We start from the raw sequence: 57,671 nt of genomic DNA on the forward strand, positions 1-57,671 counted from the left end.
ATTCAATGCTGTTGGGGACGGATTACGAGATGCACTAGATCCAAAATTACGTAAATAGAAGAAGGTGAAAAGGATGAGAAAAAAATTGTTAGAAGTTAATGATTTGAAAATTAACTTCAAAACATATGCAGGAATTGTACAAGCTGTTCGTGGGGTTAGCTTTGAACTGTATGAGGGTGAAACGTTAGCCATCGTTGGAGAATCAGGTTCAGGGAAAAGTGTAACGAGTAACTCTATTATGAAATTAATTCCTCAACCGCCTGGTATTTATGCTGGTGGACAAATATTATTTGATGGCCGCGACTTAGTTCCATTGTCTGAGAAAGAAATGGCAAAAGTTCGAGGAAATGATATTGCGATGATTTTCCAAGATCCAATGACGGCTTTAAATCCGACAATGCGAGTAGGACGACAAATTACGGAAGTTATTTTGAAACATAATAAAGATGTTTCAAAGGCTGAAGCAAAAGAGCGAGCGATTAAATTGTTAGAGCTAGTTGGGATTCCAATGCCAGAAAAACGTTTCCGCCAATATCCCCATGAGTTTAGTGGTGGGATGCGCCAGCGGGTTGTCATTGCCATTGCGTTAGCGGCGGATCCAAAATTATTGATTGCCGATGAGCCAACAACAGCTCTTGATGTAACGATTCAAGCTCAAATTTTAGAATTAATGAAGGATATTCAAAAGAAAAGTAATACATCAATTATTTTCATTACCCACGATCTAGGTGTTGTAGCTAATGTTGCAGACCGAGTTGCCGTTATGTATGCAGGGCAGATCGTTGAGTACGGAACAGTAAATGATATTTTCTATAATCCGAAACATCCATATACGTGGGGTCTATTAGGTTCAATGCCAGACTTGAAAAACAACGTGAAAGAAGAATTGCGTACAATTCCAGGTTCACCACCGGACTTAATTCATCCACCACAAGGAGATGCTTTTGCGCCGCGTAATGAATTTGCGATGGCGATTGATTATGAAATGGAACCGCCAATGTTCCAAGTATCCGAAACCCACTATGCAAAAACTTGGTTATTACATCCGGACGCTCCAAAGGTTCCGGTTCCAGAAGCAATTCAACAGAGAATTGAAGGCTATTTAAAGGAGGCTGAAGAGAGTGGCAAATAAGTTATTAGAAGTAAAAAACTTAAAACAATATTTCGGTTCTTCAGCTAACCCTATTAAAGCGGTTGATGGTATTAGTTTTGACGTGTATGAAGGGGAAACCCTTGGTCTAGTAGGGGAATCTGGTTGTGGGAAATCTACTACAGGTCGCTCAATTATTCGTCTGTATGATATTACGGATGGTGAAATTTTATTTAAAGGTAAAAATATTCACGCAGCGAAATCTCGTAAAGAGTTAAAAGAATTTAACCGAGAGATGCAAATGATTTTCCAAGATCCATACGCTTCATTAAACCCTCGTATGACAGCCGGGGAAGCGATTAGTGAAGGTTTCGACATTCATGGTCTTTATAAAGATAAAAAAGAACGTCGTGAACATATTGGAAATTTATTAGAGGCAGTTGGTTTAAACCGAGAACATGCAAATCGTTATGCCCATGAGTTTTCTGGTGGTCAACGTCAACGTATTGGGATTGCACGGGCATTAAGTTTAAATCCAAGTTTTATCATTGCCGATGAACCGATATCCGCTCTGGACGTATCGATTCAAGCACAAGTCGTCAACTTATTGAAAAAATTACAAAAGGAACGTAACTTAACGTACTTATTTATCGCCCATGATTTATCGATGGTGAAGTACATAAGTGATCGTATCGCAGTAATGTATAGAGGGAAAATTGTAGAGCTTGGAGAAGCGAATGAAATTTACAATAATCCAATCCATCCATATACAAAATCATTACTTTCAGCGGTACCCCTTCCGGATCCGTTAACGGAAAGAAAGCGTCAAAGAATTCCATACGTACATGAAGAAACAGACGAACAATTAAGTGTTCATGAAGTATTACCTGGCCATTTTGTACTTGGCTCTGATAGTCAAATTAAAAAATGGAGTAAGTAAACATTTTCGAAAGGGACATTCTCGTAAAGAGATGTCCCTTTCTTTATTAGGTAGCTAATTGGTATACCAACATTAAATTGACATTTTTTGAAAATCGGAATATAATAAACAGAATAATAAGAAAAGAGAGGTGAAGTATCATGGCAACTGTATATGCGATTGTTCAAAAGCGATTTGGTTTGTCTAATTTCACTCACCTCAATAATGGATATTAAAGATCCTTGCCTATTAGGCTTGGAAGTATTTTAATTTACCTCTTGAACGTGATGAACCCTTATGGCTGCCAAATCGCAGCTCATAAGGGTTTTTAATTTACTGCGGAAAATAACCGCTAAATTATCATTTTAGGAGGTCCATCCATTGAATTTAAAATCTTTAGGTTTTACAACATTTTTTGAAGAACAATATACGTCTTTTTTAAAAGAAGAAAAATATAAAAACTGTGTTCCTGCCCGTGTTCTTTTAGAGCATAAACATTCCTATCGGGTATTGTCAGAGCAAGGGGAGTGGTTATCAACAGTAGCAGGACATTTTGTTTACGAGTCCTTTTCACAAGCAGATTTCCCTGCGGTAGGAGACTGGGTGTTAGTGGAAAAAATGGATGGTGAGGAAAGAGGGATCATCCATAAAATTTTTAAACGGAAGTCACAGTTTTCACGGAAAATTGCCGGAAGAAAAGTGGAAGAACAAATTGTAGCATCGAACGTTGATATTGTATTTCTAGTTATGAGTTTGAATGCGGATTTCAACATTCGGCGATTAGAGCGGTATTTAATAGCGGTTTGGGATTCCGGTGCCACTCCTGTCATCGTTTTAACGAAAGCGGATCTATGTGAAGATGTTGACGATTATTTAAGGGAAACAGAGTCTATTGCAATAGGTGTCGATATATTTGTTACGAGCTCTTATACGGGTGAAGGAATAGAACAAATCCGAGCATTTTTTAATGAAGGGGTAACAGGTGCTTTGCTTGGTTCCTCTGGTGCAGGAAAATCTACTTTAATGAATGCTTTATATGGTGAGGATATTATGAAAGTATCCGGTATTCGGGAAGATGATGCAAAGGGAAGACATACAACAACTCACAGGGAGCTAGTATTTTTATCTGGCTGTGGGTGTTTGATTGATACACCAGGAATGAGAGAGTTGCAGTTATGGGATCAAGGTGAGAGCTTAGCATCAAGTTTTCAAGATATTGAAGAGCTATCAACTAGTTGTCGTTATCGAGATTGTACCCATAAAAAAGAACCGGGTTGTGCGGTCGTCCAGGCCATTGATAACGGTGATTTAGAATTTTCCAGATTGCAAAGTTATTTTAAACTCCAAAAGGAATTAGCCTTTATGGAAAGAAAGACAAATACACAAGAAAAATTAGCTGAAAAGAGAAAATGGAAGCAAATCTCGAAAGGGCTTAAGAAAAAGTATAAGTAATTTTTATCCCTTTTCTTAGGAACCATTTTCCTTCTATAAAGTCATATACAATAAAGCCAATGTAGTTTTCGTTGGCTTTTTTTCATTTTTATTTCACGAATGTCTTAAAGAAAATTTGAATAGGGTTGTATAATAGAGTAGCATTATATTGGAAATAAGATAATAAATGAAAGAAAAAATATGAAAGAATATAAGGAGAGTATGAATGGAAAATTGGATTACTACGGTGATGGAGGAATTTGGATACATAGGTGTTTTCTTATTAATCATGTTAGAAAATTTATTTCCTCCAATACCGTCAGAAGTTATTTTAACCTTTGGTGGATTTTGGACGACGCAATCGGATTTATCTGTTTTTGGAGTAGTTGTCGCATCTACGATTGGTTCAGTAGTAGGGGCTATTATTCTTTATGGAATAGGTGCCCTTGTCGGTATTAAAAGAATTGAACGGTTTGTGGATCGATGGGGGAAAGTTCTACGTCTCACTAGTAAAGATATTCATAAAGCGAATTCTTGGTTTGAAAAGTATGATGTATGGACTGTATTTTTCTGCCGCTTTATTCCTTTAATTCGTAGTTTAATTTCATTACCAGCTGGATTAGCTAAAATGAACTTTTTTACATTCCTACTACTTACAACGTTAGGTACATTAATTTGGAATTTGGTTTTAGTTAACATAGGTGCTGCTGTGGGAGAATCGTGGGAAACGATTGTTCACTACATGGACATCTATTCCAATATTGCGTATGCGGTCCTTGCGATTATTTTCATTGTTGTGGTCGTTCGATTTTATCAAAAAAAGATGCGAAGTTAAAAGTATGGAGGCACCTTATGAAAGGATGCCTCCATATTTTTTATGCTGTTTTTTCGACTTTATCTTTCGGTAAGAAGAATGCAACAATTAGCAGTATAGGTAAGACGGAAACGATTTGAATTGTCGTTTCAATCCCAATCTTATCGAGTAAAAAGCCGATAACGACAGCACCAATTGCGCCCATTCCAAAGGCAAATCCCGTTGTAAGTCCAGCCATCGTCCCAATTTTACTTGGAACTAATTCTTGGGCATATACAACTGTAACGGAGAAACTAATCATAATAAGCGTACCGATAATAATTAAGAAAATAAGAACAACCCAAATCGGCATATATGGTAATAGTAAACAGAAAGGAAGGGGTCCTACTACCGAAAGAATGATCACGTTTTTTCTACCGATACGGTCAGAAAGTGACCCTCCAAAAAAAGTACCTAATACACCAAAAGCCATAAAAATAAAAATAAACACTTGTCCGGTTTTTAAATTTAAATCATAATGATCCATTAAGTAAAAGACATAAAAGTTCGTAATGTTCGTTGTGTAAAAAGAGCGAGCAAAAATAATGGTAAGTAATAAACCTAACGCAATCCCAACTTGTTTTTTAGTTAAAGGCGGTAATGAGGAAATTAATATTTTCTTTTTCTTTTGTTGTGATTTTTCTGCCTCTAATTGGCGTATATACCATCTAGATATTTGGAGAAGAAGGGCAATTCCAATGGTTGCTAAAAGCAGTACAATGGCTTCTCCATGCTGACCGTAAACATCTAAAATAAAAGCACTAATTAAAGGGGCAAGGGCTTGTCCGGAATTTCCGCCTACTTGATAAATCGACTGGGCCAGACCCCGTTTATTTCCAGCTGACATAAAGGATACCCGTGAGCCTTCGGGATGAAATACAGCTGAACCAAAACCTAAAAATAGGACGGAAATTAAAATAAGCCAGTAACTTTCTGCCAATACAAGGAGTAATAAGCCGACGAAGGCACTCATCATCCCAATAGGTAATGCAAAGGGCATTGGTTTTTTATCACTAACGAATCCTACTACAGGTTGTAAAGCAGAGGAGAACATATTTAAAACAAAGGAAATAATGCCCAACTCAGTAAAGGATAAACCTAAATCCCGTTCAAGTAATGGAAACATAGCTGGAACAACGGATTGCATCGTATCATTGATTAGATGGGCTACTCCAATTGCAATCATAACTGGATAGATTGGATTATTTAAAGCTGCTTTTGTATCACTCATTGTTTATTCACACCTTCATATTTGACTCGTATTTACAATTATACCCCTCTCATCTTATTTTCATATAGATATTTATAGTTTTGGAAAATATTATGCTATAATGGGCTTACTTAAAGGAATGGAGGGTTTTCAAAATGCAATCAGTTAGACTACGTTTCCAAAATTCGAACCGTTAATGCAATACGTTCAAACCTCAATGAATTTGTGGGGTAAATGGAATTGGTCTAACTTAAATCGAGTAACTTATTCAATTTTTCATATAAACGGAATCCTTAGAATAAGTATGAGCGAATGACATTTTGTTAATCAATAGCCATTTACTAAATTTGAAATTTCCACCTGTATTTTGGTTTCTGACTCGTATAGTAATTAACGTTTCTAAGCGATTTGAAAAAACAAAATCAATTAGAAAAGGATGTAATATCTAAATGAATCAAAAAGAACAGGTTACCAATGAAAAGTGGAAGAAAAACATTACGCTCTTTTTAGGGAGTCAAACGATATCGTTATTCGGTTCTTCCCTTGTACAATATGCCATCATGTGGTATATCACATTAACAACTCAGTCGGGAATTATGATGACGATTTCGATTATATGCGGATTTGTTCCTACTTTTTTCCTTGCACCTTTTGCAGGAGTGTGGGCAGATCGATTTAATCGTAAATATTTAATTATGATTGCGGATTCAATGATTGCCATTTCAACGTTAATTTTAGCCATCTTGTTTTTAAATGGTTATAATTCGATGTGGTTATTGTTTGTTATGTATGCAATACGAGCGATAGGCACAGGAATACAAACACCTGCTGTTGGCGCCATTTTGCCTCAAATCGTACCGGAAGAAAAACTGACAAAAGTAAACGGAGCAAATGGTAGTATACAAGCTTTTGTTATGTTGTTATCACCGATGATTAGTGCTGGACTATTGTCAGTGACTACATTAGAGATGATATTCTTTATCGATGTGATTACAGCTGCTATAGCAGTACTAACGTTACTATTCTTTTTGAAAATTCCCCTTCATGCAAAGGCAATGGAAACACAAAAAGTTGGGTATTTTAATGACTTTAAAGAAGGTTTAAACTACATTAATCAGCATGCATTTTTAAAGAAATTTTTTATGTTTTTTGCCTTTTTCTTTGTGTTAGCTGCACCTGCCTCATTTTTAACACCATTACAGGTAACGCGAACCTTTGGAGCGAATGAATGGTATTTATCTGCTATTGAGGTTGCCTTCTCTATTGGAATGATAGTGGGTGGGATTGTAATAGCTTCTTGGGGAGGATTTAAAAACAAAACCCATACGATGGCTTTATCCGCCTTTGTTTTTGGTCTTTGTACATTGCTATTAGGAATTGTTCCAGTATTTTGGATTTACTTAATATTTATGGGAATCATTGGATTGATAATGCCGTTGTTTAATACGCCGGCAACTGTCTTACTTCAAGAAAAGGTTGAACCGGATTTCTTAGGCAGAGTTTTTGGTGTATTAACGATGATCTCAACTTCTATGATGCCCTTGGGAATGTTAGTATTTGGACCGATTGCGGATATAATTGCGATTGAATGGCTTTTAATTGGTACAGGAATATTAATTTTCATATTAAGTTTCTTCTTATTAGGAAGCAAAGTTTTATTAGAAGCAGGAAAAAATTAAATGAATATACAAAAAAGAAGATTTCGTTTAATACGAAATCTTCTTTTTTGTTTAATTAATATGCTAAACCGTATAATGCTTTAATATGTGCTAAGTAACGAACGTGACTTGCTTCTTTCATTAATGAAGCAGGAAGACCTTTTAATGGAATATTGTTACCACCAACTGTTGCTACACCATCTTTGCGTCCAAGGCTAGCAAGAGTACCGGAGTTAACAGGATTAAATACTTCTAGTTTTTGACCTTCGATTGTTGCATATAAATTGTAACCAGCAGTTTCACCCATTTGCCATGCAATTTGTGCTGTAGGTGCGAAGAGTGGACGACCACCATCTGCTGGTAAAGCAACAGAAGCATCACCTACAACAAATACTTCTGGATGAGAAGTAGATTGTAAGTATTCGTTAATGATCGCTTTACCACGGTCACATGCTAAACCTGATTCTTGAACTAGAGGAAGAGCAGCAACTCCACCTGTCCAAATGAATGTGTTTGCTTCGATAACCGTACCGTCTTTTAATGAAATTTTGTTACCTTCAACACCAGTAACAGGAAGGCCAGTTAAGAATTCAACACCACGAGCTGATAAGCTTTCAGTAGCGCGTTGGATTAAGTCATCCGGAAGTACTGGTAAGATTTTCGGACCTGCTTCAACTAGCTTAATGTTTAGATCTTTAAAGTCGATACCGTATTTTCTAGCAACTTTAGGGAAGTTATCAACGATTTCACCAACTAATTCAACACCAGTTAAACCGCCACCGCCGATCACGATAGTTGCATCTGCAGGATTTTTGGATTTAGCATAAGCAGCAATTTTACTTTCGATATGTTTGTTGATGCGATTAGCATCATCAACAGATTTTAATACCATGCTGTTTTCTTCTAATCCAGGAATTCCGAAGAAACCAGTTTGGCTACCAAGGGCAACAACTAGGTTGTCGTATGATAAGACAGAACCATCTGCTAAATAAACTTCTTTATTGGCAACTGAGAATGATTTCACTTCTTGGATAACTACGTTAACATCTTTATCTTTAAATAGTTTAGTTAATGGGAATGAAATTGCAGGTTCTGAAATTGTACCACCTGCAAGACGGTGTAATTCTGTAATCAATTGATGAGTTGGATATTTATTTACTACAGTAACTTTTGCTTCATCTTTATTTAAATATTTACGTAATGTTAGAGCAGTTAGTAATCCACCATAACCTGCACCTAAGATGACGATTTCTTTTGACATGATTAATCCTCCGTCCATACTATTGTTTAAAAGTGAACTATTCTTGAGATTTACGTTCTGCTTGGATTTCTAAAAAGGCATTGGCGAAACGGAAAAGTTTTTGAGCTTCTGGATCTTTCATTAATTTTAATAACCCAAATATACCGATGTTTTCGTTCGTTGCATCTGCACGATCTTTCGCTTCGATTGCCGTTGCAGCAAGAGTTTTAACCGAACCGATAACAGGCTCTGACATTTCTTTAATAGCATTTACAGTATCGCTCTTTAAGACTTCATCAGTTGCAACTAATTGAGCAAAGTCATAAGCTTTTGTTAATAGAGTAACAACCTCAGTTAACTTTGGTAATTGTTCAACTAAAGTCGTTAACGATTCTTGAACTTCAGGTTTTAATAATTGATCAAGTAAATCTTGTTTTCCTTGGCTTACTGCTTGTTGAGCTTGAGTCAATTCTTCTGACATATCCAATTCTCCTTTACATTTTGCATTTTATGCATTTTGTTAGTTAGAAAAAGTTTGAAAATCATTTCACATATAGTCACACATTAATAGAAATCCAACTATTATTTCCACGATGTGAAATTTGTATCATCGTATATCATGATAGTATAAATATGTTTTAAATCATAGTTCTTTCTAAAAAATGTAGTTGGAATGGAACAATTATGAATTTTTTTCTAAGAAAAGTAATTACTAAGAAGTATATTCAAAATGAAAATTTATTTATAAATATTAAATTGGTAAAATGGGTGTGAATAAGTCACTATGTGTGCTGTATAGTTTGCATTATACGACTTTTCCCATGGAATTTCTAATAAATATATATTATTTATGATTATTACATGATATAGTCCATAAAAAATTTAACATTCATTAGATGAATCATTTGGAACCGAAGACGATACTTTCCTATTAAAAGTTTTACTATAGTTGGTTGCTTCTATTAATGCCTTTTCTTCGGTAGGAATACGTATCGATAGCATAATAAAATTCAAAATCGTAAAACAAACAGCTGTAAAATAAGCTTGAAACATTAAGGGAAGAAGTAAAATTTCCGTACATACGACGAGATAATTTGGATGTCGAACAAATAAATAAGGTCCTTTTTTAACTACTTTGGCTGATGGAAGAATAATGATTTTCGTATTCCAAAAAGGTCCAAGGGAAATTAAACACCAAATTCTTAAAGCTTGGACTAGTAAAAAGACGATAAAAAGTAATAAAAACCACGGTGATATGGTACGTTCAAATAGGATGACTTCACCAATTAAACTAATAAAAAAACTAACGTGGAGGGCAATCATAAATGGATAATGGGAACCTCCCACTTCGTAGGCACCGGCTGATAACATTTTTTTCTCATTTCTTTTAGCAACCATCACTTCAATAATTCTTTGTAGAATGACAATCGAAACAAATAGTAAAAAGAACAAGTTAATCCCTCCATTGAAGTAATACTGCTTCTCCGCTAAAGCCAGGTCCAAGGGCAACTAATAAGCCAAAAGCATCTGATTTTGTTTCTTTTAGCATAAATTGTTCCAATACATAATGGACAGTAGGAGAAGACATATTTCCATTTTTCTGAAGAACTTCCCGAGAAATAGCGGTATGTTGTTCTGTCATGTTTAACGTTTGTTCATAAGCCTTTAATACTTTTTTTCCACCAGGATGAGCGACAAGATATTCTAGTTGTTCCTTTGACAACTGTTGTTCCTGTAAAAAGTCATCAATAAATGGTCCCAACCATTTACTTATAATAGAAGGAATATCTCTCGAGAAGATAACGTGTAACCCATCATTTTTTAAATCCCATCCCATCACATCCTCAGAATTAGGCATCCATTTTGAAGCCGTATTTAAAATATAGGGCACCATTTTATTCGTTTTTACGAACGCTTCATCACCACATACTAAAAGGCAAGCGACACCATCAGCGAAAAGGGATGCCCCAACTAAATTACTTTTTGAATAATCATTTTGTTGAAAGGTTAAACTACAAAGCTCAACACAAACGACGAGTACTTTTTCCTTTGGATGGGCTAAACAATAGTCATAAGCACGACTTAAACCGGATGCTCCACCGGCACAGCCTAATCCCCATATCGGTAATCGTTTTATGCGATCTGAAAAGTTTAGCTTATTCATTATTCTTGCATCAATACTAGGTGTGGAAATACCCGTACTGGATACAAAAATAATGGCATCAATATCGGGTGGCGTAAGGGGGTGTGTTAAAAATTGGGTGTTTTGAAGACAAGATTCAATGGCCTTTATACTATATTCAGTCGCTAACTGAATATATAAATCATTTCGCTCTTCAAAGGTGTGTTTTGTTCGGTGCCACTCTAATGGAACAGAGAAATGGCGTTGTTTTATCTCTCCATTTTCGAATACTTTCAATAACCGATCGAGTTGCGGTATTTTATCTCGAAAAAGTTCTTTAGTAAGTTGTTCTATATTGACTTGTTCTAATGTATAGGGTGGATTATATGTACTAACAGAAGCAATTTTTGGCATACTGAATCTCCTTTTTAATAATAGTCTTTCCATAGGAAAATCAAATATGCAAAATGAATGGGATATTCAACTTTATAAAAATTTCGTTTCATTCTATATTTGTGCAAAAAAATGGGTGCCAACAATGAATTGACACCCGTGTGCTCGTGGTTTTTTATTACTTCAAACGATTGATTTATTTTTGTTGTTTGATGAAATGGACAATAGCGTCTCGTAAAAATTCGGTTCCACCATCAACGACTTTATCGTAATAAGCTTTGAAACGTTCGTCCGCAACATACATTTCCGCTAATCCGATATGGGCTTCTTTAGAGTAAGAAGGCCATGTAAAGGTTAACCACTCTTTATGTTTTTTTGCGAGCTCATTTGCTAATGGCGAGGTTGGCTCATTTGTTGCGAAAGCTTTCGGAAGAAGTTCAAGAATTTCTTCTCCTAATCGAGTCATCGCATCATAATCTTCCTTTGACATATTTTTAAACTTGGCATTGGAATTTTCCACGACATCGTTACCATATTTTTGACGTATCTCATCACCATATTGTTGTTCATTTTCTGCAATTAATTGATCTTTGAACGCTTCAAACTTTTCATCATTTTGCATAATAATTTCTCCTTTCTCGTGAGCAATCGTTTTCTTAACGGTCTCGATTAATTTATCCAGGCGAGCACGTTTTTGTACAAGTTCCTTGTAATGGCGCTGTAATGCTTCTGTTTGATTGAAGTTTGGATTATTCATTATAGTAGTAATCGTTTCTAAATCGACATCTAATTCTCGAAAGAAAAGAATTTGTTGTAGACGATCTACTTCTTTTTGTCCGTAAATTCGGTAGCCTGAACTATTTACTCTTGCTGGTTTAAGCAAATTTATTTCATCGTAATAACGCAATGTTCGAGCACTAACATTCGCTAATTTTGCTAATTTACTAATGGTGTACTCCACTTTTATCCCCCCTGTTAACATCATCATAAAGGTTTACGTAACGAGAATGTCAACAAAAAATAATCTCTTTTTCAATAAGTGAAATAAAATACTAGCTACTTGACCTAATTGTCGATTACTATAAGATTCAAAGACCATACTGTGGATTAATAAATGAATAAAGCTTCGGAAGGTAAATCAAAATGGAAAATAAAAAACTACAAGTAAAGCAACCTAAATATCAAAAGATTGCTGCAGATATTGCATCTAAAATTGTAGAGAAAAAATATTTAGTTGGTGAAAAAATATATGCTAGATCTTCATTGGCAAGTCAATACGGAGTATCTGCTGAAACAGCTAGGCGAGCCATTGCTATTCTGCAAGATTTAGAAATTGTGGAAGCTACAAAGGGAAGTGGGGTTGTCATTAAATCATATGAGAAGGCAGCCCAATTCGCTCACCAATTTTTAGAAGTACAATCAATTTATCAAGTTCAATTGGAAATGCTTGAAAGTATTAAAAGACAAAAGGAAGAACTAAATGTGTTGCAAGAAACGACCGAATTACTTGTAAACCGTACAGAACGTTTTAAATCTGTAAATCCCTTTGTTCCTTTTCAAGTCGAAATTGAAGAAAGTTGCCCCTATATTTCCCAATCCATTGGGATGATTAACTTTTGGCAAAATACAACGGCTACTATTGTAGGTATACGGAGAGAGAATGATTTAATTATTTCACCAGGCCCATACGCTACTTTTCAACATCACGATATCATATATTTCATCGGAAATGATGAATGTCTAGAACGCGTTCAAAAATTTTTATATCCCAATTAATGTAAGCTGCAGATGCTAATGACTTAGCATTTGTAGCTTTTTTAATGAATTTTGCTATTTTCTTCTTAATAGTTTACGAGGTTGTTAATTTGACACAAGTAACAACCTTTTGTTAGCATTAAGTTGTCACTTTTGTTGTAACCTATTTGTAACATACAAAAATAGGAAAGGAGATTGGTATGGAGAAGATTAGAGTGGAGCACGTCACAAAAATTTTCGGTAAGCATGTAAGTAGTGCCTTAAAGCTTGTCGAAGAGAAAAAAAGTAAGACGGAAATTTTAGAAAAAACAGGAGCAACGATTGGAGTATATGATGCAAATTTCACTGTCAATGAAGGTGAAATATTTGTCATTATGGGCCTTTCTGGTAGTGGTAAATCTACGTTAGTAAGATTGCTAAATAACCTCATTGAGACTACAAGCGGCAGTATTTACATAGATGGTGAAGATATCTCCAAAATGAATAAACAACAGCTCAGAAAAATTCGACGTGAAAAAATGAGCATGGTGTTTCAAAACTTCGGTTTATTCCCTCAACGTACAGTTCTCGCCAATACAGAGTATGGATTAGAAGTGCGAGGCATTTCTAAAGAAGAGAGAAGATTGAAAGCAGAAAAGGCTTTAGATAACGCTGGATTATTACCATATAAGGATCAATATCCGAGTCAACTTTCAGGTGGTATGCAGCAACGGGTCGGTTTAGCAAGAGCATTAGCGAATGACCCTGATATTTTATTAATGGATGAAGCTTTTTCTGCTCTCGATCCACTTATACGTAAAGAAATGCAAGATGAATTATTAGATTTACAACAAAAAGTGAAGAAAACGATTATTTTCATTACCCATGATTTAAACGAAGCATTGCGAATTGGCGACCGCATTGCCCTCATGAAGGATGGTAAAATTATTCAAATTGGTACGGGAGAGGAAATATTAACGAATCCGGCTAATGATTATGTCAAAACATTCTTGGAAGATGTTGACCGTTCAAAAGTGTTAACAGTTGAAAATGCGATGATACGTCCAATTACAGTCAATATTGAACTAGATGGACCGAAAGTAGCGCTTCAACGTATGCGAGAAGAAGAGGTTAGTGTTTTACTAGCTATTGACAAAAAGAGAGAGTTTAAAGGTTATATTACTGCAGACGATGCGTTGGAAGCTGCAAAACGTGGTGAAAAAAGTGTTGTTAGTTTCTTGAAAACAGATATGCCTACAGTACCGAAGGATATGCTTATTCAAGATGTGTTAGGTCTTATTTCGGAATCACCGACTCCTATTGCAGTTGTCAATGAAAATAAATTAGTCGGTGTGTTAATTAGAGGCGTTGTCATTCAATCGCTTGCTTCTGAAAATGAGGGGGTGACAAAGGATGAGTAAATTGCTAGATAGTATTCCTACATTACCTGTAGCAGAAACTGTTGAAAATATAATGGACTGGTTAACTGGAAGTTTTTCACCTCTCTTTGACTTTGTTCAAAATGGTGGTAAAACAGCAATGGAATTCATTACTAATATGCTTGTTGCAATTCCACCAGTTATATTTATTTTAATTATTGCGCTAATAGCGTTCTTTGCAACAAAAAGGAAATTTGGTTTAGCAGTATTCTCAATAGTCGGTTTGCTCTATATATACAACCAAGGCTTATGGGATGAGCTAATGAATACGATAACTCTTGTCATATTTGCAAGTATTATTGCCATCATCATTGGTATTCCATTTGGGATATTAATGTCTAAAAGTTCAATTGCAGAAGCCATTATTAAACCGGTACTAGATTTTATGCAAACAATGCCTGGTTTTGTTTATTTAATCCCTGCTGTAGCTTTCTTCGGTATTGGTGTTGTACCAGGGGTTTTTGCTTCAGTAATTTTTGCACTACCGCCTACAGTTCGTTTTACCAACCTAGGTATTAGACAAGTACCAAAGGAATTAGTAGAAGCTGCAGATTCTTATGGTAGTACAGGATGGCAAAAGTTAATAAAAGTAGAACTGCCACTAGCAAAATCTACAATTATGGCAGGTGTTAACCAAACCGTACTTCTATCATTATCGATGGTTGTTATTGCATCAATGATTGGTGCCCCTGGATTAGGACGGGAAGTTTTATCTGCTTTGCAACGTGCTCAAGTTGGAAATGGCTTTGTTGCAGGACTTAGTCTTGTTGTATTCGCCATTATTATTGACCGTTTAACGCAAAGCTTAAATAAAAAGAAATCATAGAGAGGGAGATTGGATGAACTTAAAAAAATTGAAAATAATGGGTTTAGCATTAGGTATGGGTGCATTGCTCGCTGCTTGTAGCGGTTCCGATGAAGGAGCAAAGGATTCAGAGAATGCGGCTACAAAAAACGAATCAAAAGAAATTAATTTGGCCTATGTTGAGTGGGATACAGAAATTGCTTCAACCCATGTAGTAGGAAAAGTGTTAGAAGACTTAGGTTATGATGTATCACTAACTCCACTTGATAATGCGATTATGTGGGAAGCTGTTGCAAACGGGGAAGCCGATGCGATGGTAGCAGGATGGTTACCGAATACCCATGGCGCACAATATGAACAATATAAAGATAGTTTAGTAGAATTAGGCGAAAATTTATCCGGTGCTAAAATTGGCTTAGTCGTTCCTTCTTATATGGATGTTGATTCGATCGAAGATTTAACAGATGAAGCAAACAAAACGATTACTGGTATTGAACCAGGTGCAGGGGTTATGGCCGCAACGGAACAAGCGTTAGAAGAGTATGAAAACTTAGCAGATTGGGAGCTACTGCCATCTTCTTCTGGTGCAATGACTGTAGCTTTAGGTCAAGCAATAGAGAATGAAGAAGACGTAATTGTTACAGGCTGGTCTCCACACTGGAAATTTTCATCATATGATTTGAAATATTTAGAAGACCCTAAAGGTGTATTTGGTGGCGAAGAAACAATTAACACATTTGCCCGTCAAGGGTTAGAAGAAGATATGCCTGAAGCTTATCAAGTATTGGATGCTTTCCATTGGACAACAGAAGATATTGAATCCGTAATGCTTGAAATTAATTCAGGGGTTGATCCAAAAGAAGCTGCTGCAAACTGGGTTGAAGAAAACGCAGACACAGTAGCTGAATGGACAAAAGGCGTAGAGTAATAGAGTAATAGAGTAACTTATACAAAGATACATGATTAGTTTCCGATAAAAAATCTATATTCATTGCGTATGATAAGAAAATGACTGTCATTGCAAAAAAATAAAAGGAGTTATCTAAACATTAGATAACTCCTTAAATTATAAGGAGTTAGAAAAATTGAAGAAATTAAACTTATTGAATATAACCCTTGGTATATTTGTTACTCTGCTATTGACTGGCTGTGGCAGTGATTCAGCGACAGACACAAAAAATAATGGAGAGGTACAAGGAAGTAGTTCGAATCTAGGCGAACAGTTAAACTATAAAATTACAGGAATAGAACCTGGAGCCGGAACGACAGAGCTTGCTCGAAACACTTTAGAGGAATATGAAAACTTGGATGGGTGGGAACTTTTAGAAAGCTCCACTGCAGGTATGTTATCCTCATTGGATAAAGCCATAAAAAATGAAGAACCAATTATTGTAACAGGTTGGACTCCCCATTGGATGTTTGCTAATTATGATTTGAAATATTTAGAAGATCCAAAAGGTACATTTGGCGGAATTGAAAATATCAATACAATTGTAAGAAAAGGTTTCAAAAAGGAGATGCCAGATGCTTATAAAATAGTCGATCGATTTTATTGGGAACCAAAAGATATGGAAGAAGTCATGTTTGCTGCTCAAGATATTTCATTTGAAGAAGCAGCAAAAAATTGGGTTGAAAAAAATCAAGATCAGGTTGCTGAATGGACGGAAGGAACAGAGAAAGTAGACGGTAAAGAGATTGAATTAGTATCAACACCATGGGATACTGAACGTGCCTCGGGTAACGTGTTAAAAACAGTATTGGAACAGCAAGGGTATAAGGTAACATTAACACCTGTCGACCCGGTTATTATGTTCCAAGCGATTGCGACGGGGGAAGGCGATGTATCGGTTGCTCCTTGGTTACCGGCAACTCATGCTTCTTTTTATGAACAATATAAGGAAGATATCGTGGATCTAGGTGAAAACTTAACAGGTGCAAAGATTGGTATGGTTGTACCTAAATATATGCATATTGATTCAATCGAAGATTTACAGCCTAAAGAATAATTAATCAACTAACAATAATGAGATAAAAAATGTACTTTCCGATTTCGGAAAGTACATTTTTTTATACAATCCACCATGTGAATAAAGTTAATAAAATGGAAGTAAAGAGCAGGGTGAGAAATGGTTTTAATGCATTTTTCTTTATTTTTCTTAAATCAACGGACATCCCTAAGGCGGCCATTGCCACCGTTAAAAGAAAGGAAGCAATAGCGGCAATGTTTTCTTGAAAGGATATTGTCATCCAACCTTTTTGTAACCCGATGGTACTGATAATAGAAACAAGAATGAAACCGAATAGAAAGTATGGGAAGGATGCTTTCTTTTTAGCGTTTTTCCTTTTCATTGAAACAATGAAGACAATAATCAACGTTATAGGAAAAAGAAGTAACACACGACTTAACTTACTTAAAATTGCTGGTGTTAACGATTCATCTCCGTAGGATGAACCAGCAAGTAGTGCATGGGCAATTTCATGGAGACTAAATCCGACCCACTGGCCATATATATCAGGGGGCATATTGGTTAACGTTGCTATAACAGGTGCAAACAAAGCAAATATCGTTCCTACACAAGCAATCATTCCAATAGCTAGTGCTGTATCCTCTTCATCCGAATCAAGGATGGAAGATACTGCGCCGATTGCAGCAGCTCCACATATCCCAGTGCCAGATCCTAGTAAAAGTAAAAGTTTATGATCGACTCCAAAGGCTTTACCGATAGTAAAAGTCATAAAGAGAGCAAAAATAATGACAATCGTTGCGCGGAAAAGTAGAGGAAATCCTTCATCGACAATCATTTGAATATTTAGTCGTACTCCATATAAAATAATCGCTAAACGTAAAATCATTTTGGAAGAGAATTGAATACCGCTTCGAAGGGTTTCGGGATATTGAAATACATTACGATAAATAATAGCTAGTAAAAGGGCAATTGCCACTGGCCCTATAAAAGAAAAAATGGGGATTAAACTTATGCTATAAGCTAAAAAAGTAATAAAAACCATCAATAAAATGCCTAAATAAAATCCAGTCGTTGTATATTTGGTCATACAATAATGCCTCACTTTCAACTACAATGGTAATATGGATGGAGTATAAACAAAAATTAATTATATTGATGAAATATATAAGTGATTGCTTATGATAGGGGAATTTATGAATCAAAAAATAACGGTATTTTTAAAAATTGTTGAGCTTGGCAGTTTTTCAAAGGCTGCAGAATCTTTATATATGACCCAACCGGCTGTCAGTCAATTTATTAAGAGTTTAGAAAAGGATTTAGGGGTTATTTTGTTTGATCGGTCGTCTAAGTCGTTACATTTAACCGCAGCAGGGCTAGTAGCCTTTCAGTATTGTTTGGAAATGAAGAAACTATCCGATAATATGACTCAATCTTTAAACGAATTAATGAATGTAGTTAAAGGTCCACTCATGATAGGAGCTAGTTATTCCTACGGAGAATATATTCTTCCTTCTAAATTAGCGGAATTTATAAAACGGTATCCGTTAGTAAAACCGAGTGTCCAAATAAAAAATACATCGGAAATCGCCCAGGAAATGATAAATAAAAAAATTGATATTGGAATTATAGAGGGGATCATTGAACCATCTCGTATTGTATGTGAAAAACTTACAACGGATAGAATGGTTGTTGTCTCAAATGAACCGAATACAGAGATTGGCCATGAAACAACTTGGATAGCACGGGAAAATGGTTCAGGTACCCGTTCTGCAACAGAACGTTTTTTTGAGAAACATCATTTGGAACCGAACAAAGTGTTGGAATTTGGTAGCACCCAATTAATAAAAGGCGCAGTAGAAGAAGGGGTAGGAGTAACGTTATTATCGAAATGGACTGTACAGCAAGAAGTGGCAAATAAAAAGTTATTTATCGTGGATGAAGAAAAATTTTTTTACGAACGGGATTTTTATATGATTTATTTAAAAACACCTTTTCAATCAAAAACGACCGAAATGTTTTTAAAATTTATACGAGAAACATCAAAAAAAGGTGATGAATTAGTTTAAATTCATCACCTGAACTTATTTATTAATGTGATCATAACCAACTACAGTCCATATACCAGTAGGATCTTGTCGAACTAGTCTTTTTAAATAAACGTATTTAATTAATGTTTGTGTATCGTTGACTTCAACAATGGCTGAATCCATTGTGCTGTGTAAAAGCTTAAGACTTTCTTTTGGAATCGGATAATCTCCCTCTATACCTTCAGGGGATATTTTTAAACTAACAAAAACTTGTGTCGTAGCTATAGGATCTAAGCGCCAAGGAGAATGTCCCTCATCTACACTTTTTTGAGTATTTTTTTCTTCCGTTAAATCATAAGGTACCTCTACTTGTGGGTTGATATCATATTCTTTCGCTTGAACAGGAAAGATAATATTATTGTATATATCGACACTTTCTAGTTCAATGATGAGCTGATTGGATTCAAGATATGCAGGAATAGCATTTCCCTCTATAATGTCCACAGTTAAAACCTCCGTCTTTATTAGGAATGTTAAGACATTACCGTTATTATTTACAGTAAGTTCTTTTTTATGAATGACCTTCTTACAAAAGACTGTTGTTGCTTCTCATAGTATCAATCGAATCCGCATTTTATGGAGTAGTCATTATGATATAAAACAAACATCCCGATATATAGTTGAAGGTTATATGGAATTAAAGTGAATTATCCTTTTCAAGTATTGTGCCAATATATTAGGAAATAATACATTATTAGATTCATGTATTTTTTTATTCTTTTATAAAACGTGATTTGATAACAGTTAAAGATGGTTTTTGTATTCGTTTAATCAACCATTCGTCTTTTATAAAGGAAGAAGGTAAATAACCATGTGATGATTGCCCAAATAAGTATCGTCATAATGGGAATTAGAACATCAAAAGATGTATAACTTCCTTCTATTGACGCTGCTAATAATATGATTTGAGTACTCGGTAACCATTCTGCCACCTGTAATGCAGGAATTTTTTCAGCTAATACCGTTACAAAAGGACCGAAGGAATACAATAATATAATTGGTAAAATCACAACGGAAGCTTCTAAAATTGTTTTTGTAAAAAGTGCACCTAGTGTTCCTAAGCCAGTATAAAAAACAATCGAAAGGAATAACGCAATTCCTAAAATAAGCCAATTTCCAGGTTTATATCCGACTAGAAAAATCGAAAGTAAGACCGTAAGAGCTGAAATGGACAATACGAGTAAACTTTTTCCTAATAATATATCCAACAATGTAGCCGGTGATAACATTAAACTACGAAGAGTATTTCGTTCTTTTTCTTCTGCGATTAAACAACATTGTACAAAGGCAGTAACGGAAGAAAAGGTTAAATTAATGGGCAAAAAGTATGCCTGTAAATTATTTACATCTGTTTTGTTGTAAATAAAAGCCATAATTAGAGGTAAAAGAACCATTATTGAAACGGCATAATTCCGTGAAAACTCTTTATAATCTTTAATGAAAATTGCTTGAATACGAGAAAAATTCATATTAAATCACTCCCAGTCACTTGTAAGAATATGTCCCCTAAAGTCGGTTCGTTCGTATAAATACGAGAGATCAATCCACTTCTCATCCAATCGTATACTTTTTTTGCTTCATCCTTACAATTTTCAATACAATGGACACTGCCATCTACTAACTCTACGGTAATCGTGTCATTACCAAACTGTTTTTTTAATTGCTGGGGTGAACCAATCGCTCGGATTTTCCCTTTGTGTAAAAAAGCAATTCGATCACATAAAGTTTCTGCTTCACTCATATCGTGGGTTGTTAGAAAAATCGTCGTACCCATTTCGTTAAGTTTCCTCAATCCGTTATAAATATGTTGTGTATTTACGGGATCAAGGGCAGAAGTAGGTTCATCTAAAAATAACAATTCAGGTTTATGCATAATCGAACGAGCTAACGTAACCCGTTGAATCATACCTTTCGATAATTGGCTTACCTTTTTCTTTCTCTCATCGTATAAATTGACAAATTCTAATGCCTCTTTCACGGAACTAATTGGTAAGTTATACAACTTACTATAAAGTTGTAAATTTTCCTCCACTGATAACCTTAAATATAGTCCACTATTATCTGTTAAAATACCAAAACGTGCTCTATTGGAACTTTTTTGCATTTCTTTAGCATCTTTTCCAAATACAATTGCTTGCCCTTTTGTTTTTGTTAATTGGGCGGTTAAAATTTTGATAGTAGTAGTTTTACCTGATCCGCTAGGTCCTAAAAATCCGAATATTTCTCCTTTTTTAATACTAAACGATACATCGCGTAATGCAGCTTCTTGGTGAAAATGTTTTTGTAAATGTTGAACATCAATTACGTACGTCATTCTCGTTCCTCCTATTAGGTTGAATTAACCTAACAATAAATAGAAACAACGAATATTGCAGTATATTTCCGGTGAAAGGAGTTATTTTTTGATAAAAGGTGTCAAAATTTCTATAAATGGACGATGAAAATTTCCCAGGAAATTGGTCAAATCCCTATAATACGTTTTAATTCGACTAATTTATTTTTAGACAATGGGACAATGTTTTCTTCGGAAGTATGAAGAGATAAACTGTAACTATTACGTGTCCAGGTAATGATTTCTCTAACCTTTTGCAAGTTTACAATATAGGAACGATGGCAACGGAAAAAGCCGAAAGGTGTTAATTTCTGTTCTAATTCATTCAAAGTCATAGAACAAGGATAACCTTCTCCGCCAACATAAACCGAAACTTCTCCTTCAACACTTTCAATATAATCAATTTCAGGAGGATTAAATAAAATGATTTTTTCATTTCGCTTCGTTGGTATTTTTTCAAAGCGAATTGGGCCCGTCTCCGATTTTTCAATCATTAATGGTTCTTCCTCTTTTACGTCTAACTTATGTAAGCCTTTAGAATCTAATCGGAATACGAAATCACTCGCTAAAAAAACATCTTCCATATTATTTGATAACAATATGACAGTTTTTTGTTTTTCTTTTAGTGACAGAAGGCAGTTCAAGACAGTCCTTTTAGAATGCTCATCTAAGTTTTGAAAAGGTTCTTCAATTACCTGAATTGGCTTTTCGTTTATGTAACAAGGGATTAATCGCAACCTTTGTTTTTCACTATATGTTAATTTTTCTAATCTTACATTTCTTCGATCAATGAAATCCAGCAATTGTAATAAACTGGTATTCTCTACTGATGAATGGTAAAGACCTTTCACAAAATTAATGTATTCATTAACAGTTAAGCGATGATACATCCCATTTTCTCTTAGCTCGATATGTATTTTTGAATAAGAAGCAAGTTGTTTTGTTAAATAGTTAATTTTTGCGACATCTGAGTAAATCCCGAAGATGGACTCTTTCTCCAGTTGCATTTCAATCTTTGGGGAGATTAAATTCCCTTCTATAGCAAAGGCATCAATTGTAATAGCCAAATTTTTTTCCATAGTAAGGCCTCCGATTTTTATAAAAGTTAGACTCTAATATGATTATACACAAAAGGAAATAACGGGAAAGTTTACTATTTCTTGATAAGTAAAAGCATAAAGACGCCCGTTAAAAGGAAACGAGCGTCTAGTCATGATTATTTTATTGGAATCCAAATTTCTGAGTAACAATTTGGATCGTTTGGATCATCATCTGAATATACTTCTAACTCAGTAGTTCCTGCCTGTTCGTATGGGTTGGAAGGGAACCATTCAGAATAAATTTTCTTCCAAGTATCTTGCATTGCATGGGGCATTGGTCCATGAACTTCAAAAATAGCCCATTTAGATGAAGGCACTTCGTAGGTTTCGAATCCTTCTGGTACTTCGCCATTATAGGCAGTTGCAATCCAATAATCCATTAATTTTTCATCTTGTTTATATTTCTCTATACTACAGACTCCAAGAATTCCTTTTACTTCTCCGTTATTTAATTCAAACAACCGATCATTCGTTCCATCCTTGTGTACATCATTCCAAAACTGAGGTATGTTTTGGGTGTTCTCCCCGTTTTCATAATTATACGTTCGTTTTACACCAACAATTTGAAATGCTTCTTTTTCAATAATACGGTAGTTCATAGGTACTGCTCCCTCCAATTGAATTTTAATAACGAGGCGATTATAGGATTGTAGCGTTCCCTTTTTCTTACGTGCTTCTGATGGAGAAATACGATGTTGCTTTCGAAAAGCTTTTGTGAAGGACTCAGGTGTTTCATATCCATATTTAAAAGCGATGTCGATGATTTTCTGATCTGTATTGATCAGTTCTTGTGCTGCTAGTGTTAAACGCCGTCTACGTATATAATCGCTAACAGTAATATCTGTTAATATTGAAAATGTACGCTGAAAATGAAATACAGAAGAATTAGCAGCTCGAGCAATTGATTCGATTGTCAGTTCATTGTCTAATAAATTCATTTCTATATAATGTATTGCTTTTTGAATGGACTCTAGCCACCCCATAATGCTCACCTCTATTGTTATCATAATTTGTAATAAATACGTATTCTTGTCTTTTTGTGCTTTCATCGGACAGGTTTAAAATAATAATGAACTACCCGAAAAAGATAATTTAGAATTTTCTATCAATATTATATATGACTTCGTGTACAATGGAAGAAAACTATTTTTAAGGGTGGAGAAATGAGAAAAATCCATTATAGTTGGATTATTCTAACGGTTACATTTATTGCAATTATTGTAGCGGGGATAATTCGTTCATCTTCGGGGATATTTATCGATCCATTTGAAATGGAGTTTGGTTGGGATAGGCCAACGATCTCTTTTGCCTTTGCTATATGCTTGTTTTTATATGGTTTTTCAGGACCTTTTATGGCAGCCTTTGTAGATGTTTTTGGTTTGAAGCGGATGATGCTTTATTCGATGGCTCTATTAGCAGTAGGATTAGGTTTAACGTTTGTTATGCAAAGCAAATGGCAATTAATACTCATTTGGGGCATCATGTTAGGAGTCGGCTCTGGATTATTTTTAACAGTCCTAAGTACACAAGTAGCGAATCGATGGTTCGTGAAAAGAAGGGGACTTGCTGTCGGTATCTTAACAGCTGCTACGGCTACAGGGCAATTAATTTTATTACCGGTCTTAGCCGCATTTGTAGACAATTATTCGTGGCGCTCTGCCATTGCACTTATTTTCTTTTTAAGTATCGTGATGCTTGTTGTAATTGCGATTTTTATGAAGAGTTGGCCAGAGGAAATAGGAATCGCCCCTTATGGTCAAGAAAAACAGTTAGAACCTGCCCGTTTATCAACAAATCGAAATCCTTTTAAGATGGCGATATTTTCATTGATTGAAGGGTTAAAGATGAAGGAATTTTGGTTGCTTGCAGGAAGTTTCTTTATATGTGGTTTATCTACAAGCGGTATTATTGGAACTCATTTTATTTCCTATTGTGTTAGTTTTGGTATTCCTTTAGTGACAGCTGCGGCAATGTTATCATTTATGGGAGTATTTGATTTAATTGGAACGACTATCTCCGGTTGGTTATCCGATCGTTTTGATAATCGCTGGTTATTATTTTGGTACTATTTGCTTCGAGGGTTTTCTCTAGTCTTTTTACCCTTTGCCCTTGCACAAGGTTCTTATACATGGCTTGTCATTTTTTCCATTTTTTATGGTTTAGATTGGATTGCTACAGTACCACCAACGATAGGTCTAACCCGGCAAAAGTTTGGGATTGAGAAAAGTGCAATGATGTATGGATGGATTACTGCGGCACACCAAGTGGGAGCAGGGGTAGCGGCTTACTCAGGTGGTGTCGTATATAAAGTGTTTGGTTCTTACATGTGGGCGTTCGCCTTGGCAGGAGCTTTTTGTTTATTAGCTAGTTTATTTGTTATTCTCATAAAAAAACAAGCGCCAAAGGAAATTGTTTAGTTTTTCATTCTATAGGAATAGATGATATGATACTTACAGCAACTTAAAAAGGAGCATGAATGTGGGGAAAGTATCAAAAAGAGCTGCAAGCATTTTATATATGAAAGAACATGAAACACTTTTTTCTTGTCCGATTTGCCAAAAGGAGATGCATGTAAGTGACGATGGCCATGTGTTATGCCGTAATCATCATTCCTTTGACATTGCAAAACAAGGCTATGTAAATTTCATGATTAAACCTTTCACATCCATGTATAGTAAAAGTTTATTTGAATCTCGTCAGGAAGTTATGAATAGTGGTTTATATGAGCCAGTACAAAAGGTCATTGCGAAATATGTAGGGAACCAGAGTGAGACGATATTAGATACCGGCTGTGGTGAAGGTTCTCACTTAAATAAAATAATAAATGAATTGGAACAACAAGTTATAGCTGTCGGAATTGATATTTCAAAGGAAGGCATCCAGTCTGCAGCAAAGTTTTATGAACAAAAAATTTGGTGTGTAGGGGATTTAGCTAATAGTCCGTTTAAAGAACAATCCTTTGATTGTATATTAAATATTTTATCCCCTGCGAATTACGGTGAATTTAGCCGTTTGTTAAAAGATAAGGGGAAATTGATAAAAGTAGTGCCCCAATCAGACTATTTAAAGGAAATTCGTAGACAAGCCTTTGCGAATTCAGAAAAAGAATATTATACGAATGAGCAAACGGTAGAGAGATTTAAAGAACATTTTGCTAATGTCCAACAGGAGCGTATTACATATACAATGCCACTAGAAGAACAGCTCGTTCCAAAACTTCTAGAAATGACGCCCCTTGGTTGGCACTTAGAAAAGGATATTTCTTTAAATGAAATTACAATTGACCTTGAAATATTAGTTGGAGAAATAACAAAATAAACTATAGATATAATAAAAAAGGTAGGAATGTAGAAGTGTTATATGATATTGGAGCTAAACTTGTAAATGTATTTTTAATGCTTAATGGCTCAAAGGCAAAGGTATATGGTAAAGAAAATTTACCAAAGGAAGGCGGATATATTATCGCCTGTACTCATAATGGTTACGTAGATATTTTAAACTTAGGAGTGTCATTATACCCTCGGCACATTCACTTTATGGCTAAGAAACAATTGTTTGAAGGGAAGTTTGGCTCAATTATTGCCAATTTGAATGCTTTCCCTGTAGATCGCGAAAACCCGGGTCCAAGTGTTATTAAAATTCCACGTCAACTAATAAAAGAAGGAAAAGTGGTCGGGATCTTCCCTAGTGGAACACGATCAACGGAAAATACGGAGTTAAAACAAGGGGCGATTACAATTGCCCAATTATCAAAAGCTCAAATTGTTCCAGCTGCCTATGTTGGACCAAGAAACGTTGGCGAAGTATTTAAACGTCAAAAAGGTTATCTTATTTATGGGGAACCATTTACAGTTGGAAGTGGTAAAGAGGCAAGGGACGAATCAACTCAATTTCTAGAAAAAGAGCTGGAACGTTTAACAGAACAATTAAACTCTAAAATTAAAAAATAATGTACATGCACTTTCCATCATAGGAAAGTGCTTTTTATAAGGAGGAATAAAAATGAAACGGGTTCTTTTTGTTTGTTTAGGGAATATTTGTCGTTCACCAATGGCTGAGGCGGTTATGCGTCACTTAGTGGAGAAGAAAGGATTAAGCGATCAAATTAAAGTAGATTCGGCAGCAACAAGTTCTTGGCATATCGGAGAGCCTCCCCATAAAGGAACTAAAGCTAAACTGAAAGAGTTTGGTATATCAACTAGCGGTATGAAGGGAAGACAACTCGATAAAGAAGATTTTGAAACATTCGATTACATTATAGGAATGGACAATAGTAATGTGAGTAATATTCGACAAATGTTAGGCCAGCCTGACCATCCGAAAATCTTTAGATTTTTAGATTTAACAGATCACAAAAAGGATGTACCAGATCCTTACTATACAGGGGATTTTCAAGAAACTTATGAACTGGTAGTGGATGGATGCGAAGCACTACTAAATAAGATTTTAAAAGAGAAGTAGGTTGGAATATGATACCTTTCTCTTTGTCAATCGAATGGTGTATAATATTACAGTCTCATATCATTTAAAGGTTTATCATATATGCCTTAAAATATAGTTATTAAAATGGAAAGAGAGTGAATCCAATGGGTCGTAAATGGAATAACATTAAAGACAAGAAAGCCGAAAAAGATAAAAATACAAGTCGTATTTATGCAAAATTTGGTACGGAAATTTATGTAGCAGCTAAAAAAGGTGAACCAGATCCGGAATCTAACTCAGCTTTAAAATTTGTATTAGAACGTGCCAAAACATATAATGTGCCAAAACATATTATCGATAAAGCAATTGATAAAGCAAAAGGTGCCGGCGGAGAAGATTATGACGAGTTACGCTATGAAGGATTTGGGGTTGGCGGAACGATGGTTATCGTAGATGCTTTAACAAACAACGTTAACCGTACTGCTTCAGATGTACGTGCTGCTTTCGGTAAAAATGGAGGAAATATGGGTGTAACAGGTTCTGTTACTTACATGTTCGATTCAACAGCAGTATTCGGTATTGAAGATAAAACAGCAGATGAAGTATTAGAAATATTATTAGAAGCAGACGTAGATGCTCGTGACGTATTCGAAGAAGAGGGTACAGTTATCGTTTATGCAGAGCCAGATCAATTCCATGTAGCACAAGAGGCTTTAAAAGCAGCGGGTATTAGTGAGTTTACAGTTGCTGAGTTAACAATGCTTCCACAAACAGAAGTGACGTTAACAGGAGAAGATAAAGCGAAGTTTGAAAAAATGATTGATGCATTAGAAGACTTAGACGACGTACAACGTGTCTACCATAATGCCGATTTAGGTGAATAAGTACAGGTATAGTTTTATAGTTAAAAAGAAAAGGAACCGGTAGCTACTTGCTACTGGTTTTTTTGTGGAAAAGAGTAAGATTTGCTTAATTGAAATGCTTTTGTTTAAATTTCATCGAAAAGGGTCGATAAGAACTTTGAGTAATTTATTTAAAGGAGTTTTTATACTATGAACAAGGGGAAACGGTTATCAAGACAGATTCTCTTCATTATTATCGTTGTTTTTGTTTTATTATTAGGCATTTATACTTTTACAATGATGTATAATTCGAGAGAATCAGTACAGGAAGCGGTCGGGGAAAGAACGGTTGAAATCGCTAATAATATGTTGAACTTTATCGATGTTGAACAATATAAAGAATTAGCGGCGAATCCGGAGGAAAACGACTTATATTGGGAGTTAAGAGAACAATTAAACAGTTTACGTGAAATGAATGGTGTTCTTTATGCCTATACATATGCAGTTCCTGAAAAAGGGGAAGAGGTCACATTTTTAGTAGATGGTATGCCTGCAGATGATACGGAAAATGCAGCTGCTATTGGTGATAAGTCTGGATCAACTACCTACGAACATTTACAAAAAGCATTGAAAGATGGATCCTACCATTCTGATTTATTAAGTAGTGATTTCGGTGAATATATTTCAGGTACAGTACCGATGAAAGATAAAAATGGTGAAGTCGTTGCCTTTTTAGGTGTTGATATTGATGCTTCCTATGTGGATGAAGTAAGTTCAAATGTAATGATGGGAATTGTTCCAAAAATCGGAGTCATCTTTTTAATCATTATATTGGTAGGGTTATATATTGTTTATCGTTATGTAAATAAATCTTTAAAACCATTAGATGTGTTAAAAGAAGCATCGAATCAATTATCCGAAGGAAATTTAAAAGGTGTCAATGAAACACTATCTACTTTAAAGTTAAAACAAAATAATGAAATTGCCATCTTTTCTAAAACCTTTTCGCAAGCTTTAAACAATTTGTCCCAATCATTATTGAAAATAAATAGTAAATCAAAAAATTTGGAACAAGTAGTTGTAGAATTGGAAAATGCAGCGACTCAAGTAGGAAAGTCGACTACGACCATTGCTTCTAGCATTATTGAAATTGCTTCTAGTAGCGACCAACAAGAAGAAAGTAATAAAGAAGTGACACAAGCGATGAATGAAATGTCCATTGGTATTCAACGGTTGGCGGATACAACTTCTGAAATTGCCGAGTCATCTACTGAAATGACAAGTTTAGTAACTACAAGTGTAGAACATGCCCAACAAGTTGTCTCTCAAATTCAAAATGTGGAGACATCCGTTGTACATACAGAAAGCTATGTACGGGAAATGGGAGAAAAATTCAGTTCTATAAAAGAGATGGTTTCGATTATTACGAACATTGCTGATCAAACGAATCTCCTTGCATTAAATGCTGCTATTGAAGCTGCGCGGGCAGGAGAAGCTGGGAAAGGCTTTGCTGTCGTTGCTGATGAAGTTCGAAAACTTGCGGAAATGTCGAAAAGCTCTGCCGATGATATTCAAAACCATCTTCAAACATTCGTGCTAATTAGTAATAAAGCTTTAGAAGAAATGGAAAATAGCACAGAAGAAGTAAAAATGGGGAACCAGTCGGTTATGGAAATTGGTCAAATGTTGAATCAAATTTTAACAGTTGTATCCGCAGTAAACTCTAAAATACAAGATGACTCAGCCGTAATTGAACAAATGTCTGCAAGTTCAGAGGAAATATTAGCATCTACGGAAGAGATGAATAAACTTGTATCCAATACGACGAATCAAACAAAAGAAGTGGCAGGATCAACGGACGTTCAAGTTAATATGGTCGATAAACTTGAAGAAGTTGTTGCGTTACTTGAATCAACTTCTAAAGAAATGATTGAAGAAATAAGTAAATTTAAAATTTAATTATTTGAAAAGTACATTCATTTTTAAATGAGTGTACTTTTTATCTTGTAGGTAGAAAACGATTCTATTAAGTTTAAAAATTATCAGAATAGTTGCTCTTTTGGAAGAAATCGTTAATAATAGATAATGAAGTGAATTGTGAAAAGTAGAGGGGTGCAAAAGATGGTTACATTCAAGGATTATGAATATAAAAGACCAAACTTAGATGAACTAAAGAAAAATATTCGAGAATTAATCGAACAGTTTAAAAATGCTAATTCTGTTGAAACTCAAAGTGAAATTATTAAAAAAATTAATGCTTTCCGAAATGATTTTTCTACACAAGCCAATTTAGTATATGTACGGGCTTCAATTGATACAAATGATGAATTTTATCAAAAGGAACGGGATTATTTAGACGAAATTTCACCCCAATTTGAAGAACTTACTTTTGAATACTATAAAGAACTTGTTAATTCGCCTTTCCGAAAGCAATTAGAAGAAAAATGGGGAACACAGCTATTTGCGTTAGCTGAAAATCAAATTAAAGCCTTTTCTCCAGAAGTCATTGAGCTAATGCAACAGGAGAACAAACTTGTTTCCGAATATAACAAGTTAGTAGCTTCTGCACAAATTGAATTTGATGGTAAAACATTAACACTTGCCCAACTAACACCATATGGTGAATCTACTGATCGAGAAGTCCGTAAAGAAGCGATGAAAGCACGTTTTAACTTCTTTGCAGAAAATGGGGAAAAGTTTGATGAAATTTATGATAAGCTAGTTCATCTTCGCCATCAAATCGCAACGACCCTCGGTTATAAAAATTACGTTGAATTAGGCTATATCAATATGGATCGTATTGATTACAACGAAGAAATGGTTGCGAATTTCCGTGATCAAGTTCAAAAACTAATTGTACCTTTAGCAACAAAACTTTATGAAAGACAAGCAAAACGTATAGGAATTAGCGATTTTAAATTTTATGATGAAGGACTAAATTTTCTATCAGGTAATGCAAAACCACAAGGTGATCCTGCGTGGATCGTGGAAAACGGCAAAAAAATGTATGAAGAACTTTCCAGTGAAACAGGTGAATTTTTCAATTATATGATTGACCGTGAACTAATGGATTTAGAGGCGAAAAAAGGGAAAGAAAGCGGAGGTTATTGTACATTTATCGATAATTACGATTCACCGTTCATTTTCTCTAACTTTAATGGTACTTCCGGAGATATCGATGTATTAACACATGAAGCGGGTCATGCGTTCCAAGTTTATTCTAGTCGCAATATCGGGATACCAGAATATTTATGGCCAACATATGAATCTGCTGAAATTCATTCCATGAGTATGGAGTTCTTTACTTGGCCATGGATGGAATTATTCTTTAAAGAAGAAACAGAAAAATATAAATTCACCCATTTAAGTAGTGGATTACTATTTTTACCATACGGTGTTGCAGTCGACGAATTCCAACATGTAGTCTATAAAAATCCAGCAATGACACCTGCTCAACGGAAGCAGGCTTGGAAAGAAATCGAAGACAAATATTTACCTCACCGTGATTATGACGGTTATGAATATTTAGAGGCAGGTGGATTCTGGCAACGTCAAGGCCACATTTATGGTAGCCCATTCTATTATATTGATTATACATTAGCTCAAGTATGTGCGTTCCAATTTTGGAAACGTTCAAGGGAAGACTTTGAAGCAGCGTGGAAGGATTATCTTCACCTTTGTAGCTTAGGTGGTTCCATGTCATTTACTAAACTAGTAAAAGAAGCGGGATTAATTTCTCCATTTGAGGATGGTTGTGTGGAATCGGTCATCGATGCCATTGAAGAATATTTAAACTCCGTAGACGATGTGGCATTATAGTTTAAAAAACTCTCGAAAGTTAATCTTTCGGGAGTTTTTTTGTAGTTTCTTTCTATTTCATATTATAAAATCAAAAATAGTATATAATGGTTGAATAGGAAATTATGATTGTTGGAACAATGTGGAAAGGAGGTTGTGTAAATGACAAAAAAAGTATGGTTTCAAGTTGGTATAGGAATTATCATAGCACTTTTAATTATTAAATATGTTGTCGAAATTCATTGGATTTTTAATCCGATTTTTATCATTATTAAAACGATATTTATTCCGTTGTTGTTAGGCGGTGTACTTTATTACATATCTGAACCATTACAAAGAATTATGGAAAAAAAGGGTGCTCCAAGATGGGCGAGCATTTCTACAATCATCTTATTATTAGCAGGTATCGTAACAGGAATTCTTTTATTAATCGGTAATCCGATTTCGGAACAGGTAAACAATTTAGTGAAAAACGCTCCTTATATAGGAGATAAAATAATGGATACAGCAGACATAGTACTAGATAACAAAGATAATTTGCCTCCACAGGTAGAAAATTTTGTTGACTCTATTTCTAACTCGATTCAAGAAATTGCTATGACAGGGAGTAAATATATCGTCTCTTTTGTCAGCGGAACGTTTTCAGCAGTGTTTACTTTAATTTTAGTACCGTTCTTCTTTATTTATATGTTAAAAGACCATGAAAAGTTTGCGCCAAATATTTATAAAATCTTTTCAGGAGAAAGACGTACATGGGTAAAGGAAACTTTATCAGATATTGATAATGTATTAAGAAATTATGTTCAAGGACAAGTATTAATTAGTTTAATTTTAGCTTCGATGATGTTTATTGGATACTTAATTATCGATCTAGATTATGCACTATTACTATCGATTTTTGCATTCTTTATGAATATGATTCCATTTATCGGACCATGGATATCATTAGCGCCGGCTCTTGTCGTTGCAATTGTACAAGACCCAATTTTAGTTGTTTGGGTTGGGGTGATTACTTTAGTTGCTCAACAAATAGAAAGTAACTTAATTACACCTAATATTATGGGGAAAACATTAGATGTACATCCGTTAACCGTTATTACGATTGTTTTAGCAGCAGGTAATATTGGCGGCTTTATTTTCATTATTATCGCCATTCCAACTTATGCGGTTATTAAAGTTATCGTAAAAAATATTTACGAAGAACGGAAAAAAATAAAAGAGGCTGCTACTAAGACGGTATAATTACTAGTAGATATACGAAGGAGTTCATACATGTTATCATTTGAACAAAAGCAATCAATCATTGAATCGTTTCCTGAATTAATGAAAAAGGAAATTTCATTAAAACGATTAAACTATCATTTTGAAGAAAGCCTATACGAAAAAACGATTGTTGTTGAAAAGTTACATCCGAACGGTAATGGATTCGTTTACGTAGGAGACTTGCTAAAATATGAGAAGTTGGCAAATGATAAAGGCTTAGTCAACATTCGCGATTTTGATGAAAAATCATTACGGGAAATTATTCAGGATTCAATTGATTACTTGTCGGAAGAGACGGATACACCAATTGAAGAAACATGGGTTTCCCATGATGGGACCATTTTAACACTAGTTCATGATCAGTGGAATTGGGATATTTATCATCAAAATAATTTAGAAGAGTCCTTTGGAACCCGTGAGGCAGCGATGAATTATTTACAAGAAGAAGGATTTAAGTTGAAAAAATAAAAGGGGAAACATAATAATGAACGGGAAAAAAGTGGCCATTTATTTTGTTGGATTTATCGTAGTAGTTTGTTTATTAATAGTAATTGCGATGCAAATATTCTTCGCTACATATGAACCGAAAAAAGATACAACAAATAATGAAACTTCATTGTTAACTCCTGTTAAAGAGGGAGAAATAATTCGTTTATAATATCATCGAAAGGGCTAAAGTAATCTACTTTAGCTCTTTTTTATATAAAAAACCAAACGAAAGTTTTCGTTTGGTTTCATCAAATGATTAGAAGAATAGGTTAAGGATAAGGAAGAAAATTCCTGCCATCACCGCTGATATTGGCATTGTAATAATCCAAGTTAAAACGATTTTACGAGCAACTCCCCATTTTACACCTTTAACCCGTTGTGCAGATCCAACCCCCATAATAGCAGAAGAAATGACGTGGGTAGTTGAAACTGGTAAATGAATAAGTGTTGCACCGAAAATTACGGATGCAGATGCTAAGTCGGCAGCTGCCCCGTTTACAGGGCGGATTTTCATAATTTTACCACCGACCGTTTTGATGATTTTATAACCACCAACTGAAGTACCAAGACCCATTGCAATGGCACAGGCAATTCGTACCCATTCTTGTACTTCATCCGTTGATTGTAAGCCGGCAGCAATTAAAGCCATCGTAATAATACCCATTGCTTTTTGAGCATCGTTTGTACCGTGGGTAAAGGATTGAATAGCCGCTGTGAAAATTTGGACTGTACGGAAACCTTTATTTGTTCGATAAAGGTTGAAATTTTTAAAAATTACTTTAAATGCGGACATAAAGATAAATCCTATAGCTAATGCTAAAAATGGAGAAGCGATTAAACCGATGATAATACTTGAAAAACCACCGTAATTTAATATTCCAAATCCAGCTGCCGCAATAGCTGCCCCGGCAATAGAACCGATTAATGTATGGGAAGAACTTGATGGTATACCGAAATACCATGTTAATAAGTTCCAAGTAATAGCAGATAATAATGCTGCTAAAATAACGACTGTACCAGTTGTATCATCTGGCGTTACGTTCAATGAAAAGGGATCAACGATATCTTTTGCAATAGCCTTTGCCACTCCAACAAATGTAATTGCCCCTAAAAAGTTCATGACAGCAGCCAATAATACAGCAACCCGTGGTGGTAAAGCACGAGTTGATACGGAAGTAGCGATTGCGTTTGCTGTATCATGGAAACCGTTTATAAAGTCGAAAGCTAAGGCGAAGATTACGACTAATATTGTAAGTATTAATATAGTATCCATTTATAAAATCTCCTGATTCTACGCGTTACGCATAATAATTGTTTCTAATGTATTCGCTACATCTTGAGTAGAGTCAGCGATTTCTTCTAGTTGATCATAGATGTCGCGCATTTTAATTAGACGGATTGGATCCTTTTCATTTAAAAATAGTTGCTTTGTAGATGAACGTGAAATTTCATCACATTCGCGTTCATAATCCTTAATAAGGATAATATGTTTACGCATTGCAACTAAGTCCTTTTTATTTAAAAGATCTGTTGCTGCAACGATTTCATCGGCACTTTTTGAAATATAGTCTAAGAATTTTTCCATCGATTCATCGATTTCAATAAATGAAAACATTTCAAAATGTGCGATACAATGCTCTGCTCCATCAAGTACATCATCCATTTTGTTAGCTAAAGCTAAAATATCTTCACGTTCAATTGGTGTCATGAAAGATTTGTTTAACATAACGATTAACTCATGAATTAATTTATCGCCATCTGTTTCATACTTTTTCATTCGAACACTAAGTTCTTTTAAATCCGCTATGGAATTGATTTTAAAATCTCTTGCGTAATGAACAGCCTCTCTCATATTTTCTGCTATCTTGTGTAAAGATAAGAAAAATGGATCTGATTTTTTTGGACTAAACATGAAAATGCCCCCTGGTATATGTGCAAATTTTTAATAGTTATTTTAAACCTAAATAATCATAACAAAATTTTAAAAAAATCTATACACCTTAAATGTTTCATTTCACAAAATTTACATTGCTGTAACATAAAAAGAGTTCACAAATAGAAAAGCAAGCATATTAGAGTACGATTATTCTCCTACAATAATATACTTGCCCATTAATTTGATTTTATGAAGAGTTTTGAATTAAAAATACTGTTGAAGTTCTTTTTGTAAAAATGGTTCTGCAGATAAAAATTGAATAAACGAATTGTAGCGTTCAAGCTGTTCTAATGATGGTTTTTTTCCAGTAAAGTAAGCACGAATTAAAATATTTTTAGGTGTATGTTCGATATCGATGAACTCTAAAAGTTGTGTATCATAGCCGGCTAAAGTTAATATTTCCGCCCTAATGGAGTCAGTTGCAAGGGAAGCAAATCGTTCCTTAATTAAACCGTGCTGCATCATAATATCTAGGGCAGGTGCATTTAGTTGTCTATTTAATTCGTGCTGGCAACAAGGAACACTTAAAATAACTTTTGCTCCCCATTTAACGGCACGGGCCAAAGCCAGATCTGTCGCAACGTCACAAGCATGTAATGTTACAACCATATCCACTGCATTTTCATCATTATAATCATTAATATCACCCACTAAAAATTCAAGCTGATCATAATGTAGATCATGAGCAATACGATTACATTCTTCTATAACTTCTTTTTTCAAATCCAGTCCAGTTACTCGTATGTCTAATCCCTTTTCGATTTTTAAATAATGATATAAGGCAAAGGTTAAATAGGATTTTCCTGAACCAAAGTCAAGAATTCGAATTTGTCGATCTTTAGGTAAATGTTGTAATGAATCATCGATAAACTCAACGAAACGGTTAATTTGTCGAAATTTATCAAACTTCTGCTTTTTCACTTTTCCATCTTCTGTTTGAACACCAAGACGAATAAGGAAAGGATATGGTGTCGATTCATCAAGTAAATATTGCTTTTTACGGTTATGGGAAAGGTTAACTTGTTTTGCTTTTTCAAGTTTTTCAACTTTCCAAAGTACTTTATTTTTTTTCGACAATTGTATGTGTATTTTTTCATCCGTAAATTGGGCATGAATTTGACGAAATTGCTGTAATAATATATCGAAGGAATCGGAAAACTTTTCTAATAAAATATTTTCATGTTTTAAAATACGTTCGTATTGATATTCCAATTGAATATGGTAAAGCCCTTTTAGTTCAATTGGTTTTAACTTCACTCGTTTTAACTCGTTTGATTTTTGCCGTGGTTGGCTAAAGGTTGCATTAATTAATTGGTGGCTATTAATACGATTTAAAAATTGTTCTTTCATTTGTTCAAAGTCCATTTGAATCAGCCTCTACTTTTAAATTGTTGAAAATAGTTTAACATAGCTCTATTAACAAGTACTAAATTCTAGTTTTTATATTCATATATTGGACTATAAAATTAAATAATAATGGAAGTATATTGAAAATTTTATTTTTTAAAAAATCTTACATACAATTATTATGAAGTATGATAAATTATAAGCAAATAATAGTGTTTCTAGAATACGCGTTTATTTTCTATTATTCGACACTATTTTCAAAAAATTGAAATAAGGGGGATGGATTATGTCAGATCACGCTTTTCAATTGTTAGCCATTGTTATTTACATGCTAACAATGATTATTATTGGTTGGTACGCCTATAAAAGAACAACGAATTTAAATGATTATATGTTAGGCGGACGTGATTTAGGTCCAGCTGTCACGGCCTTAAGTGCTGGAGCAGCAGATATGTCTGGATGGCTACTAATGGGGTTACCAGGTGCAATTTATACTGCAGGTTTAGTAGAAGCATGGATTGCAATTGGTTTAACGGTAGGAGCTTGGCTAAACTGGTATTTTGTTGCACCTCGTTTACGGGTTTATACTCAAGTTTCGAAAAATTCCATTACGATTCCGAGTTTTTTAGATAACCGTCTTCGTGATAAGACGAAATTAATTCGTATCGTTTCAGGTATCGTTATTTTAGTATTCTTTACATTCTATGTATCATCAGGTATGGTATCTGGCGGTAAATTTTTTGAAAGTTCCTTTGGTTTTGATTACCATACAGGTCTATTAGTTGTTGCCGTCGTGACGGTTGGCTATACGTTATTTGGCGGATTTTTAGCCGTTAGTTACACTGACTTTTTACAAGGTCTTATTATGTTTTTAGCTTTAATATTAGTACCGACAATTGGTTTGTTTTTCACTGGTGGATTTGGCGATACAATCGACTCCATTCAATCGGTGAATCCAGAACACTTTAATTTGTTTGCTCAAACGGCAACAGCAGCTGGGATTATTTCTTCTGTTGCTTGGGGACTTGGTTACTTTGGACAACCGCATATTATCGTTCGATTCATGGCAATCAAATCGGTAAAAGAAACAAAACAAGCCCGTCGTATCGGTATTGGTTGGATGATATTAAGTTTATTTGGTGCAATTGGTACTGCACTAGTTGGATTAGCCTACTTCCAACAAAATGGTGGGAATATTGATGATCCAGAAACAATCTTTATTGTTATGGGGCAAATTTTATTCCATCCATTTATTGCTGGTATTATGTTAGCTGCGATACTAGCCGCTATTATGAGTACGATTTCTTCCCAATTGATTGTAACATCTTCGGCCCTTGTGGAAGATATGTATAAAGCGTTATTTAAAAAAGATGCGACGGATAAACATTATGTTTTCGCAGGTCGCTTAGCAGTTCTTGTTGTTTCAGTCGTTGCTGCAATATTAGGATGGAACCCGGACAGTTCAATTTTAGATTTAGTTGGATTTGCTTGGGCAGGATTTGGTGCAGCGTTTGGACCAACAATTTTACTTGCTCTATATTGGAGAAAGTTAACAAATGTTGGTGCGCTAACAGGTATGGTAGTAGGGGCTGTTGTTGCCTTTATTTGGGGACAAAATAAAGAGCTATCCGGTATGCTATATGAAATTGTACCTGGTTTTGCAATCAATTTAATTTTGGCGATTATTGTAAGTTTATTAACTTATAAACGAAATGATGAAATTGAAGATGAATTCGATGAAACTTTAAACTTGTTACATTCAGAAAAAGAGAAACAATAGAATTTTAAAAGACCTATAACATTCCTTTGTTATAGGTCTTTTCTTGTGTAAAAAGGGATATAATGTATGATACGATTGTGGAAAATACCCTACGTTAACAGGGAGGAATCTTTTAGTGACGAATATGCAACAGATTGAAACAATTATTGAAAAGGCCATTTTAGTTGGCGTTAATTTACAAAATGATCCTAATTTCCATTACTCAATGGAGGAGTTATCCAGTTTAGCTGAAGCTCTTGATGTGACGGTAATGGGGACAGTTACACAAAATTTAGAGCGGGTAAATCCATCCCATTATGTAGGAACTGGAAAAATTGAGGAAATAAAAAGTTTTATAGAAGAGTTAAATGGAAATTTAGTCATTTTTAATGATGAACTTTCACCTTCCCAAATAAGAAATTTAGAACATGATTTAGAAGTTAAAGTAATAGATCGTACGATGCTTATTTTAGATATTTTTGATCGCCGTGCAAAAACACGGGAAGCGCAAATGCAAGTCGAATTAGCTCAGCTTCAATATATGTTGCCACGACTAGTTGGGCTTCATGCTTCACTATCCCGTCAAGGTGGTGGCACTGGTGGAGGTTTTAGAAACCGGGGTGCTGGGGAAACAAAACTAGAGTTGGATCGGCGAAAAATTGAAGACCAAATTTCAAAGCTTCGTAAAGAGCTTGAAGGTGTGAAAGAACAACGGGAAACTCAAAGGAAAAAAAGAAGGAAAAACGAAATTCCAATTGTTTCCTTAGTGGGGTATACAAATGCTGGGAAATCAACAATAATGAACCGATTATTGAAAAAGATTGGACAAGAAGATAATAAACAAGTTTTGGAAAAAAATATGTTGTTTGCAACTTTAGATACTTCTGTTCGGAATATTGAGTTGCCAGATAAAAAGACATTTTTATTAACAGATACAGTTGGATTTGTAAGTAAGTTACCCCATCATTTAGTAAAGGCATTTCGTTCTACTTTGGAGGAAGCAAGAGAAGCAGACTTATTATTACACGTAGTAGATGTTTCTAATGCGCAGTATCGATTTATGATGGACGTGACGAACAAAACGTTGAGTGAAGTTGACGTAGAGGGGATTCCGACCATTTATGTATATAACAAATCGGACATTGCAAACGTAAAATATCCATTAATAAGTGGAGACAATATTTGGATTTCTGCCCAGGAAGATAGTGGTTTAGACGAATTAATCGAAATGATTAAACAACATATTTTTTCCAATTACGTTGAATGTGAAATGTTTATTCCTTTTGAGCGTGGCGATATCGTTTCGTACTTAAATACGTATGCACAAGTGAAAGAAACAGAATATGAAGAAAATGGGACTAGGTTAGTAGTTGAATTAAAAGAGTCGGATATGAAAAAGTATGAAAGCTTTGTAATAAAATAATGAAAATGGGTAACGATGTATTTGTCGTTGCCTATTTTTTTATAAATAAAAATTATTTTTATATACCTTTTAAAGTCCGTTAATAACAGTTCTTTAGTAAAAGATATAGATAATAAAGAAGAAATCGAAATTTCTAACTTTTTTATAATATATTGAAAAAACATTCATTTTGTTTTAAGGTAATAAAACGAGTTTTCAGACTGTGATTTCAATAATCTAAATTGTTTGAAAATATAAAAATATTAACGGAAGAGGGATTTCTTTATGTATAGTAAAGACGAAATTGTCAAATCCGTTCCTCAAAAAGGATTTTTTGGTCAACCAAAGGGCTTATTCACATTATTCTTTACTGAATTTTGGGAAAGATTTTCATATTATGGAATGCGTGCCATTCTTATCCTTTATATGTATTATGAATTGCACGATGGTGGATTAGGATTAGATCGAGGAACTGCGAACTCTATAATGGCTCTTTACGGGTCTTTAATTTATATGTCAGGTATTATTGGCGGTTGGTTTGCGGACCGCGTATGGGGTACACGTAAGACGGTATTTTATGGTGGAATATTGATCATGATTGGTCATATTGTATTAGCTTTACCATTCGGTCTTACTGCTTTACTCATTTCGATGGCATTTATTATTGTCGGAACTGGTTTATTAAAGTCTAACGTATCAACGATTGTTGGAGATATGTATGCTGAGGGAGATAATCGCCGTGACTCAGGATTTAGTATTTTCTACATGGGTATTAATATGGGTGCCTTTATCGCACCATTAATTATTGGTACTGTTGGGGAAAAATATAATTTCCATTTCGGATTCGGTTTAGCTGCTGTCGGTATGTTAATCGGTTTAATCGTTTTCTTTGTAACGCAAAAGAAATTTTTAGGACTAGCTGGTCTTGAAGTGCCAAACCCATTAACAGAACAAGAGAAAAAGAAAACAATTCGTAATGTTATTATTGCCATTATTGCCATTTTAATTGTAGGGTTCATTTTAAATGCTACTGGTAATTTAACAATGGCTGTGTTTAGTTTAATCATTACAACACTGGGTATATTAATTCCAACCGTGTTCTTCATTGTGATGTATCGAAGTCCTAAAACGACGAAAGATGAAAAATCTCGAGTATTAGCTTATATTCCTTTATTTATTGCTGCTGTTATGTTCTGGGCTATTCAAGAACAAGGAGCAACAATTTTAGCAACATATGCAGATACTCGTACGGATTTAACTGTGGGAAGCTTTGAAATCCCAGCATCTTGGTTCCAATCTCTTAACCCATTATTCATTATTATCTTTGCACCTATTTTTGCATGGATGTGGTTAAAACTTGGTAACCGTCAACCTTCTACTCCGAAGAAATTTGCTATTTCATTATTTTTTGCAGGTTTATCATTCTTAGTAATGATTATTCCAGCGAAAATGTCTGGCGGTACAGAACTTGTTAGCCCTTGGTGGTTAGTTCTTTCCTTCTTCCTTGTTGTAGTAGGGGAGTTATTATTATCACCAGTCGGTTTATCAGCAACAACAAAATTGGCACCAGCGGCATTTGCAGCACAAACAATGTCTTTATGGTTCTTAACTAGTGCGGCTGCCCAAGCGATTAATGCCCAACTCGTTCGTGTTTATGAAGCAGTAACAGAAATTACGTACTTCGGAACACTTGGCGCATTATCTATCTTTTTAGGTCTTTTACTATTAATATTAACACCAATCATTGCAAAGGCGATGCGCGGAGTAAATTAATAAATGAGGAAGTGTGATTCGTTCACACTTCCTTTTTTATTATTTTAGAAAAAAATGACACCCTTTCCATACTTATACGTAATAAATAATAGTAGCTATCCTATAAATAAAACAAATTATTAGTATGTAGCAAATTGTATAGAGAATTAGTTACAGAAATGAAAGAAGTAAAAAAGTAACATTTTGTATAAAATGATAAAAATAGTTAGGAAAATATTGTAAATACTGTTATCCTATGGTGTGTAAACTAAAGGTTTAATGAAAGGAAGGGTTTTTATGAAAAAATGGGGATACTTATTAATCGGTTTATTGTTATTCGTGTTAACGGCATGTAATAGCACGGCAGAACCACAGTCTGGTGCAACATCGAAAAGTAGCGATTTGACGTTGGAAGAAGTTTATAACAAAGCGATAGAACGACAAAATGAACTAAAAAGTGTCAGTGGCTCGATTGTAATGGACCAAACAATTGGTTTTGGAACTGGGGAAGAAAGTATTGAAATGACAACGAAGAGTGATTTGAAACTTGATATGGTTACAGATCCTATTTCCATGTATATGGATGGAACAATGACGATGGGAGAGCCAACAGCGGAGGGCGATGCATCGATGGATATGGAAATGTATATGTCCAAGGAAGGGATGTACATGTTTGATTCTCAAACTAACCAATGGGTGAAGCTACCATCTGAAGAGTTTGACGCGATTATGGGGCAAACAGCAAATCAAGTTAATACATCAGAACAGCTTGAACAAATGAAATCATTTATTAATGATTTTACATTTGAACAATCGGAAGATCAGTATATTCTTACTTTAGAAGCTGCTAGCGATAAGTTTACAAAGTATATGTTGGAGCAAATGAAAATTAATCAAACTTTAGGTCTTTCTGAAGAAGACACACAAATGCTTGAAAATACGAAAGTTGAGAATCTTAACTATAAAATTGAAATTGATAAGGAAACCTTTGATATGACGACAATGGATATGAATGTCACTTTCACGATGGATATCGAAGGTGAGTCAATGACAATTAAGACGGATATGGTAAGCAAATTTGATAACTTCAATGGTGTTAAAGAAATTACAATTCCTCAAGAAGTAATCGATAAGGCGGTTGACGTACAATATTAATAAACTTTTAAGCTTAACTCTAAAAGGGTTAAGCTTTTTTCATGAGACAAACATTAATAAATATAAGTAATACTTAAAAAAACTACATTTTACTAAAATTTGAAATATACTCTCTAATTTTTCAACTTCAAGTTATCGGCATTGATTTTTCGACTTTTTCAACTTATAATGAAATACGTACTCGAGGTTGAGAATCATTTTCATTACATACTTGAGAATAAATAGAATATGGGGATAAAAATGAGACTGTGGATGTTAATTATCGCAGCGATCATCCTGTCGTTTATCTCGCTATTTATTGGCGCGATTGATATAAAGCCAAGCGATTTACTTGACTGGCAATCAGAAGAAACACAAATTTTCTTAATCAGTCGTGTACCACGTCTAATGGCGATTATTTTAGCGGGGATTGGGATGAGTATCGCGGGCTTGATTATGCAAAGCTTAAGTCGAAACAAATTCGTTTCTCCAACGACAGCTGGAACATTAGATGCCGCTAAGTTAGGGATTCTCATTTCGATGCTGTTCTTTACGAATGTAACCTATACACAGCAAATTATTTTTAGCTTTGTATTTGCGTTAGTTGGAACTTTGCTATTCATGCAAATTTTAGATCGTATAAAGTTTAAAGATGCTATTTTTGTACCTTTAATCGGGATTATGTATGGAAATATTTTATCTTCCATTACAACATTTTTTGCTTATGAAGCTGATTTACTTCAAAATATTTCTTCTTGGTTAATGGGAAGCTTTACATTAGTAATATCTGGACGCTATGAATTACTATATTTAAGTATACCTGCTGTAATTTTAGCCTATTTATATGCAAACAAATTTACCGTTGCTGGTATGGGTGAAGATTTTGCTAAAAACTTAGGTTTAAGTTATAAATTCGTATTAAATATAGGGTTAATTCTCGTAGCAATTATCGCTACAACTGTCGTTCTCACAGTTGGTGTTATCCCATTCTTAGGATTAATCGTACCGAATATTGTATCCCTTTATTTAGGGGACAATTTACGAAAGACGATTCCACATACAGCCGTTCTCGGTGTTGTTTTCCTATTAATCTGTGACATTTTAGGGCGTGTCATTATTTATCCGTATGAAATACCGGTAAATGTAACGGTAGCGGTAATCGGCAGTGCGATCTTCTTAATTATGTTATTTAGGGGGAGAGCATATGCGAAATAGTACAAAACTAATTATTCTAGCAGTTGTAGCAATAATTTGTATTTTGCTATACGGATTCTACGATATTAAGGGTGGTTTTGATTACGCATTTCCAAGACGTATGATGCGGGTTGGGGCAATGATCGTAACAGGATTTGCAATTGCCTATTCGACGGTAGTGTTTCAAACTATTACGCACAACCGTATTTTAACCCCTTCCGTAATGGGTCTTGACTCCATGTATGAAGTTGTACAAACTCTTATTTACTTTTTAGCTGGGTCCATGTCCATTTGGGTGTTAAATCAATATTTAAACTTTGCAGTAGCAATTGGAGCGATGGTGCTGTTTGCATTGTTCTTATATCGCTTCTTATTCCGAGCAGATAAACATCCAATTTACTTATTATTATTAATTGGGATGATTTTAGGAACATTACTCGGAAGTCTTGTAACGTTCTTGCAAGTATTAATTGACCCAGTAGAATATTTAAGTTTACAAAATCGTTTATTTGCAAGTTTCTCGAATATTAAAGTCGAGTTACTATATATTTCGATTGTGATTTTATTAATTGCCTTTATTTACGGATATCGGATTTTGGGTCAGTTAGATGTTATGTCCCTTGGTAGGGAAAATGCGATAAACCTAGGAATTAATTATGACCGCTTAGTGATGAATGTATTAATTTTATCGTCGGTACTAATTGCTACATCCACTGCTCTAGTCGGTCCGATTACGTTCTTTGGTTTAATCGTAGCAAATTTATCTTACCAATTTTTAGTCACATATAAGCATTCGATTCATATTTTAGGAGCCGGCTTAATGAGTGTTATTGCTTTAGTCGGTGGTCAATTTATCGTTGAACATGTGTTTGAAATGAGTACTACCTTAAGTGTCATTATTAACTTTATTGGTGGTATTTACTTCATTTACTTATTACTAAAGGAAAGTAGGGCAGCAGGATGATTGAAATCAAAGGTTTAACAAAGAAGTTTGGTAACAAGCCTGTTGTAGAAGATGTTTCCGTAACGATTCAACCGGGATCGATAACATCCTTTATTGGTCCAAATGGTGCTGGTAAATCCACGTTATTATCAATGGTGAGTCGGTTATTAGATGCAGATACAGGTGAAGTATTACTCGATAAAAATGACGTAAAACAATGGAAATCCGTTGAATTTGCGAAACGTGTATCCATTTTAAAACAAGCAAACTTTATTAATGTACGTTTAACGGTACGTGAGCTTATTTCATTTGGTCGCTATCCTTATTCAAGAGGTCGTTTAACACCTGAGGATGAACAATTTGTCGATCAAGCTATGGAATATATGAATTTAACAGATATGCAAGACAAATTTTTAGATGAGCTGTCTGGGGGACAAAAACAACGGGCTTTCATCGCAATGGTCATCGCCCAAGATACAGATTACGTTCTTTTAGACGAGCCTTTAAATAACTTGGATATGAAGCATTCCGTACAAATAATGAAAATTTTACGTAAGCTTGTTGATGAGCTAGGGAAAACAGTAGTTATTGTATTGCATGATATTAACTTTGCTTCGGTCTATTCTGATTACATTGTAGCGTTAAAAAACGGTAAAGTTGTAAAAAGTGGACCGACGAATGAAATCATTAATTCAGATGCACTTCGTGAAATTTACGACATGAATATTCCGGTACAGGAACAAAATGGTTGTCGAATTTGCGTATATTTTAACTCGCATTAGCTATGATAATGATTTAGAAAAGTATTTATTTCATATGCTTTTCTAAATCATTTTTTAAAATAAAATTGGTTAAAATAACTAAAAAACTATTGACCTTTATTTTCTAAATGCTATAATTTTCATTAGATTGATAATGATTATCATTATCGTTAATAAGAGATAGGAGAGAGAATATAAATGAAGAATTGGAAGTTATTAACGGTCATTTTAGCAAGTTTATTATTCGTACTTGCAGCATGTGGTTCTGATGATAAAAAAGAATCAGATACAAACTCTACTACAGGGGAGAAGACAACTACTGAAAATGCAGAGGGTCCTACATACCCAATGACTATTTCTCCAACTGTTGCAGAAAGCCAATCTGAAGAAGCTGGAACTATTGCTTATGAAGATGTTACCCTTGAAAAAATGCCTGAAAAAATCGTTGTATTCGACTACGGTTTCTTAGATACACTTGATGCTCTTGGAGTAGAAGGAATTGTTGGTGTTGCCAAAGATTCTACTTTACCAGAACATTTATCAAAATATTCTAGTGATGAATATGCAAACATTGGTACTTTAAAAGCTCCTTTATTAGAAGATATCGCAGAACTTGAACCGGACGTAATTTTCATCTCAGGTCGTCAATCTGCATTTTATGATCAATTAAAAGAAATTACTCCTAATGTAATCTTCGTTGGTACGTCTCAAGATGATTACTGGAATACATTCTTAGCATCTGTTGATGTTGCAGCAAAAATGTTTGGTAAAGAAGAAGAAGCAAAAGAGAAAATTGCTGAAATTAATGCCGGTATTGAAGAGGTAAAAGCTTTAGCTGGGAAATATGATACATCATTAGTTACAATGTATAATGAAGGTAATTTATCTGGTTTTGCTCAAAATTCTCGTTTTGGCTACATCTATGACATCTATGGATTTAAACCAGTAACAGATAATATCGAATCCTCATCTCATGGTTCAAACTTTGGATTTGAAGCGATTTTAGAATTCAATCCACAAGTATTATTCGTAATTGACAGAACTGCTGCAACAGGCGGTGAGTCTAATATCGAAGCGGATATGGAAAATGACATCATTAAACAAACAACTGCATATAAAGAAAATCGAATTGTTTATTTAGATGGCCCACTTTGGTACTTAAGTGGTGGCGGTTTAGAATCTGAGCTTGCTAAAATCCAAGAAATTAAAGATGAATTAAAATAATTTATTAACCAAATTAAGCTGTCCTGATAGTAGGACAGCTTTTTCTCTCGGGAGGTATGAGAATGTTTGTTCAAATGAAACGTTTTGTTGTTGCTGAAGGAAATGCCCAAAAAATTATTGACCGTTTTGGTGCTAAAAAGGATGGCCCATCTTTAATGGAACAACAACCTGGTTTTATCGGTAAAGAAGTGTTAGTGAAAAAATCCCGTCGTGGTGATGAAGAAGTCATCATTATGGTACGCTGGGAATCAGAAGAAGCTTGGAAAGGCTGGGAGAAGAGTCCCGAACATATAGCGGGCCACAAAGCTAAAATTGGCCAGCCAAAACCAGACTATATTATTGAATCAGCCAATAGTTTATATTACGTACAATAACTTTCAGAACCTTGACGACTTGTCGAGGTTTTTTTATTTTTTCGTAACAACAATTGGATTGCATAGAGTAATATGTAATTAAATATGTTAAATAATATAGTGTTTTTACAAAGGTGGAATACATGTTGAAACCATGGAATTATATTTTAGCAGGAGTTACATTTTTTATATTTCTTGCCTTGTTGTTGAGTTTTGATTCAGAATGTATTCAACAACTAGATAACACATTAGCTGAACTTTTTGGTGGGAACGTATTTATCACTGCCTTTCATTATATTGGTGATACATGGTTTGTTATTTCAATAGGTTTACTATTACTAATCGTACTTTGGTTAAAGGAACGAAATTATCATGGGATGATTTTTGTACTACTAACGATAGCAGCTGGAAATGTGTTAAATCAATTAGTGAAAAAATGGATTGAACGGCCTCGACCAGAAATAGTTGATCAATTGTCCACATTTAGTTTTCCGTCGGGACATGCTATGCTCTCTTTGCTTTATTTATTCACAATCGCTTATTTAGTAGAGGAATGGGTAGGAAATAGTAAAAAAAGTAGAATTGTTTGGGTTATTGCGATTATTCTTTCCTTCCTTATTGGTCTATCCCGCATCGCAGAAAGTCGTCATTTTGGCTCTGATGTCATTGCAGGGTGGAGTCTTGGATACACTTGGTTTGTCCTTTGTGTATTTTGGTATGAACAAAGTAAAAGAAAATTTAATAAGCTAATAAATAACACCTAACTAGGTGTTATTTTTTTGCATAAAAGTTTTCTTTGTGAATAATATGTAACCAAGGTGAAAAAAGTTTCACTAGGGAAACTTTTAGTGTATAATACAATTATTAAATGATAAGAGGAGACGACAAAGTAAAATGGATGGAAACGTACTTTTAGCTTTAGGCTTAACACTATTTGCTGGGTTAGCTACCGGATTGGGGGCTTTAATTGCATTTTTTACACCAAGAACAAATAAGAAGTTCCTATCCGTTGCATTAGGGTTTTCTGCAGGTGTTATGATTTATGTCTCTTTAGTTGAAATTTTTGTTAAGGCGAAAGATGCGTTAACGACTTCTTTAGGTGAAACGGAAGGGTATTGGATGACGGTCATAGGCTTCTTTGGGGGAATGGTGTTTATCGCATTAATAGACCGTTTCATTCCAAAGAAAAATAATCCTCATGAAGTGAAAACTGTAGAAGATGTCCATGAAGCGGAATTGAATTCTAAAGTAATAGATGAACAAAAGCTAATGAAAATGGGAGTTTTTACTGCGTTAGCTATAGCTATTCATAATTTTCCAGAAGGTATCGCAACATTTATGTCGGCCATTCAAGATCCAAGTATCGGGGTAGCCATTGCGATAGCTGTAGCGATACACAATATTCCAGAGGGAATAGCTGTTGCCGTCCCAATTTATTTCGCGACTGGAAACCGAAAAAAGTCATTTAAATTGTCATTCCTTTCAGGGTTAGCAGAACCAATTGGAGCTGTTGTAGCTTATTTAATATTAATGCCGTTTTTAACGGATACGATGTTTGGTATTATTTTTGCAGCAGTTGCAGGAATAATGGTGTTTATATCGTTAGACGAGTTGTTGCCAGCTGCTAAAAAATATGATGAAACCCATTTATCGATTTATGGTTTAGTTGCCGGTATGGCAGTCATGGCGCTAAGTTTGTTATTGTTAGCATAAAATGAATGAATGCCCTAAAAGCTTTGGATAGCTTTTAGGGCATTCTAATTTATAAAAAGTGAAATTGACTATGAACTAATTGTTGCGTTCTCAGAAGCGACTGTAAAACGCTGATTTTCGTGTTTCGGGTTTTCTAATTCATCTAAAACAGCTACAGCATAATCTGCATAGCTTACATAACTAATATGTTGGGAATTTAATAGGAGATGGTCTTTGCCTAAAATGTAATGGCCAGTTCTTGGTCCGTCTGAGTCAAATAGAGCGGAGGGGCTTAAAAACGTCCATTTTATCGAGGATTGTTTCAAATCTATTAAATGTTGTAACTGTTGGAAAGCTATTGTTTTATATTCTTCTGGAAAATCAGGAATATCGATGAGTCTAGTATTTCTTTCGTCGATGAATAAACTTCCTGCTCCACCAACTACAAATAACTTTGTTTGGCTACCTTCCAAAAGGGAGATGAGAAACCGGCCAAATTCAATGTGTAAATGTTCTTCTCCATGTAAAGGAAGTAAAGCATTTACAACAACATCGAATTGAATTAAATCATTTCTAGTTAAATTAAACATTTCCTTTTCTATAATATGAATATGTTGTTGATTTTTTAATTTCTCTTTATTAGCGACTATAGCTGTCACATCATGATGTCGCATTCTTGCCTCGGTTAAAATATTGTTGCCCGCCTTTCCAGTTGCCCCAATAATGCCAATTTTCATTTCGATACTCCTTTCAATTGAATTTAAGTACATGCGACGAAATGACTTACCTCATTTTGAGGTGTACGGAAGTTAGGTTATTTTGAACATCTTTTCAAATAGAAAAAGATGCCCAATAATTCATATATATGAATTATTGGACATCTATATTAATGGGTTTGCGATTAAGCGAGCACATCCTCAATGACTTCAGTTACTGAAATCCCTTGATCATCTGCTTTTGTTAAAATAATTTCAAGTGAGGGGAATAGTTCTTTCATCTTGGAAATAAATGCTTCCTCAATAGCGGTCGGTATAATGGAAATAACAGTTGGGCCTGCTCCGCTTAATGCCGTTCCATAAGCACCAGCATTTTTTGCTGCATTTCGAATTTCATCAAAAAATGGAATCAACTTGGCACGGAATGGTTCATGGAAAAGATCGGACTCCATATAATAACCTACCCGTTCATAATCCTTTGATATGAAAGATGCCGCTAGCATATTAGCGTTGGCACTAGCGTGAACGGCGTAGTGACGGTCGAACTTTTCAGGCAATACTTTCCGAGCATCGGACGTTTTTAGTTCCACATTAGGTATAAATACAACAAAAGAGACTTCTAAATCTTGTACATGGATTGTATCCACATGACCGAAATCATCCATTGCTGAAATCGTTAAACCACCAAGAACTGATGCAGTAGCATTGTCAGGATGTCCTTCAAATTGAGAAGTGATGTTTAATTTATCTTGGGTTGATAAATTTAACTGACAAACGAGATTTGCTAACTCAACCGCTGCAACAATCGCCGCTGCACTACTACCTAAACCCCTTGCAAAAGGTAATTCACTTTTCATTTCGATACGACAAGGTGGAAGTTCTTTATTAAACCGAGCCGCAGTTTCCGAAGCAATTTCATAAATTAAATGGTTTTCAATTACGATATTTTGTGGAAGGTGGTCAGAAAGGTGAATAATTTCCCACTTATCCGAAATGGACACGGTTAAATTTAAATATAAAGATAAACTAAGTCCTATGGAATCAAATCCAGGTCCTAAGTTAGCGGTGCTTCCTGGAACAGTGATTTGCCATTTTTTACTCATAAAATCTCCTCGATATATTGGCGAATTTCTTCTTCATTGTTTTGAAGGGATACTAAATCAATTTTAGAAACGTTCATTGCAGTATCCGGATCTTTTAATCCGTTACCTGTAAATATTGTAACAACCTGGCTTCCTTTCTCAATTTTCCCGTTATTAACCGATTTAATAACACCTGCTAAAGAAGCGGCAGAGCCCGGCTCAACAAATATTCCTTCAGTACTAGCGATTAATTGATAAGCTTCTAATATTTCTTCATCTGTTACCGAATCGATTATACCACCAGATTCATCGCGAGCGGCCTCAGCCAATTTCCAACTTGCCGGATTCCCGATACGAATCGCCGTTGCCACAGTTTCGGGATTGGAGATAGGTTCTCCTTTGACAATGGCTGCGGAACCTTCTGCCTCAAAGCCATACATTTTCGGCAAGCCAGTGTGTTTTGCCTCATTATATTCTTTAAAACCTTTCCAGTAAGCGGTAATATTCCCCGCATTACCTACAGGGATACATAAATATTGAGGAGCTTGTCCTAAACTGTCTACAATTTCAAATGCAGCTGTTTTTTGGCCTTCAATACGATATGGGTTGACGGAGTTCACTAATTGAACAGAAGTCGTTTCACTTAATTGGCGTACAATGGCGAGTGCATCATCGAAATTGCCGTCGATTTCAATAATTTTAGCACCATACATACATGCTTGTGCTAATTTACCAAGGGCTACTTTCCCTTTAGGAATAACGACAATCGACTGGATTCCAGCACGGGCAGCATAAGCTGACGCTGCAGCAGAAGTATTCCCTGTGGATGCACAAATAACACATTTTGCCCCTTCCTCAATAGCTTTTGCTACTGCAAAAACCATACCGCGGTCTTTAAATGAACCAGTTGGGTTTGCCCCTTCAATTTTACCGTAAAGCTCAATCCCTAACTTTTTTGACAAATTAACTAAATGAATAAGTGGGGTATTTCCCTCATTTAAAGTTAGCGAAGGTGTATTTTCGGTAACAGGTAAAAATGATTTATATTCTTCAATAAGACCTTTCCACATATCGAATTTGCTCCTTTTGTTCTCACTGAATGAACAGTTGTTTTTCTATAAGAGACATTTTATCGCAATACTGATGTATTTTTCAATAGAAATTGAGAAATTTACCTAAATGTAAATATTTTAAATTTATCTTGTAAGTCAATTAAAAAAAAGGTATTGTTAATGTGTAAATTCAAATGTAAAGACAGGTGAAAACTAAGTGAGTAAAAAATCAAATACAACACCCATCTCACGCAACAAATTATTAGGTGTTGCAGGTGTAGGTTGGATGTTCGATGCAATGGACGTAGGGATTTTATCATTTGTAATAGCGGCTCTTGCAGCTGATTGGGGTTTATCCTCTTCACAAATGGGGTGGATTGGAAGTATTAACTCTATCGGGATGGCAGTAGGGGCTTTAGTATTTGGAGTATTTGCTGACAAAGTAGGACGTAAGAAGATATTCATGTGGACATTGATCATCTTCTCCGTTGCCAGCGGACTCTCAGCTCTAACAACAACTTTTGCCGCATTTATGTTATTAAGATTTTTTGTAGGGATGGGACTCGGCGGTGAACTGCCAGTTGCCTCTACATTAGTTTCAGAGAGTGTAGAAGCAAAAGAAAGAGGTCGTGTAGTTGTATTACTTGAAAGTTTTTGGGCGGCAGGCTGGCTTATTGCAGCAATCATATCTTATTTTGTTATTCCAGCTGAATTTTGGCCGATTGAAGGATGGCGAGTTGCATTAATTTTAACTGCTATTCCAGCGCTTTATGCAGTTTATATTCGCATGCATTTACCTGATTCTCCTCAATTTACTCCAAGATCAGAAGCGAAAAGTCGTACAATACGACAAAACATTGCAGGGGTTTGGGAAAAGAAGTATGCACGTTCTACACTGATGCTTTGGATTCTTTGGTTCACAGTAGTCTTTTCCTATTATGGAATGTTCTTATGGCTACCAAGTGTTATGGTTGGAAAAGGGTTTGATCTAATATCAAGCTTTAAATATGTGCTTATTATGACAATTGCCCAGTTACCCGGGTATTTTACAGCTGCCTATTTCGTAGAAAAGTTCGGACGAAAATTTGTCCTTGTAACGTACTTAATAGGAACGGCAGCAAGTGCTTATGTGTTTGGTAATGCTGAAACGGTGACAGTATTATTAATATCTGGAATTTTATTATCCTTCTTTAACTTAGGAGCATGGGGAGCTTTATATGCTTATACACCAGAGCAATACCCAATGGTCATAAGAGGGACTGGAGCCGGAATGGCCGCAGCAGTTGGGCGTATCGGTGGGATTTTTGGTCCTCTTTTAGTTGGATACTTACTAAAAGCACAATATGAAATTGGATTTATCTTTGGAATTTTTTGCGTCTCCATTTTAATTGGGGTAGCAGCAGTATTATTTTTAGGAAAAGAAACGAAACAAATAGAATTAGAATAACTAACGGAAAAACTGATTCAAGGTTCATTTCAACCTTTGAATCAGTTTTTTTTGTTGTATTTAAATGTTGGGAAAGTTATTCTTTTGTCATTTTATAAAAATTAAATTGTTTAATTTGGAAGTCGAATAGTAGTGGGATATGACAAATTTTCAACTTTTATCATTTAAAGCGTTGAAGTTTTTTCAGAAAAATCATTGTATTCAATCAATGTTAATGATAATCTATCAATTATCAAACTATTTTGTATACAAAATAAAAATAATATAAAGGAGGAAATGAAGCTACCATGAGCTTTTGTGATGAGATTAAAAAAAGGTTTATAAGACTTTCTAGAGGGCAGCGAAAAGTTGCTCAATTTGTTATTGATAATCCAAATATTATAGCAACTCATATAGCTTCAGATGTAGGGAAGCAGATTGGAATTAGCGAGTCGACAGTTATCCGTTTTTGTTATTCGATGGATTTATCGGGCTATTTAGAATTACAGGAAAAAATTAAAGAGGATCTGTTAAAAGCTGAGGGAAAACTAGAATATGAACATCCTCTTATTTCAAAGAAACATGAACACTTTCTAAGCGAAGTGATGAATCGCGATATTAAAAGTATTTTGAACACGATACATGTTATCGATGAAAAACAGTTTGAATATGCAATTCGACTAATGCATGAGTCTAACTACTTGTATGTTCTAGGGTTTAGACAATCTTCTCCGTCAGCTAGCTTTGTCACTTGTACGTTAAGTCATTATCGTAAACATGTGAAGCAAATAGAACATGATGTTGATAATATTGTGCAGCAAATTAGCGCTATGGATGAAGAGTCTCTTTTAATTTTGATTGCATTGGATGGCATTCATGAGGATGATTTAACTACTATTCAATTAGCAAAAAATAAAAATGTAAAAGTTATTGCGATTACGAATACTACCATTTCCCCTATTAATGACTATGTAGATGTTTTATTTAAAGTAGGGGGTCAAAAACAAGAAACATCTGAGACGATTATGGCATCCCATTCTTTAATCCATGCATTAGTAGAAGGAATGGTGGCACAAAATAGAAGCCAATATACAAAGTATAAAAAAACAAATCAACAGGATTCCTACTTAAAAAAGGCAAACAGTATGTAGTACAAAGTAAAGCGTATTCGTAAATTGCGGGGGCATTTACGAATGCGCTTTGTTGATCGTCATATTCAATAGTGGAGAGTGTAAATTCAATTACCTTCTTTCTTTCGAAATGACATTCATGTTCTATTTTTCTATTCCAACTTAGGTATGATAAAATAAAATCGAATAAATATGAACATTGTAAATAGGAGGACTCATTTAATGAGCAAAGTATTAGTTTTCGGTCATAAAAATCCAGATACAGACACAATTACATCTGCACTTAGTTATGCTTATTTAAAACAACAACTAGGGGTTGAAGCAGAAGCGGTACGACTTGGCGAAGTAAACAATGAAACGAAATATGCTTTAGAGAAATTTGGTTTTGAAGCACCTCGTTTAATTGGAAATGTTGCTAGTGAAGCAAAGGAAGTTATTTTAGTAGACCATAACGAGCGCCAACAATCAGCTGATGGCATTGAAGAAGTAAAAGTAACAGAAGTAATTGATCACCATCGCATTGCAAATTTTGAAACTTCGGATCCTCTTTACTATCGTGCAGAGCCAGTAGGATGTACGGCTACGATTTTAAATAAAATTTTTAAAGAAAATAATGTAGAAGTACCTTCAAATGTTGCAGGTTTAATGCTTTCTGCTATTATTTCAGATACATTATTATTCAAATCTCCAACTTGCACAGAACAAGATGTACAAGCTGGTAAAGAATTAGCTGAAAAAGCGGGGGTAAATTTAGATGAGTACGGTTTAGCGATGTTAAAAGCAGGAGCTGACCTTTCAGATAAATCGCTAGAAGATTTACTATCGTTAGATGCGAAAGAATTTACTTTTGGTGAAGTAAAATCAGTAGTAGCTCAAGTAAACGCAGTAGATGTAAATGACGTATTAAATCGTAAAGATGAGCTAGTAAGTTTATTAAATAAAAATGTAGCTGACAATGGCTTAAACTTATTCTTCTTTGTTGTAACAGATATTCTAAACAATGATTCTACAGCTGTTGTTGTAGGGGATGCTGCGGAAGCTGCTGCGAAAAGCTTTGGTAAAGAATTAGTAAATAATTTAGTCGAATTACCGGGTGTTGTTTCTCGTAAAAAACAAATTGTTCCTGTGTTAACGGAAGGACTATAATCGTTATAATGAATAAAACCTCGAAGAAAATTTTCTTCGAGGTTTTATTTTGCTTTATCAATTTTTAATGGATAGACAGCTGGTCCTTCAATAACGTCTCCATTTTTATCGAACCTGGAACCGTGACATGGACAATCCCATGTTTCATCTCCTTCATTCCACCTAGTTTTACATCCTAGATGGGTACATTTTGGGGCTTCCATTCGAGTTAAATAGCCACCAGCTAAATTTGTTGTAACAAACCCAATTATTTTCAATGCCCTTAATAAGTTTTTACCAAATTGTCCTCTTGAAGGACTGTAAATATCGGCGGCTCTATGCCTTTCTTGGGCGATTAAGCTTGATATAATTTCCCCTGCGACGAGGGAATTGGATAGTCCCCATTTTCGATAACCGGTTGCTATAAATATATTTGGCTCATCCTCAGTTATGGGACCAATATACGGGACTAAATCTGGCGTATCCGGATCTTGAGCACTCCAATAATATGGAGGATCGGATAAATGAAAAATGGATTTCATTTCCTCTTCAAGGGTTTTGTAATAGGATTTAGTATCCTTTTTTGTACCAGCTTTATGGCTACTACCCCCATAAATAAAGTACGGTGTATTCGATACTAAGGCAGTACGTATCGTACGAGATGGATTTTCAACGGATAAGTATTGTCCCTTTAATAATTCATTTGTTTTTGAAGCGAGTAAGTAGGAACGTTCGATAGATAATTTTGTTGTTACTAACCCTCTAATAGATTCAATTGGGTAATGGGTACATAACAATAGTTTTTTAAATGTAACGATATTTTCTTTTTCTGTTAACACATATTTTTGATCGAGAACAACCTTCGTCACGCGGGTTTTGACATAAATCGATGCCCCGGCCTGTTGGGCCAAGTTAACGAAATGATTCGCAAACTTTGTCGGATGAATTTGATAAGTATCCTCCATTTTTAAAGCAGAAGTAATAGAGAGGGGCAATTCGGTATCCGTTGATTCCATTCCTTGTATTTTCAATTTTTTATAGGCATTAAATTCATCTTGTATCGTCTGCAGTCCTTGATTTGTAGTGGCGTATAAATATGAGTCTGCTTTTTGAAATGTATCTTTTGATGCGTATTCAAGGGCGTTTTCAATTGCACTTTTATTTGCATCATAATAGGTTGCCACTTCATTTTCAGAAAAGGATTTTATTAATTTAGAGTAGATAACCCCATGCTGTGGAGTTAATTTTCCCGTCGAATGCCCCGTTGTTCCAATTGCTAAGGAAGGTTTTGCTTCCAGTAAGACAACATTAAGTCCCCTTTTAGCAAGCAAATAGGCTGAATAAATACCTGTAAGTCCTCCACCAACAATACAAACATCGCAATCTACAGAAGTGGATAATTCGGATAATTGTTGTGATTCATTATCTTTTAACCATAGAGAGTTTTGCATATGTGCCCCCATTTTGCTTATTTTTTATAAGTATTCCGTAAATAGCAATCCAATATTCAATGAGCAAATTAATTGTGGGAAAAATATTATATTCGTACAATGGGAAAAAAGGAGGAGTCCACTATGAAAGTAGAAGTATGGTCAGATTATGTTTGTCCATTTTGTTATATTGGCAAACGCCAACTAGAAAAGGCGATTAAAGATTCAGGTTATGAAGGACAAATAGAAGTGGAGCTAAAAAGCTTTTTATTAGATCCTACGACTCCAATTGATTCAGATCAATCCATCTATGCAGCATTAGCCAAAAAGTATAATGTTTCCGAAGAACAGGCGAAAAATATGACCAAAAATATTGCAGAGAGAGCAAAAGAAATTGGGCTAAATTATAATTTTGACATTATGAAGGAAGCAAATACAAACGCCGCCCATCGATTAGCAAAGTGGGCTGAGACAAAAGGGAAGGGCGCTGAATTGAGTGAGCAACTTTTACAAGCTTACTTTTTAGAAGGTGCTGCCATTGGTAAAGGGGAAATATTATTAAATTTAGTTGAAAAAGTTGGTTTAAGCCGTTTAGAGGCAGAAGAAATATTAAATAGTAATCAATTCGAAGAAGACGTAGAAAGAGACATAATGGAAGCTCAAAGCATAGGTGTGCGCGGAGTACCATTCTTTGTTATTGATAACAAATATGGAATTTCGGGTGCTCAACCACAAGAGTTGTTCGATCAAACAATCTCTAAAGCTGCTAGTGAGGCTGGTTTAAAGCCAAAATTAAAAATGGTTGGAGATAATGGCGCTACATGTACAGATGGCCAATGTGATTTATAGTAAGTCTACTAAACAAGAAAATCGGTCAAAAGTATGAGTGCTGTTTTATTGAAATAATATTTTATCTCCTTTAAGATGACATTATGTCTTGATTTCAAGATACATAATATTGAGATTAAAGGAGAGTTATATAGAATGACTAATGTATTAGTAATTAAAGCAAACAATCG

The 57,671-nt window shown here is 34.9% G+C and carries 56 protein-coding genes (1 of these 56 running past the window's edge); 37 read left to right on the top strand and 19 right to left on the bottom strand.

The annotated features are described in order from the left end of the window. Positions 1-73 precede the first annotated feature (73 nt). The 4 genes from ACH0B5_RS06645 (at position 74) to ACH0B5_RS06660 (ending at position 4,275) form a co-directional block, all read left to right on the top strand. Entirely contained in the window at positions 74-1,132 is a 1,059-nt protein-coding gene (locus ACH0B5_RS06645; protein WP_341362812.1) for an ABC transporter ATP-binding protein, read from the top strand. Beyond that, on the top strand, positions 1,122-2,030 hold the full coding sequence (locus ACH0B5_RS06650; protein ID WP_341362811.1) for an ABC transporter ATP-binding protein: 909 nt from the start codon (positions 1,122-1,124) through the stop codon (positions 2,028-2,030). Before ACH0B5_RS06645 ends, ACH0B5_RS06650 begins: the two co-directional genes overlap by 11 nt. A gap of 360 nt (positions 2,031-2,390) precedes the next feature. After that, positions 2,391-3,461: a ribosome small subunit-dependent GTPase A gene (rsgA, locus tag ACH0B5_RS06655; RefSeq protein WP_406927612.1), complete on the top strand. Its 1,071-nt coding sequence runs from the start codon at positions 2,391-2,393 to the stop codon at positions 3,459-3,461. Positions 3,462-3,666: 205 nt separating this feature from the next. Then, positions 3,667-4,275 (top strand): DedA family protein, encoded by a 609-nt coding sequence (locus tag ACH0B5_RS06660; protein WP_406927613.1) that lies wholly within the window; start codon positions 3,667-3,669, stop codon positions 4,273-4,275. Positions 4,276-4,315: 40 nt separating this feature from the next. On the opposite strand, the gene ACH0B5_RS06665 is transcribed toward ACH0B5_RS06660, so the two are convergent. Next, on the bottom strand, positions 4,316-5,524 hold the full coding sequence (locus ACH0B5_RS06665; protein WP_406927614.1) for an MFS transporter: 1,209 nt from the start codon (positions 5,522-5,524) through the stop codon (positions 4,316-4,318). 428 nt (positions 5,525-5,952) lie between these two features. Here ACH0B5_RS06665 and ACH0B5_RS06670 point away from each other — a divergent pair, with 428 nt between their 5' ends. Next, complete coding sequence (locus tag ACH0B5_RS06670; RefSeq protein ID WP_406927615.1) at positions 5,953-7,182, top strand: MFS transporter; 1,230 nt, start codon at positions 5,953-5,955, stop codon at positions 7,180-7,182. Positions 7,183-7,237: 55 nt separating this feature from the next. Here ACH0B5_RS06670 and ACH0B5_RS06675 read toward each other — a convergent pair whose 3' ends face one another. The 5 genes from ACH0B5_RS06675 to ACH0B5_RS06695 all read right to left on the bottom strand — a co-directional run bounded on the left by ACH0B5_RS06675 (position 7,238) and on the right by ACH0B5_RS06695 (position 11,877). Further along, a complete protein-coding gene (locus ACH0B5_RS06675; protein WP_122972141.1) occupies positions 7,238-8,422 on the bottom strand; it encodes an NAD(P)/FAD-dependent oxidoreductase in 1,185 nt (394 codons plus the stop codon). Positions 8,423-8,459: 37 nt separating this feature from the next. After that, positions 8,460-8,882, bottom strand: a complete 423-nt coding sequence (locus tag ACH0B5_RS06680) for a helical membrane plugin domain-containing protein (RefSeq protein WP_122972140.1) — start codon at positions 8,880-8,882, stop codon at positions 8,460-8,462. Between the two features lie 401 nt (positions 8,883-9,283). Next, positions 9,284-9,799, bottom strand: coding sequence for an isoprenylcysteine carboxyl methyltransferase family protein (locus ACH0B5_RS06685; protein WP_241559312.1), 516 nt, complete (start codon positions 9,797-9,799; stop codon positions 9,284-9,286). 55 nt (positions 9,800-9,854) lie between these two features. Next, entirely contained in the window at positions 9,855-10,937 is a 1,083-nt protein-coding gene (locus ACH0B5_RS06690; RefSeq protein WP_341362808.1) for a type III polyketide synthase, read from the bottom strand. Positions 10,938-11,112: 175 nt separating this feature from the next. Further along, positions 11,113-11,877, bottom strand: coding sequence for a MerR family transcriptional regulator (locus tag ACH0B5_RS06695; protein WP_341362807.1), 765 nt, complete (start codon positions 11,875-11,877; stop codon positions 11,113-11,115). Positions 11,878-12,059: 182 nt separating this feature from the next. On the opposite strand from ACH0B5_RS06695, the gene ACH0B5_RS06700 reads away from it, so the two are divergent. The 5 genes from ACH0B5_RS06700 to ACH0B5_RS06720 all read left to right on the top strand — a co-directional run bounded on the left by ACH0B5_RS06700 (position 12,060) and on the right by ACH0B5_RS06720 (position 16,900). Continuing rightward, complete coding sequence (locus ACH0B5_RS06700) at positions 12,060-12,692, top strand: GntR family transcriptional regulator (RefSeq protein ID WP_122972137.1); 633 nt, start codon at positions 12,060-12,062, stop codon at positions 12,690-12,692. 179 nt (positions 12,693-12,871) lie between these two features. Then, the gene (locus ACH0B5_RS06705) at positions 12,872-14,071 is read left to right on the top strand and encodes a quaternary amine ABC transporter ATP-binding protein (RefSeq protein WP_122972136.1); all 1,200 of its coding nucleotides are present in this window, start codon (positions 12,872-12,874) and stop codon (positions 14,069-14,071) included. Further along, positions 14,064-14,915 carry an ABC transporter permease gene (locus ACH0B5_RS06710; protein ID WP_122972135.1) on the top strand — a complete coding sequence of 284 codons (852 nt, stop codon included), beginning with the start codon at positions 14,064-14,066 and terminating at the stop codon, positions 14,913-14,915. Before ACH0B5_RS06705 ends, ACH0B5_RS06710 begins: the two co-directional genes overlap by 8 nt. Positions 14,916-14,928: 13 nt before the next feature. Then, a complete protein-coding gene (locus tag ACH0B5_RS06715) occupies positions 14,929-15,822 on the top strand; it encodes a glycine betaine ABC transporter substrate-binding protein (RefSeq protein WP_122972134.1) in 894 nt (297 codons plus the stop codon). Positions 15,823-15,979: 157 nt separating this feature from the next. Beyond that, complete coding sequence (locus tag ACH0B5_RS06720) at positions 15,980-16,900, top strand: glycine betaine ABC transporter substrate-binding protein (protein ID WP_341362806.1); 921 nt, start codon at positions 15,980-15,982, stop codon at positions 16,898-16,900. 61 nt (positions 16,901-16,961) lie between these two features. Here ACH0B5_RS06720 and ACH0B5_RS06725 read toward each other — a convergent pair whose 3' ends face one another. Then, the gene (locus tag ACH0B5_RS06725; protein WP_341362805.1) at positions 16,962-17,948 is read right to left on the bottom strand and encodes a YeiH family protein; all 987 of its coding nucleotides are present in this window, start codon (positions 17,946-17,948) and stop codon (positions 16,962-16,964) included. A 106-nt stretch (positions 17,949-18,054) separates the two neighbouring features. Here ACH0B5_RS06725 and ACH0B5_RS06730 point away from each other — a divergent pair, with 106 nt between their 5' ends. Then, a complete protein-coding gene (locus ACH0B5_RS06730; RefSeq protein ID WP_341362804.1) occupies positions 18,055-18,927 on the top strand; it encodes a LysR substrate-binding domain-containing protein in 873 nt (290 codons plus the stop codon). Positions 18,928-18,942: 15 nt separating this feature from the next. On the opposite strand, the gene ACH0B5_RS06735 is transcribed toward ACH0B5_RS06730, so the two are convergent. The 5 genes from ACH0B5_RS06735 to ACH0B5_RS06755 form a co-directional block, all read right to left on the bottom strand. After that, entirely contained in the window at positions 18,943-19,392 is a 450-nt protein-coding gene (locus tag ACH0B5_RS06735) for a hypothetical protein (protein ID WP_122972130.1), read from the bottom strand. A gap of 323 nt (positions 19,393-19,715) precedes the next feature. After that, entirely contained in the window at positions 19,716-20,417 is a 702-nt protein-coding gene (locus ACH0B5_RS06740; RefSeq protein WP_406927616.1) for an ABC transporter permease, read from the bottom strand. Beyond that, complete coding sequence (locus ACH0B5_RS06745) at positions 20,414-21,262, bottom strand: ABC transporter ATP-binding protein (protein ID WP_406927617.1); 849 nt, start codon at positions 21,260-21,262, stop codon at positions 20,414-20,416. Before ACH0B5_RS06745 ends, ACH0B5_RS06740 begins: the two co-directional genes overlap by 4 nt. A gap of 146 nt (positions 21,263-21,408) precedes the next feature. Beyond that, positions 21,409-22,359 (bottom strand): LytTR family transcriptional regulator DNA-binding domain-containing protein, encoded by a 951-nt coding sequence (locus ACH0B5_RS06750; protein ID WP_406927618.1) that lies wholly within the window; start codon positions 22,357-22,359, stop codon positions 21,409-21,411. 137 nt (positions 22,360-22,496) lie between these two features. Beyond that, positions 22,497-23,363 (bottom strand): AraC family transcriptional regulator, encoded by an 867-nt coding sequence (locus ACH0B5_RS06755; protein WP_341362800.1) that lies wholly within the window; start codon positions 23,361-23,363, stop codon positions 22,497-22,499. Between the two features lie 180 nt (positions 23,364-23,543). Between ACH0B5_RS06755 and ACH0B5_RS06760 the strand changes: the two genes are divergently transcribed. From ACH0B5_RS06760 to ACH0B5_RS06805, 10 genes are all read left to right on the top strand, one after another. Then, complete coding sequence (locus ACH0B5_RS06760; protein WP_122972125.1) at positions 23,544-24,797, top strand: MFS transporter; 1,254 nt, start codon at positions 23,544-23,546, stop codon at positions 24,795-24,797. Between the two features lie 61 nt (positions 24,798-24,858). Then, positions 24,859-25,698 (top strand): methyltransferase domain-containing protein, encoded by an 840-nt coding sequence (locus tag ACH0B5_RS06765; protein ID WP_406927619.1) that lies wholly within the window; start codon positions 24,859-24,861, stop codon positions 25,696-25,698. Positions 25,699-25,775: 77 nt separating this feature from the next. Then, positions 25,776-26,330, top strand: coding sequence for a lysophospholipid acyltransferase family protein (locus ACH0B5_RS06770; RefSeq protein WP_122972149.1), 555 nt, complete (start codon positions 25,776-25,778; stop codon positions 26,328-26,330). Positions 26,331-26,382: 52 nt separating this feature from the next. After that, positions 26,383-26,841 carry a low molecular weight protein-tyrosine-phosphatase gene (locus ACH0B5_RS06775; protein WP_122972123.1) on the top strand — a complete coding sequence of 153 codons (459 nt, stop codon included), beginning with the start codon at positions 26,383-26,385 and terminating at the stop codon, positions 26,839-26,841. 125 nt (positions 26,842-26,966) lie between these two features. Further along, entirely contained in the window at positions 26,967-27,686 is a 720-nt protein-coding gene (locus ACH0B5_RS06780) for a YebC/PmpR family DNA-binding transcriptional regulator (RefSeq protein ID WP_122972122.1), read from the top strand. A 168-nt stretch (positions 27,687-27,854) separates the two neighbouring features. Then, positions 27,855-29,603 (top strand): methyl-accepting chemotaxis protein, encoded by a 1,749-nt coding sequence (locus tag ACH0B5_RS06785; RefSeq protein WP_341362798.1) that lies wholly within the window; start codon positions 27,855-27,857, stop codon positions 29,601-29,603. Positions 29,604-29,765: 162 nt separating this feature from the next. Beyond that, positions 29,766-31,463, top strand: a complete 1,698-nt coding sequence (locus tag ACH0B5_RS06790; protein ID WP_122972120.1) for a M3 family oligoendopeptidase — start codon at positions 29,766-29,768, stop codon at positions 31,461-31,463. A gap of 141 nt (positions 31,464-31,604) precedes the next feature. Then, the gene (locus ACH0B5_RS06795; protein ID WP_122972119.1) at positions 31,605-32,684 is read left to right on the top strand and encodes an AI-2E family transporter; all 1,080 of its coding nucleotides are present in this window, start codon (positions 31,605-31,607) and stop codon (positions 32,682-32,684) included. Positions 32,685-32,714: 30 nt separating this feature from the next. After that, positions 32,715-33,173 carry a hypothetical protein gene (locus ACH0B5_RS06800; protein ID WP_341362797.1) on the top strand — a complete coding sequence of 153 codons (459 nt, stop codon included), beginning with the start codon at positions 32,715-32,717 and terminating at the stop codon, positions 33,171-33,173. Between the two features lie 16 nt (positions 33,174-33,189). Further along, positions 33,190-33,363 carry a hypothetical protein gene (locus ACH0B5_RS06805; protein WP_158599699.1) on the top strand — a complete coding sequence of 58 codons (174 nt, stop codon included), beginning with the start codon at positions 33,190-33,192 and terminating at the stop codon, positions 33,361-33,363. Between the two features lie 87 nt (positions 33,364-33,450). Here the strand turns inward: ACH0B5_RS06805 and ACH0B5_RS06810 are convergent, their stop codons facing one another. The 3 genes from ACH0B5_RS06810 to ACH0B5_RS06820 all read right to left on the bottom strand — a co-directional run bounded on the left by ACH0B5_RS06810 (position 33,451) and on the right by ACH0B5_RS06820 (position 36,495). After that, the gene (locus tag ACH0B5_RS06810; protein WP_122972117.1) at positions 33,451-34,467 is read right to left on the bottom strand and encodes an inorganic phosphate transporter; all 1,017 of its coding nucleotides are present in this window, start codon (positions 34,465-34,467) and stop codon (positions 33,451-33,453) included. 18 nt (positions 34,468-34,485) lie between these two features. Beyond that, positions 34,486-35,106 carry a DUF47 domain-containing protein gene (locus ACH0B5_RS06815; protein WP_122972116.1) on the bottom strand — a complete coding sequence of 207 codons (621 nt, stop codon included), beginning with the start codon at positions 35,104-35,106 and terminating at the stop codon, positions 34,486-34,488. A 228-nt stretch (positions 35,107-35,334) separates the two neighbouring features. Continuing rightward, positions 35,335-36,495 carry a class I SAM-dependent methyltransferase gene (locus ACH0B5_RS06820; RefSeq protein WP_122972115.1) on the bottom strand — a complete coding sequence of 387 codons (1,161 nt, stop codon included), beginning with the start codon at positions 36,493-36,495 and terminating at the stop codon, positions 35,335-35,337. 268 nt (positions 36,496-36,763) lie between these two features. Here ACH0B5_RS06820 and putP point away from each other — a divergent pair, with 268 nt between their 5' ends. The 11 genes from putP to zupT all read left to right on the top strand — a co-directional run bounded on the left by putP (position 36,764) and on the right by zupT (position 48,712). Beyond that, positions 36,764-38,257: a sodium/proline symporter PutP gene (gene putP / locus ACH0B5_RS06825; RefSeq protein WP_122972114.1), complete on the top strand. Its 1,494-nt coding sequence runs from the start codon at positions 36,764-36,766 to the stop codon at positions 38,255-38,257. 124 nt (positions 38,258-38,381) lie between these two features. After that, positions 38,382-39,659, top strand: a complete 1,278-nt coding sequence (hflX, locus tag ACH0B5_RS06830; protein WP_406927626.1) for a GTPase HflX — start codon at positions 38,382-38,384, stop codon at positions 39,657-39,659. Between the two features lie 264 nt (positions 39,660-39,923). Continuing rightward, a complete protein-coding gene (locus ACH0B5_RS06835; RefSeq protein ID WP_122972113.1) occupies positions 39,924-41,411 on the top strand; it encodes a peptide MFS transporter in 1,488 nt (495 codons plus the stop codon). Positions 41,412-41,687: 276 nt separating this feature from the next. After that, positions 41,688-42,545, top strand: a complete 858-nt coding sequence (locus tag ACH0B5_RS06840; protein WP_341362796.1) for a DUF6612 family protein — start codon at positions 41,688-41,690, stop codon at positions 42,543-42,545. Between the two features lie 240 nt (positions 42,546-42,785). Next, positions 42,786-43,739 (top strand): ABC transporter permease, encoded by a 954-nt coding sequence (locus tag ACH0B5_RS06845; RefSeq protein WP_122972111.1) that lies wholly within the window; start codon positions 42,786-42,788, stop codon positions 43,737-43,739. After that, on the top strand, positions 43,729-44,682 hold the full coding sequence (locus ACH0B5_RS06850; RefSeq protein ID WP_122972110.1) for an iron chelate uptake ABC transporter family permease subunit: 954 nt from the start codon (positions 43,729-43,731) through the stop codon (positions 44,680-44,682). The genes ACH0B5_RS06845 and ACH0B5_RS06850 overlap by 11 nt, the downstream gene beginning before the upstream one ends. Further along, the gene (locus ACH0B5_RS06855; protein ID WP_122972109.1) at positions 44,679-45,443 is read left to right on the top strand and encodes an iron ABC transporter ATP-binding protein; all 765 of its coding nucleotides are present in this window, start codon (positions 44,679-44,681) and stop codon (positions 45,441-45,443) included. The genes ACH0B5_RS06850 and ACH0B5_RS06855 overlap by 4 nt, the downstream gene beginning before the upstream one ends. A gap of 177 nt (positions 45,444-45,620) precedes the next feature. After that, positions 45,621-46,646 (top strand): siderophore ABC transporter substrate-binding protein, encoded by a 1,026-nt coding sequence (locus tag ACH0B5_RS06860; protein ID WP_122972108.1) that lies wholly within the window; start codon positions 45,621-45,623, stop codon positions 46,644-46,646. A gap of 62 nt (positions 46,647-46,708) precedes the next feature. Continuing rightward, entirely contained in the window at positions 46,709-47,020 is a 312-nt protein-coding gene (locus ACH0B5_RS06865; RefSeq protein WP_122972107.1) for an antibiotic biosynthesis monooxygenase family protein, read from the top strand. Between the two features lie 122 nt (positions 47,021-47,142). Next, positions 47,143-47,763 (top strand): phosphatase PAP2 family protein, encoded by a 621-nt coding sequence (locus ACH0B5_RS06870; RefSeq protein ID WP_406927620.1) that lies wholly within the window; start codon positions 47,143-47,145, stop codon positions 47,761-47,763. Between the two features lie 130 nt (positions 47,764-47,893). Then, positions 47,894-48,712, top strand: coding sequence for a zinc transporter ZupT (gene zupT, locus ACH0B5_RS06875; RefSeq protein WP_406927621.1), 819 nt, complete (start codon positions 47,894-47,896; stop codon positions 48,710-48,712). 68 nt (positions 48,713-48,780) lie between these two features. Here zupT and ACH0B5_RS06880 read toward each other — a convergent pair whose 3' ends face one another. The 3 genes from ACH0B5_RS06880 to thrC form a co-directional block, all read right to left on the bottom strand. Next, positions 48,781-49,428, bottom strand: a complete 648-nt coding sequence (locus ACH0B5_RS06880) for an NAD(P)-dependent oxidoreductase (RefSeq protein WP_122972105.1) — start codon at positions 49,426-49,428, stop codon at positions 48,781-48,783. A gap of 164 nt (positions 49,429-49,592) precedes the next feature. Further along, a complete protein-coding gene (gene thrB, locus ACH0B5_RS06885) occupies positions 49,593-50,510 on the bottom strand; it encodes a homoserine kinase (RefSeq protein WP_122972104.1) in 918 nt (305 codons plus the stop codon). Next, positions 50,507-51,559: a threonine synthase gene (thrC, locus tag ACH0B5_RS06890; protein WP_122972103.1), complete on the bottom strand. Its 1,053-nt coding sequence runs from the start codon at positions 51,557-51,559 to the stop codon at positions 50,507-50,509. Before thrC ends, thrB begins: the two co-directional genes overlap by 4 nt. 268 nt (positions 51,560-51,827) lie before the next feature. Here thrC and ACH0B5_RS06895 point away from each other — a divergent pair, with 268 nt between their 5' ends. The 3 genes from ACH0B5_RS06895 (at position 51,828) to ACH0B5_RS06905 (ending at position 55,243) form a co-directional block, all read left to right on the top strand. Next, positions 51,828-52,988 carry an MFS transporter gene (locus ACH0B5_RS06895; protein WP_406927627.1) on the top strand — a complete coding sequence of 387 codons (1,161 nt, stop codon included), beginning with the start codon at positions 51,828-51,830 and terminating at the stop codon, positions 52,986-52,988. 287 nt (positions 52,989-53,275) lie between these two features. Beyond that, positions 53,276-54,118: a MurR/RpiR family transcriptional regulator gene (locus ACH0B5_RS06900; RefSeq protein WP_122972102.1), complete on the top strand. Its 843-nt coding sequence runs from the start codon at positions 53,276-53,278 to the stop codon at positions 54,116-54,118. Positions 54,119-54,319: 201 nt separating this feature from the next. Next, the gene (locus tag ACH0B5_RS06905) at positions 54,320-55,243 is read left to right on the top strand and encodes a manganese-dependent inorganic pyrophosphatase (RefSeq protein WP_122972101.1); all 924 of its coding nucleotides are present in this window, start codon (positions 54,320-54,322) and stop codon (positions 55,241-55,243) included. A gap of 44 nt (positions 55,244-55,287) precedes the next feature. Here ACH0B5_RS06905 and ACH0B5_RS06910 read toward each other — a convergent pair whose 3' ends face one another. After that, positions 55,288-56,673: an FAD-dependent oxidoreductase gene (locus tag ACH0B5_RS06910; RefSeq protein ID WP_341362793.1), complete on the bottom strand. Its 1,386-nt coding sequence runs from the start codon at positions 56,671-56,673 to the stop codon at positions 55,288-55,290. Positions 56,674-56,796: 123 nt separating this feature from the next. On the opposite strand from ACH0B5_RS06910, the gene ACH0B5_RS06915 reads away from it, so the two are divergent. Together ACH0B5_RS06915 and ACH0B5_RS06920 are read left to right on the top strand one after the other, a co-directional pair. Continuing rightward, the gene (locus tag ACH0B5_RS06915) at positions 56,797-57,501 is read left to right on the top strand and encodes a DsbA family oxidoreductase (RefSeq protein WP_122973744.1); all 705 of its coding nucleotides are present in this window, start codon (positions 56,797-56,799) and stop codon (positions 57,499-57,501) included. 135 nt (positions 57,502-57,636) lie between these two features. After that, positions 57,637-57,671 carry the start of an FMN-dependent NADH-azoreductase gene (locus tag ACH0B5_RS06920; RefSeq protein ID WP_122973743.1) on the top strand. 604 nt of this gene lie beyond the right edge of the window, so the window shows 35 of its 639 coding nt (coding positions 1-35); it begins with the start codon at positions 57,637-57,639; its stop codon lies beyond the right edge, outside the window.

Origin of the sequence: Ureibacillus sp. 179-F W5.1 NHS (genome assembly GCF_045369345.1) — a bacterium.
In the GTDB taxonomy this organism is placed as follows: domain Bacteria; phylum Bacillota; class Bacilli; order Bacillales_A; family Planococcaceae; genus Ureibacillus; species Ureibacillus halotolerans.

Coding starts and splice junctions, on each gene's coding strand:
- ACH0B5_RS06820 (WP_122972115.1), bottom strand. CDS start 36,495: ATGGACTTTGAACAAATGAAAGAACAATTTTTAAATCGTATTAATAGC.
- ACH0B5_RS06855 (WP_122972109.1), top strand. CDS start 44,679: ATGATTGAAATCAAAGGTTTAACAAAGAAGTTTGGTAACAAGCCTGTT.
- ACH0B5_RS06680 (WP_122972140.1), bottom strand. CDS start 8,882: ATGTCAGAAGAATTGACTCAAGCTCAACAAGCAGTAAGCCAAGGAAAA.
- ACH0B5_RS06815 (WP_122972116.1), bottom strand. CDS start 35,106: ATGTTTAGTCCAAAAAAATCAGATCCATTTTTCTTATCTTTACACAAG.
- ACH0B5_RS06730 (WP_341362804.1), top strand. CDS start 18,055: ATGAATCAAAAAATAACGGTATTTTTAAAAATTGTTGAGCTTGGCAGT.
- ACH0B5_RS06810 (WP_122972117.1), bottom strand. CDS start 34,467: ATGGATACTATATTAATACTTACAATATTAGTCGTAATCTTCGCCTTA.
- ACH0B5_RS06740 (WP_406927616.1), bottom strand. CDS start 20,417: ATGAATTTTTCTCGTATTCAAGCAATTTTCATTAAAGATTATAAAGAG.
- ACH0B5_RS06840 (WP_341362796.1), top strand. CDS start 41,688: ATGAAAAAATGGGGATACTTATTAATCGGTTTATTGTTATTCGTGTTA.
- ACH0B5_RS06850 (WP_122972110.1), top strand. CDS start 43,729: ATGCGAAATAGTACAAAACTAATTATTCTAGCAGTTGTAGCAATAATT.
- ACH0B5_RS06785 (WP_341362798.1), top strand. CDS start 27,855: ATGAACAAGGGGAAACGGTTATCAAGACAGATTCTCTTCATTATTATC.
- ACH0B5_RS06865 (WP_122972107.1), top strand. CDS start 46,709: ATGTTTGTTCAAATGAAACGTTTTGTTGTTGCTGAAGGAAATGCCCAA.
- ACH0B5_RS06725 (WP_341362805.1), bottom strand. CDS start 17,948: ATGACCAAATATACAACGACTGGATTTTATTTAGGCATTTTATTGATG.
- ACH0B5_RS06770 (WP_122972149.1), top strand. CDS start 25,776: ATGCTTAATGGCTCAAAGGCAAAGGTATATGGTAAAGAAAATTTACCA.
- thrB (WP_122972104.1), bottom strand. CDS start 50,510: ATGAGTAAAAAATGGCAAATCACTGTTCCAGGAAGCACCGCTAACTTA.
- ACH0B5_RS06660 (WP_406927613.1), top strand. CDS start 3,667: ATGGAAAATTGGATTACTACGGTGATGGAGGAATTTGGATACATAGGT.
- ACH0B5_RS06870 (WP_406927620.1), top strand. CDS start 47,143: ATGTTGAAACCATGGAATTATATTTTAGCAGGAGTTACATTTTTTATA.
- ACH0B5_RS06790 (WP_122972120.1), top strand. CDS start 29,766: ATGGTTACATTCAAGGATTATGAATATAAAAGACCAAACTTAGATGAA.
- ACH0B5_RS06775 (WP_122972123.1), top strand. CDS start 26,383: ATGAAACGGGTTCTTTTTGTTTGTTTAGGGAATATTTGTCGTTCACCA.
- ACH0B5_RS06880 (WP_122972105.1), bottom strand. CDS start 49,428: ATGAAAATTGGCATTATTGGGGCAACTGGAAAGGCGGGCAACAATATT.
- ACH0B5_RS06710 (WP_122972135.1), top strand. CDS start 14,064: ATGAGTAAATTGCTAGATAGTATTCCTACATTACCTGTAGCAGAAACT.
- putP (WP_122972114.1), top strand. CDS start 36,764: ATGTCAGATCACGCTTTTCAATTGTTAGCCATTGTTATTTACATGCTA.
- thrC (WP_122972103.1), bottom strand. CDS start 51,559: ATGTGGAAAGGTCTTATTGAAGAATATAAATCATTTTTACCTGTTACC.
- ACH0B5_RS06700 (WP_122972137.1), top strand. CDS start 12,060: ATGGAAAATAAAAAACTACAAGTAAAGCAACCTAAATATCAAAAGATT.
- ACH0B5_RS06845 (WP_122972111.1), top strand. CDS start 42,786: ATGAGACTGTGGATGTTAATTATCGCAGCGATCATCCTGTCGTTTATC.
- ACH0B5_RS06705 (WP_122972136.1), top strand. CDS start 12,872: ATGGAGAAGATTAGAGTGGAGCACGTCACAAAAATTTTCGGTAAGCAT.
- ACH0B5_RS06780 (WP_122972122.1), top strand. CDS start 26,967: ATGGGTCGTAAATGGAATAACATTAAAGACAAGAAAGCCGAAAAAGAT.
- ACH0B5_RS06835 (WP_122972113.1), top strand. CDS start 39,924: ATGTATAGTAAAGACGAAATTGTCAAATCCGTTCCTCAAAAAGGATTT.
- ACH0B5_RS06675 (WP_122972141.1), bottom strand. CDS start 8,422: ATGTCAAAAGAAATCGTCATCTTAGGTGCAGGTTATGGTGGATTACTA.
- ACH0B5_RS06860 (WP_122972108.1), top strand. CDS start 45,621: ATGAAGAATTGGAAGTTATTAACGGTCATTTTAGCAAGTTTATTATTC.
- ACH0B5_RS06750 (WP_406927618.1), bottom strand. CDS start 22,359: ATGGAAAAAAATTTGGCTATTACAATTGATGCCTTTGCTATAGAAGGG.
- ACH0B5_RS06800 (WP_341362797.1), top strand. CDS start 32,715: ATGTTATCATTTGAACAAAAGCAATCAATCATTGAATCGTTTCCTGAA.
- zupT (WP_406927621.1), top strand. CDS start 47,894: ATGGATGGAAACGTACTTTTAGCTTTAGGCTTAACACTATTTGCTGGG.
- ACH0B5_RS06905 (WP_122972101.1), top strand. CDS start 54,320: ATGAGCAAAGTATTAGTTTTCGGTCATAAAAATCCAGATACAGACACA.
- ACH0B5_RS06670 (WP_406927615.1), top strand. CDS start 5,953: ATGAATCAAAAAGAACAGGTTACCAATGAAAAGTGGAAGAAAAACATT.
- ACH0B5_RS06805 (WP_158599699.1), top strand. CDS start 33,190: ATGAACGGGAAAAAAGTGGCCATTTATTTTGTTGGATTTATCGTAGTA.
- ACH0B5_RS06895 (WP_406927627.1), top strand. CDS start 51,828: ATGTTCGATGCAATGGACGTAGGGATTTTATCATTTGTAATAGCGGCT.
- ACH0B5_RS06910 (WP_341362793.1), bottom strand. CDS start 56,673: ATGCAAAACTCTCTATGGTTAAAAGATAATGAATCACAACAATTATCC.
- ACH0B5_RS06760 (WP_122972125.1), top strand. CDS start 23,544: ATGAGAAAAATCCATTATAGTTGGATTATTCTAACGGTTACATTTATT.
- ACH0B5_RS06685 (WP_241559312.1), bottom strand. CDS start 9,799: ATGGTTGCTAAAAGAAATGAGAAAAAAATGTTATCAGCCGGTGCCTAC.
- ACH0B5_RS06715 (WP_122972134.1), top strand. CDS start 14,929: ATGAACTTAAAAAAATTGAAAATAATGGGTTTAGCATTAGGTATGGGT.
- hflX (WP_406927626.1), top strand. CDS start 38,382: ATGCAACAGATTGAAACAATTATTGAAAAGGCCATTTTAGTTGGCGTT.
- ACH0B5_RS06755 (WP_341362800.1), bottom strand. CDS start 23,363: ATGGGGTGGCTAGAGTCCATTCAAAAAGCAATACATTATATAGAAATG.
- ACH0B5_RS06745 (WP_406927617.1), bottom strand. CDS start 21,262: ATGACGTACGTAATTGATGTTCAACATTTACAAAAACATTTTCACCAA.
- ACH0B5_RS06665 (WP_406927614.1), bottom strand. CDS start 5,524: ATGAGTGATACAAAAGCAGCTTTAAATAATCCAATCTATCCAGTTATG.
- ACH0B5_RS06795 (WP_122972119.1), top strand. CDS start 31,605: ATGACAAAAAAAGTATGGTTTCAAGTTGGTATAGGAATTATCATAGCA.
- ACH0B5_RS06690 (WP_341362808.1), bottom strand. CDS start 10,937: ATGCCAAAAATTGCTTCTGTTAGTACATATAATCCACCCTATACATTA.
- ACH0B5_RS06900 (WP_122972102.1), top strand. CDS start 53,276: ATGAGCTTTTGTGATGAGATTAAAAAAAGGTTTATAAGACTTTCTAGA.
- ACH0B5_RS06915 (WP_122973744.1), top strand. CDS start 56,797: ATGAAAGTAGAAGTATGGTCAGATTATGTTTGTCCATTTTGTTATATT.
- ACH0B5_RS06645 (WP_341362812.1), top strand. CDS start 74: ATGAGAAAAAAATTGTTAGAAGTTAATGATTTGAAAATTAACTTCAAA.